Genomic DNA, 56526 nt, shown 5'->3' with positions numbered 1-56526 from the left:
AGGCCTGCTTCAGATGGCGCAGCGCGCTGCAACTATTGTGAAGACCGACCTTGTGCGGAAACTCGGCCCACGGAAAGTCGCGCACGCCGAGCACGTCATGGAGGAATTCGACGAGTTCATAGGTCCGCGCGCGGACCTGCGTGACGGCCTCGGTCTGGACGATCGCCGTCATGTGCGATCGCACATGATGCACGCAGCTCGACGACGGGCCCACGATGTAGTCGTAGCCCGCGAAGCTGTCGGCGTACAGTTGCTCGCAGCCGGCCGCGTCGGCTTCGCTGCCGTTGTTGGCCATCGGCTGGCCGCAGCAGGTCTGCGTGGCCGGATAGTGGACGTCGAGACCGAATCGCTCGAGCAGCTCGAGCGTGGCGATGCCGACCTCGGGATAGAACGCGTCGATGAAACACGGAACAAACAGCGCGACTTTCAAGCTTGCCTCGCGAACTCGGCCATCGCGCGCGCTACGGCGCTCGACTCGACGGCACTATTGAAGGTTGACGAACAAGCCGCCATCGACGAGCAGCGCGGCGCCCGTCACATAACGCGCCAAGTCGGAGGCCAGGAACACCACGACATCGGCGACGTCGTCTGGGCGGCCGAGCCGGCCGAGCGGAATCCGTCGTTCGAAATACGATTTCTTCTCGGGCGAGGACAGATCGTCGGCATTGAGGTCGGTCGCGATCGTGCCCGGCATGACCGAGTTACATCGAATTTTATAAGGGCCGAGTGCGATTGCACAGGATTGCATCAAAGAATGGACGCCGGCCTTCGTCGGCGTGTAATGCGTCTGCATGCCGCCGCCGACGAGCGCGCTGATCGAACTCGTCGCGACGATCGCGCCGCCGTCGCCTTGCGCTTTCATCTGGTTTGCGGCGGCTTGCGTCACGTAAAACGCGCCGCCGAGATTGACCGCGACAGTCGTCTCGAAGACCTTGGGCGGCATGTCGAGGAACGCGTGGAAGGGACAGATGCCCGCGTTGCTCGCGAGCACGTCGACGCGGCCGAATGCATCGACCGTCTTCGCGACGAGTTCGGTCGCGGTCGCGGGCTGCGAGACGTCGCCCTCGACGGCGATCGCGCGGCGGCCGAGCGCCCCGATCTCGTCGAGCACCGTCTCGACGGCCGAACGCTTGTGGTACGACGCGTCGTTCTCGCCCCAGTAATTGATCGCGACGTGCGCGCCTTCGCGCGCGCAGGCGAGCGCGATCGCACGGCCGATGCCGCGCGATCCGCCGGTCACGATGACGACTTTGTTCTCGAGCAGCATGGCGGGCTTCCGTTGTCGGGTTGAATGCGGCGCGCGGCGGTTTCGGCGGGTCCGGTCGGCCGCGCGATGTTCATAGGTGAATCGTGGTCTCGGGCCGGGCCGCCGATGCCGGCTCAGTGTTCGTAGGGACGGTGCAGCGCACAATCGGGATTGAGCCGCACGCCGAACCCCGGCGTATCCGGCACCTTCATGCGGCCGTTGACGGGGACCGGTTCGTCGAGCAGCAGCGGCGTGAACATCGGCACGACCTCGTCGGCCTTCGGGGCCATCATCAGGAACTCCGAGAACGGCGAATTGTGCCGCGTCACGACGAAGTGATAACTGTAGACCGATGAGCCGTGCGGCACGACGAGCGCGTTGTGCGCATCGGCCAGCGCCGAGATCTTGATGAGTTCGGTAATCCCGCCGCACCAGCCGACATCGGGCTGGATCATGTCGCAGCAGCCCATTTCGAGCAGCATCCGGAAACCCCAGCGCGTCGCTTCGTGCTCGCCCGTCGTCACCCACATGCCGCGCGGCACGTTGCGCCGGAGTTCGGCATAGCCCCAGTAGTCGTCGGGCGGCAGCGCCTCCTCGATCCACTTGAGGCCGTAGGGCCGCGCGAGTTCGGCGAAGCGCGTCGCATAGCGCAGATCGAGACTCATCCAGCAGTCGTACATGAGCCAGAAGTCATCGCCGACGCGCTCGCGCATGTCGGCGAGCTTCGCGAGGTTCTTGCGCAGCCCTTCCTCGCCCTCGGCCGGGCCATGCTGCAACGGCATCTTGCCGCCGATGAAGCCCATCTTCTTCGCGAGGTCCGGGCGCGCGCCCGTCGCGTAGAACTGGAGTTCGTCGCGCACGGGACCGCCGAGCAGATGGAACACGGGTTCCTTGCGGACCTTGCCGAGCAGGTCCCAGAGCGCGAGATCGACGCCCGAGATCGTATTGAGCACGATGCCCTTGCGGCCGTAGTAGAGCGTGCCGTTGTACATCAGATCCCACATCTTTTCGATGTCGGTCACGAGCTGGCCTTCGAGGAAGCGCGCGAGATGCTTTTCGACGATGAACGCGCCGATCTCGCCGCCCGTCGTGACCGCGAAGCCGACCGTGCCGTCGCTCGCCTCGATTTCGACGACGAGCGTGCCGAGCACGTTGATGCCGAAGCTGCGGCGGCTTTGCCGGTACTCGGGGTAGCGCGCGAGCGGCGTCGCGATATGGTCGTCGATCCAGTGACCGTCGTCCTGGTCGTGATAATCGGCGCCGCCTCCGCGTACCGTGAACGCACGGACGTGGGCAATCTTGGGCATGGACATGGTGGATCTCCGTCGAGGAACGGGCGCTGCGTGCGTCGAGCCGCAGCGCCGCAAAACCGGGCATTCGGGATGTCGCGGGCGGTCGCGCGCGCTCGGGCCGCGCGCGACGCGATCGAGCGCGGGTCAGTACGTCGCGCGGCCGCCCGAGAGGTCGAACACGGACGCCGTGCTGAACGCGCAGTCTTCGGAGCAGAGCCAGAGGATCATGGCCGCGGCCTCCGACGGCTGCAGGAAGCGCGCCATCGGAATGCGCTGCAGCATGTAGTCGATGTGCTGCTGCGTCATCGTGTCGAAGATCTCGGTCTTCGCGGCGGCCGGCGTGACGGCATTCACGAGGATGTTCTTCGTCGCGAGTTCCTTGCCGAGCGACTTCGTGAGGCCGATCAGGCCCGCCTTCGAAGCGCTGTAGTGCGAGGCGTTCGGATTGCCTTCCTTCGCGGCGACCGACGCCACGTTGACGATGCGGCCGTAGCCGCGCGCGATCATGTGCGGGACGATCGCGCGGCACGTCAGGTAGGGGCCGATCAGATTGACGTCGATGACGCGGCGCCACGTGTCGGGCGGCAGTTCCCAGAGCGGCCCGTTGCCGCCCGTGATGCCCGCGTTGTTGACCAGACCGTCGATGTGGCCGTGCGCATCGAGCGTGGCCTGGGTGGCGGCGTTGACCGAGGCTTCGTCGGTCAGCTCGACGACGTGCGTCGATACCTGGCCGAGCGCCGCGAGTTCGCCGGCCGACTGGGCGAGCCGCGCCGCGTCGACGTCCCAAAGCGCGACGCGCGCGCTCGACTCGAGCGCGCGCTGTGCGACTGCGTAACCGATGCCGCGCGCGCCGCCCGTGACGACGATCACGCGCCCGCTCAAGTCGATCTGGTTCACCGTGTCTCCGAATCGTTCGTTGTCGTTCGGACGACTATATCGGCAACGCGATAGCCGACCAATCGCATTCGATGATCGGGCGATAGCTAAATGGAATTGCCCGGCAGGACCGAAATCAGGTCTCGCTCCACTGGCGCAGCAGGTTGTGATAGCAGCCGACGAGCGTGCGGCGCGCGGCGTCGTCGGCCGACGTCGCGTTCAGGCGCTGGATCGCGTTGTCGAGGTCGAACAGGATCGTGCGTTTCGCGTCGTCGCGCACGAGGCATTGGATCCAGAAGAAGCTCGCCACGCGCACGCCGCGCGTGACGGGCGAGACGCGATGCAGGCTGCTGGCCGGATAGACGATCGCGTCGCCGGCGGGCAGCTTGACTTCGTGGACGCCGTACGTGTCCTCGATCAGCAGTTCGCCGCCGTCGTAGTCGGCCGGATCCGAGAGAAAGACCGTGATCGAGAGATCCGCGCGGATCTTGCGGCCCGTGGCCGGCGAAATACGCACCGAGCCGTCGACGTGGTTGCCGAACGTCATGCCCTCGCCGTAGCGGTTGAACATCGGCGGGTAGACCTGGTTCGGCACCGCGAAGCTGATGAACAGCGGATTGCGTTCGAGCAGCGCGAGAATCCGGTCGCCGAGCTCGGCCGCGAGGCCCGAGAGCTCGTCGATTTGCTGGTTGAGCTTGACCGGGGCGCCCGAGTAGCCGGCCGACACGCGCCCGTCGACCCATGGGGCGTCGGGCGCGTCGAGGCGTGCGCGGAGGGCGGCGACGGTGTCGCGGTCAAGCAAATGCGGAATCGACAGGATCATGGTGACGAGCGTGTAGGACGACGGCAGGTGCAAAGGGGGGCGAAGCGCCCCCCGGGGATCATGCACCGCGAATCGGATTAGAAGCGATAGGTGCCCGTCACGAGCACCGTGCGGCCGATGCCCGGCACCGCACGGCCGCCGTCCGACGGGATCAGCGCGTCGTAATAGTACTTGTTCGTCAGGTTCAGCAGATTGACGCGGATATCGTACTTGGGCCGGCGGTATGCGAGGGTTGCGTCCCAGCGCGTATAGCCGCCGACCGAGACGTAGTTCGTGTTCGCCGCATAGCGCGACGACAGATACGTGAGGCCGCCGCCGACTTCCCAGTGGCTCAGCGGCTCGTAGGTCGACCAGAGCGTGAGCGTGTTGCGCGGCGTGTTGGCCGGCGTATGGCCTTGCGTGCCGTCGCTGGCCGAGACGACGAGCGCGTCGAGATAGGTATAGCCGCCGTAGACCTTCCACTTGTCGGTCAGGTTGCCCGCGATGCCCGTCTGGAAGCCGTTGACGCGGATGTCTCCGGTCAGCTCGTAGACGCCTGTATCGGTTTCCGTGCGCGAATTCGTCTGTTCGATCTGGAACAGCGACGACGTCACGGACAGATTGCCGCCGAGCAGATCCCACTTCGCGCCGACTTCATACGAACGGTTCTTTTCGGGCGCGAGATTCTGCGTGCCCGACGTGACCGTCAGCGTTTCGAGCGAGGGGTCGAACGACGTACCGTACGACGCGTAGTACGACTGCGTGTCGGTCGGCTGCCAGATGATGCCGCCGCGCACGCTCGTGAAATCGTTGGTCTGCGCCGCGTAGCCCGGCGCGCTGACCGTGTTCGAGATTTCGGCCTGATACCGGTCCCAGCGCAGTCCGCCGACGACCTTCCAGTGCTCGCCGAGCGAGACCGTGTCGTTCGCGTAGATACCGATGCTGTTCGCGCCGGCGTTCGCGTAGTTGCCCGCGACTTCGGGCGAGGTCGCCGGGTCCCACGCGGTGATCTGCGGGTCGACGAGCGACACGATCGGCAAATTGCTGCGCGTGTACGACTGGTTCGTGTAGTTGTCGTGGCCGATCTCGATGCCCGTGACGACGTCGTGCTTGATGCCGCCCGTGTCGAATTTCGTGAGGAGGTCCGTCGTGTTGTAAAGCGACGAATCCGTGATCACGCGATCGTGCGACTGGAGCTTGATATAGAGATCCGACAGCGGCAGGTTCGTGTAATTGCCGTTCGACAGCGCGGGGCTCGACGCGAGCGGGCCCGTGAGCACGCTTTGCGGCGCGGTCTCGCGCGCATCGACCGTGTAGTGCGAGTACTGGAGCTGGTCGCGCAGCGTGACGTTGTCGTTGAAGCGATGTGTGATGCGGCCCGACACGATTTCGGTGTCCTGGATCGTGCGGTCGGTCGTTTGTCCGTAGAACGTGCCTTTGTCGACATCGGCCGGATGGCCGTTGATCGATTGGACGCCATAGTCGGGCTGGTCGTCGTTGTGCTGGATCAGCGCCGACAGCGTGACTTCGGTCGGCGTGCCGATGCCGAAGCTGATCTCGGGCGCGAAGCCGAAGTCCTTCATCTTTTCGATATCGCGCGTCGAGCCCATGCTCTGGCCGAATGCGTTGATGCGGAACGCCGACGTGTCGGACAGCGGACGGTCGAGGTCGACGGTGGTCCGGTAGCGGTCGTTCGAGCCGATCGTCGCCGAGACCTCGGAGACCGGCGTCAGTTGGGCCTGCTTGCTGACCTGATTGATGACGCCGCCCGTCGAGCCGCGCCCGAACAGCATCGACGACGGGCCGTAGAGCACTTCGATCGATTCGAGATCGAACGTGTCGCGATAGTACTGGCCGCGGTCGCGGAAGCCGTCGAGATAGATGTCTGTCCGCGCGGTGAAGCCGCGCAGATTGACGTTGTTGCCGATCGTGCCGCCCTCGGCCGCGCCGATCGTGACGCCCGGCGCATTGCGCAGCGCATCGGAGAACGACGTCGCGCCTTGCGATTCGAGCAGCGAGCGGTTGATGACGGTGACCTGCTGGGGGATGTCGCGCAGCGCCGTCGGGACCTTTGCGCCGACGGTGGACGTATCGGCCGCGAACGCGTCCTTGTCCGCGGCGCCGTTGACCTGGACCGTGGGCAACGCGCCCTCGTCGTGTGAGGACGCAGCCGTGGCGGGCGTCGCCGACGGCTTTTTCTGGGAGGCGTTCGACGGGTCGGCGGTCGTCGAAGGCATGGCCGTGGCCGATGCCGGCGGGGCGGTCTGCGCGTGCGCGGGCAGCGCGACGGACAGCGAAATGGCGCCGGCGGACAGCAGCGCCGCCGAAAGCGGGGAAGAACGTAGCGTCATGGTTACCTGGTCAGTCGTAGGCCCTTGATGGGCGTGGCGAAGCGCGTTCATGAACGCGTTCGGATATCGGCTGGCTTGGCGAACCTGACGCATGGCCGCGAGCCTCTCGGCTGGACCAAGATGCGGTGCGTGTGTGCGGTGCCTGGCTGGCTTATCGAGGCAGGCCAGGGATCGCTCGGCATCGGCATAAATAAGCCGACAACGCCGTGCGAAGCACGCAGACTGCACTCAGTTCTAATTGAGAATCAATATTATTACCGGTGTAAGGCAATCAAAAAAACTTACCCGTTGATTCGTAAGGACTTTCGTTAGCATTTTGTAGGTATTGTGATTTTGAGGCGGTATCGGGAGCGACAGCCCTCGATCGGTTTTTGAGGTGGAACCGAACGCTTGGGCCTCATTGCTTGGCTGCGCCGACGTTCAGAAGCGATAGGTGCCCGTCGCGAGCGGCCGGCACCCGGCACCGCCCGGCCGCTGCTCGACGCAATCCGTGCGTCGTAATAGGACGTGTTCGTCGGGTTAAGCGTATTCAGACGAACGTCGTATTGGGTTTGCCGCAGACCATGTCGAGCGCGTGCCGTGCCGAGCAGCGGCGCGATCGACCGGAACGGATCGTGCTGCATCCGTCCGTATTGCGCGTTCGCCGAAGCGCGCCGACCCCGCGCAATTCCACGGGGCGCGTCGGCGGTCATGGCGCGCGTTCGAATCGCTGCCCTACGCGAAAGGCATATTCGTGCAAGTCTTGCAGACTCTTCGCATTCAGTCGGCTGCGGATCACGCCGGCCTGTCCATTTGGAGCGAGCGCGAGATGACGAAAACTTCCCCCACGCCGCGCGACGCGTGGCCTTTGCTGCTGGCGCGTCTCGATCACGCGCGCGCGGCGACGGACAGCCTGTTCGGCTTGCTCGTCGATGACGCGTTTTACGATCGCACGATCGCCGAACGACACCGGATCGGTTTCTATCGAGGCCATCTCGATGCGTTCGACTGGAATCTGTTCAACGGACGCCTGTTCGATCGCGCGTCCGTCAATCCCGCCCACGATCGCCTGTTCGCATTCGGCATCGATCCGATCGACGGTCAGTTGCCGTCGGACTCGGTGTCGGACTGGCCCGCGCGAGCCGAGGTCGAGCAGTACTGCTGCGCCGTGCGCGAGATCATCGATGGCGAGCTGCGCCGGTGCGCGCACGCGGGCGTCGTGGACGGCGCGGCGGGGGAGTCGGCGGCGCGCTTGCTCAATGTCGCGATCGAGCACCGGCTCATGCATGCCGAGACGCTCGCGTATTTGCTGCATCAGTTGCCGCTTGACCGCAAGGTCGAAGGACCGCGCTCGTTCGTGCCCGATGCCCCGCGCGTCGAGCCGTCGATGGTCGAGATTCCCGCGGGGCGCGCGCGGCTCGGCATGCCCGCTGACGCAACGTCGGCGTTCGGCTGGTGCAACGAGTTCGACGGGCTCGATGTCGATGTGCCGGCGTTCTCGATCGACACGTATATGGTCAGCAACGGCGCGTTTCTCGCGTTCGTCGAGGCAGGCGGATACCGGAATCCGGCGTACTGGAGCGAAGCCGATTGGGCATGGCGTGAGGCGAACGGGATCGAGCATCCGGTGTTCTGGCGTCGCGCACGGGGCGAGCGTGAGGATCGTGGCGTGCATGGCGTTGGCGCCGCACAGGGCGCACATCCGTCTCGTGACGTCGAAGACGCGCATGAAGCCCACGCGCGCTTGGCTGCGGCGAATGAGGCGCGTTCGGACGGTGGTGCGTCCGATTCCGCGAGGCCGAACGCGGCCATCGAGGCGTCAGGCGAGGGCACGGCTTGGACGTTCGTGACGATGTTCGACGAGATCGCGTTGCCGTTGAACTGGCCTGTCTATGTGAGTTATGCCGAGGCGAGCGCGTATGCGCGCTGGGCCGGCAAGCAGTTGCCGAGCGAAGCGCAGTGGCAGCGTGCGGCCGGCGCGCGCCACGCGCACCATGGCAATTTCGATTTCGCGTATTTCGATCCGATGGCCGTCGATGCCGATCTGCACGAGCGCAGCGAGGCGGGCGTCGTCGGCATGTGGGGGAATGGCTGGGAGTGGACACGGACGACGTTCGGTCCGTTGCCGGGATTCGAGGCGTTCGAATGCTATCCGGGGTATTCGGCGAATTTCTTCGACGGCGAGCACTACGTGCTCAAGGGCGGCTCGATGCGTACCGCGAGCTGCATGATCCGGCCGTCGTTCCGGAACTGGTTTCAGCCGCGCTACCCGTATGTGTATGCAGGTTTCCGCTGCGTCGACGCTTGATGACGCGGCTTCACGAGGAGACGATATGGCCCACCCCGTGCTTGCTGACGCAGTCCGCAGCGCGTTCGCCGAGGATGTCCGGCTCGGTTTGACGCGTGTGCCGCAGAAGGAGTTGCCGTCGAAGTATCTGTACGACGCCGTCGGTTCCGCGTTGTTCGACGTGATTACCGTGTTGCCCGAATACGGCGTGACGCGCGCGGAAGAGCGCGTGCTGATCGCCCATGCGGCCGATCTCGCGCGTCTCGTGCCGAATACGACGCGCGTGGCCGAACTCGGCAGCGGCAGCGGCCGCAAGACCCGCCGCATTCTCGAGGCCTTGACCGCGCGACGTGACGTGACGTACTGCCCGATCGAAATCTCGCCCGCCGCGCTCGCGCAATGTGAGCGCGCACTCCGTGATCTTGAGCGGGTGCGTGTTGAAGGGCAGGCGTTTGAGTATCTCGACGGATTGAAGCGTGTCGCGGACGCGCGCGGGCGCTCGGACGAGCGATTGCTGGTGATGTTCCTGGGGTCGACGATCGGGAACTTCCGGCGGCTCGCGGCAGCGCATTTTCTGCGTGACGTCCGGCATCTGATGCGCGCGGGGGATGCGCTTTTGCTCGGTGCGGATCTGCTCAAGCCCGAGCCTGTGCTGATCGAGGCGTATGACGATCCGGCCGGCGTAACGGCTGCGTTCAACCTGAATATGCTGGGGCGCTTGAATCGCGAACTCGGTGCGGATTTCGATCTGCGCGCGTTCGAGCACGTCGCGCGATTCGATCCGGTTGCCCGGGCGATCGAGATGCATTTGCGCGCGCGCAGCGATCAGACCGTGACGATCGGGGCGGCGGACTTGACCGTCGAGTTCCGGCGCGGAGAGACGATCTGGACGGAGGCGAGCCACAAGTACACGCTCGACGATATTGCGCATCTTGGCGATGTGGCCGGGTTCGAGCAGCTCGCGCAGTGGACGGATGCCGAATGGCCGTTCGCGGAGACGCTGTTCGTCGCGCGTTGAGGGGAGATGGCGCGCCTGACGGTTGGGCGTGAGCGCTTTTGCTCGGCCGACGTCAAGCGAAACGGAGGCCGTGCCGGAGCGAGGCACGGTACACGCGTGGGCGGGGCAGTGGCTCAAGCAAGGCGCGGGTTCTGCATGACTGACGCTGCGTTACGGCTGGAGTTGGAGCGGAGGCAACAGGCAAGCGAAACGGGCGAGCGCACGCGATGCGTTCGCCCGTTTGTTGATGAACCGTTGTCTAGGAGCGGTCTGCCCGGGTGGGTCAGGCCGCGTCGTCAGAGCATGGCGGGGAGGGCTTCCACGAGCACCATCCCGCAGAGCGCGCCGATCGCCGCGCCGAGCAGGCGTAGCGTGTTGGTTCGCATTTTCGTGCGCATCGGGATCGCGCCGAGAAACAAGGCGCCTGCGAGCGCCATCGGGATCAACAGAATAAAGTCGTTGATCGTGAACATTTCGAAGTTGAAGTTCATGCGTGTCTCCGTCCCGTTCGTGGACCTCTTGTCAGGAGTATAGGCAACACGCCCGGATTGCAAAGGTGGGCTTGCCCGCATGTGATGCTGCGCTGCGGCATACCTTGCAGCACGGGCTGCATTTCGAACCCCGAACCCCTCGCTCCAGCGGCCCCAATCCGTGGCTGACACGACGAAATTGCTCGACGATGAGGCTTGCGGGAGGCGCGCGGAAAGGCGGCGGGAGGGCTGCCGCTCTCCGAATCGGGCACGCGGAGCTCGATCGCGATGATCGTTCTCGCCCAGGCAGCTCGCGCGTCGTCAGCGCATTCGGATGAGGATGCGAGCCTGCCGGCGTGGGCTCGTTGGGGGCCGCGGTCTTTCGCAAGCGTTGCAGACAGGTCGAAAAAAAGCGTGCCGCTCCGGGTGAGTCGGCACGCTTTGTTGTTTGGGCTGTTCGTGTCGGTCATGCATCCGAACGGGGCCCGCGATTCGGGGGACGGTGTCAGCTGCCCTTGGCCGCGGCGACCATATAGTCGACGGCGGCTTTGACGTCGTCATCCGAGGCCGTGGATCCGCCCTTCGGCGGCATCTGGCCTTTACCGTGCAGCGCGTAGTTGTAGACCGTGTCGATCGGGTCTTTGAGGCGGGGCGCCCAGGCCGCGGCGTCGCCGAACTTCGGTGCGCCGAGCAGACCCGCGCCGTGGCACGTTGCGCAGACCGACGTATAGAGCGCTTTGCCGGCTTGCGCGGCGTCGGCGCTGCCGCCTGCCGCAGCGGCCGGAGCCGACGAGGCTGCGGGGATCGCCGCGATCGCGGCGGCTGCGGCCGATGCCGCGTCGGTGGCACCGGCGTTCGTGCTGTCGGCGCCGGACGCTGCCGCTGCGGCGGCAGGGGCTGCACCCGGGGCCGGTGCGGCGGGTTCGTCGAAATGGGCGCTTGAGTTGTTGGCCATATAGACGATCGCGCGGCCGATTTCGTAGTCGCTGTAGTCGTCGGGGCTCGTGCCGCCGCGCGGGGGCATATTGCCCTTGCCCGAGAGGGCGTTCTTGAGCAGCGTGTCGTAGCCTTGGGCGATGCGTGGCGCCCAGTCGCCCGCGTCGCCGAACTTCGGCGCGCCGGCGGCGCCGGGCGTGTGACAGGTCGTGCAGACAGCCTTGAAGACTTCTTCGCCGGTCTTGAAGACGTGCGGCGCGTTGGCGTCGTGGAGGGTGAGCTGGGCGACGGGGGCGATACGGGCTTTGACTTGATCGTCGGAGAAGGCGTCGGTCCCGGCGCCGACGCGGTTCATGTTCTGTACGTACTGGACCATCAGTACGATCACGATAATCGGAAGCAGGAAACTCGCTACTGCGACAGCAATGAGCTGACCTGGGGTTTTGATTGGGGACTGATGTTCATCGCTCATGCCTGTCTCGTCTCTTGAATGGTTTTGTTCAGGGCGATAACGCAACGACCAACTTCCAACATCTGTAAACGATTATAGGCATAAGTGTTTTGGCGACGCGATCAGCAAAATCCCGTCGAAGCGGGCGATCGGTAAGAAAAATCGTGCGCGAGGACGACGACGAGGTCTCGTCGGTGCGGGTGGCGCGGTTGAAGCGCGGTCGTCGAGGCGTGTCGTGGCGGCACAGACGGGGTTCTGACCCAGCGCGCCCCCTGTTTCAGTGGCCCGAGCCGCAGCAGATCCGGCGCCGGTGGCCTAAGCTCGGCAGACCAAGCCCGGCGACCTAGGCCCGGCGACCTAGGCCCGGCGACCTAGGCCCGGCGACCTAGGCCCGGCGACCCAGGCCCGGCGACCCAGGTCCAGCGATCCGAGCCCAACAATCCGAGCCCAGCTACTCAAGGCCTTTGGCCCGAGCTCAGCAGCCCGAGTCTGGCAGCTCAGCCCCGGCAGCAATCCCGGTAGCCCAAGCCGAGCGGGCCAACCCGCCACGGCCCAAGCTCAGTCGTGCGCAGAGCAGCCATACCGTGGGGATCGTGTGGCCTAGCCGAACAGACAGACTGGACATGCGAGACCGGCGTGACTTTCTCGACATCCCGGCGAACAGGCAACGGAATCTTTCACGCGGTGGACGGCGGGCGGCGAAACGGGTATGCTCTCGGACTCGCAAAGGGCGCTGCGTCCGGTCGGACCAGCGCCTTCGTCTTATACGCGCCCGTAGCTCAGTGGATAGAGTATTGGCCTCCGAAGCCAAGGGTCGCTGGTTCGATCCCAGCCGGGCGCGCCATTTAGCGCATTTCTGCGCGTACATTCCCGTTTTGTGCAGTTACCCTACTCGTGGCCGTTTGGCCAACTGTAGATCTCATATATTCACCAATTTGGTGAATTTCAGGGCGACGCAAAGGCATTTCAGCGAACTGATCCAGTCAAAACAGCGACGCGGTGAGTTTCAATACCGAAGTCTCAGATGGATCGCATTTCATTGAACGCTGAGACGTTCCTTCGCTTTTCGCGTTGCTCGCTCGACATCTTCGAACCGATATGCCGAAACATCCGTCCCGAGGTTTCGAAGCACCGTGCGACGACTTGGGTTAATGCCCGCTGCGGAGATCCGCAGATACTCGTCGATGTACTGGTTGTCGAACCGCTCCTCTCGCGAGATCCTCGCCAGTCCACATTCACGCTGCCACGAAGCAGATAGAGATGCACAAAGTTCCGGATCGACGCGCTTCAACGTTTTCTCGTTGACGCTTAGTACCCTGCATGCCTCCGCTACATTGCGCACTTGCCGATTTTTGACCAACGCGTGAAATTTCTTGTAGATGCCTACTTCGACAGGGCGCGTAGAGTCGAACTTTCGTGTCGCATGCTCTTCAATAGGCCTGCATCCTCCGATTTCGACTTTGTTGCCCGCGATCACGTCGACGATGGAGGTTTCACATGCATAGGCAATTCGCAAGAGGACGGGAAGTGATGGGCGCGATTACCCCCTAGCCAGAGGCTCAAATTGGCTCTTGTAACACCCAAATATTCAGCCAAACGCGCGGAAACTCCATCAAAGCCTGAGTCAACGGCATGCTTGAGGAAGATGGCGGGCCCGCCTTCGATGGGAGGAGTGGGGAGGCCGTAGCCACCGCATTCGATCATCTCCGCCACGAGCTCAGCACACTCTGTTTCAAAGTACCTTCGTTCGGCGTCGGTGTGATTGATACCCAACGACAAGATCAGCTTCATGTTGGTTCGCAGGAAAGCGTCGGTCTTGGGGTGTCCCTATCTGATGTTCATGGTTCAATACGGCAATCACGTTCATCAGATCGCGCTTCCGATGCCCAAGGAAGATGGCATGGGTCGGGAGCCGGTGCAGACGTCCCTTTCCTACTTCCCGCACCCGTGGGAATCCGATCGTCTTTCGATTTCCTCAGCCGCTCTTGTCAAGGCGACTAAGCTCGCTCGGTATGAGGGGCTATCTATCGTCTTTGCACACTCCCACCCGGGCGGGCTTACTGCGTTTTCCGAGCAAGACGATCGCGAGGAGGAAAAGCTGGTTCCATTTTTTCAGGCACGTGTTCCGAACAGGTTACACGGAACATTGGTGCTGACTGAGGAGAGCATCGCCGGACGGATCTATTCGTCGCAGCGATACGAGGTGGATGATGTAATTGTCGTCGGACAACGGATCCGCTTGCACAGCCACGATGTATCCAACCTTGATCCGATCTACGATCGGCAAGTTCGCGCGTTTGGCCCAGCCATCCAGCAGTCTCTCGATGCGTTGACCATTGGAATTGTCGGTCTCGGCGGTACTGGATCGGCCTGCGCGGAACAGTTAGCGCGATTGGGCATTGGCCGTCTCCTTCTATTCGACCATGATCGATTGGATGGCACCAACCTCAATCGCGTGTACGGCGCCAATTCGGATGACGTGGGGCGCAATAAAGCAGTGCTGGCGGCTGCTAGGCTCGCAGCGGCTGGATTGGGCGGAACATACGAAGCGGTGCCGGCGTCGATTTTGGAGCAAGGAACCGCGAGACGTTTGCGGGAGTGTGATGTCATCTTCGGATGTACCGACAAGGAGCTTCCGCGTTCGATTCTCTGTCAGGTAGCGCTGAAGTACCACATCCCCGTGCTCGACATGGGTGTGCTTATCGACTCTCAAGATGGTGTCATCGAAGGTATATTCGGTCGTGTCACAACATTGACAGCCGGCGACGCTTGCTTGTTCTGCCGCGGAAGAATCACGCCCGAACGCCTTCGGATCGAAGCTTTGTCCGACGAGGATCGTCAGCAGCAGATTCGGCAAGGATATGCTCCCGAACTCGAAACTCCCGCTCCGGCCGTAATCGCATTCACGTCGCTGACGGCCAGTCACGCCGTCAGCGAGCTTCTGCATCGTTTGACTGGCTTCATGGGAGCGAACCGCGTCGCATCCGAAGTCGTTCTATTGATCGATCGCAATCGCATCGGCGCGAACAGATCACGGCCCGACGAGAATTGCTTCTGCTCCGTAGCATCCGAGTGGGGACGTGGGGATCAGTCTCCTTTCCTGGATCTCGTTTGGGCCGACGGTTGAGCAGCCATTCGCTCCGTCTGCCCTGGGCAAAAAAATTCAATCGAAGGCGGGCCGAACGAAAAGCCTGCCTTCACCCATCGACGGGAATAGAGCGATCACGCCCAGCGAAGCCGCCCGTTTCGAATCCAAAAATGCGCGCCGCAAGCCGTTGCGTCGACAGACGGAAAGATGGAAATGGCGCCATCAGGTGCCGATGAGACGGTCCAGCGAGGAGAATGGCTTGGCATCAGATTGAGCGCCAAGACCTCTCCGCACCCGCAAGGGCATTTGAATCTAGCCCACTTTAGATTGTCAGCCGAGCCAATCAGAGCAATCACAAACGGGGATTCGGTGGCCCGCTTCGATGCGGAAACCGAAGAGAAGAGTTCGTAGCTCCATTGCGTTTCGGATTGCTCTTGCGCGGGTTGGTCAACCGGCGAGTCCGCGGTACCAAATATTCCGATCCAAACGCGCTTGATGAACCTGTAGATTTCTATCAGCACGATCCCAACTCATCATAAATTCGGTGTGGGCGTCGACACACATCGACGGGTGGCATGATTCGATCGCTCTGTCGACCCCGCGGAACAGGCACCTTTCGACATGCCCGACCCGAGACTGAATCGAACGACATATCACCGTATCACCCGGACCACGTACGGGTAAACATAGAGCCCAATGCTAGATAAAGCCGACATCGTGCACAGCGAGATAGCGATCCACCGGAGAATCGGGGGAATGCCGCCACCATCGGCATCCTTATGCTCGCCATTCGATTGATCTTCATTAGGCATAGCAGCACGGCCTTACGTTTGGAACAGAACGTACATCTCGCAACAGGATAACCCCGAAATATGCGACGTGGCGCATCGAATCATGCCGGAGACGTGGAGAATTTCGACCCGGTGTGGTGCCAGACCAGGTCTAGACTAGACACCGCAAAAACGGCCACAAGTAGATTCCTCTCGTCGCTCCTCAGCGCTCACCTTTTTCTCCAATTTGCGCAGTTTTGGCCAACGGTAGGTTCGCTTTCGCGGACGGCCGAAGGGTAACTGCACACGTTTTCCAATTCCTGAATTCAGTTCGACGCCCATCCGATCGGCGCTAGCTTCGTTCCGCGTGTTCGGTCATGTTTCGTCTTCTCTTCCCGAGAGCGGCGTCTAGGGGGCCACGCAACGCGAATCGCGCGTGGCAGACGGCGCTCGCGCTGCGGAGCAAGGTCGAAATGTGCCGAACCCATGTCGGAAAACGCGTCGAGGACGGCGAATAGATCGATCCCTGCCGCCCGAGGCTAAGCCTGCACGGTCAATACCAAGATGTTGATGTGTTGTTCGCAGGTGTTGGTGATACGCAGCGGCTCGCCAAGCATGTGCAAAGCGCAAAAGAAAAGGCCCTGCATATGCAGGGCCTTAAAGAACTGGGGGCTTGAGCCGCTCGAACTAAACAACCTCAGGTTGTCGCCTTCGTTTGGGTCGCGCCCCACTAGACGGTAGATCAACACGACTGTTGACCGAAAAGAAATACTAAGTTGCATGCTTAACCTTGTCAATCACGCCCAGCAAACGGCATTCGCACGTTTGCACGAGTTTTTCTCGGACCAGAAGCATTGGTACCGGTCGCTTTGGGGAATCGGTACGGTGCTCGCGATGGACGAGTTGTTCGAGGCGTGCAGCGCCATGAAGCAAGGACATCTCAGTGAAGGATCTGTCAAACGTATCGCTTCTTCTTTGCAGAGGCGCGTTGGTTTGCATCCCGCCTTCACCGCGGCCGAAAAGCAACTCCTTGCGGAACAGGTGCGACATGTCCCGCGAGCGGAGGGCGTTGCGCATTTCATCATTCGAGAGCTATGCCAGCGCGTGTCTTCGGACTACTTATCTCGCTGGGCGGCGGCCGTGGGACAAGGCAATTTTCGGCCCGAGCACTTCGCGCGTCACGTCGGTGCGCATTTGCTAGATGCGGGATTCTCCACTCAGTTTTTGCGTGACTGGATCGCGAGCCGACGTGACGAACCTGAACCGATCACATTGGCGGAGCTTTGTGAAGCGCTCCAGGATGTGATCCGGTCGAACCCGACACGTCCGTTTAGCGTGTTGATCGCAGTCAAAAGCATGGCGCAAGCAAGCGGTGCTTCGCATGCGCCATGGTTGCGGGCCGCAGCCGTAACCCAATGGTTGAGACAGCATGCGTTCGACACGACCGGTGTGCGAGCTGCTGCGGCAATGGTCGTTACGGTGACGGCTAGGGACGAAATCGGGGCGGCGATCGCGGCGCGCAATGAGTCCGATCGATATTCGGCCCGGGCGCTGCTCGCGACCGGCAAACCGCTCGATCTCCTTCCGAGTGTCTGGGTGCGTGGAAGCGCGAAGGAATACTCGATCAAAGCGAGTTCGCGAGGCGTCGCGGTGAATGAACTATTTCGGGGCAATCGCATTTTCGCCAGTGGCGTCAGCCAAGACGTGGACGCCGCACTGGAGTTGCTCGCGCATCTGGAGAACAGTTCGCCACCTGCCGCCATTGCGGGAGGTTGGGGGGCGATCGAAGGCCTGCTTGCCGATCCAAGCGACCGAGCTTCGGCGGCGGACAATCTGGCGACGCTGGTGACCTGCTCGTTCCCGCGTGCCGAACTCACGGCACTGTCACGACGCGCTGAGCGGATTTACCCCGCTGAATGCGCGGAACTTGTCGGCATCGAGGTAAACCGAGAGCGGTCGCGCGTGTTGGCGAAGATGATCCTTGAGAATCGTCTGCCTGTGATGCCCTCCGTCGCAGATCAAGCAGCCGTCGCACGGATGAGAAAGTTGCTCTTGAACCCGCACCCGGAATTGCAGACGATCAAAGAGCTCATTGCAGAATCGTTTCATCGCTTGTACAGACAACGCAACCTGATCCTTCATGGCGGTCGACTCGATAGCGTTGCGTTGCACGCGAGCTTGCGAACCGTTGCCAAACTCGCTGGAGCAGGCATGGATCGAATCACTCACGCCCAATATGAACAGGGAATCAGGCCGCTCGAGCTGGTTGCAAAGGCGAACATGGCCTTAGCGATCATTGACAAATCTTCTCCGCTCCAATGTGTTGATCTTCTTGAGCCGAGGTGAGTCTGTGCTTAGCCCAGGTGACCGTGTCGTTGGGACCCCTGACGCCCGGCAGGCAGCAAAGCGGTGACTTGTCCCCACCAGACTCGGCGCGCTTTAACGAACGACAAAACGGCCTTTCGCTTTGTGAGGTCCTCCGACGTTTTCGAATCGTTGCTTGACATGCTCTAAGGGAAATCACCGTCTCCTCAAAACTTGATTCGCTCTCCCGCTTTGCTTACATTGCTAACTCGCGTTAGTCATCAAAGCGCCAGACGTCGAATATCCACTTCCGCGCCGCAACACATGGCAGGTAATCGATTTGACGTCATCGCATGACGCCGTTCTAAAGAAGGCGTCTTTTTTTTTGATCACGCCACTAACACGAGTTAGTTGATTCAATAAAAAGGAGACGCCATGGCGACCGTGCATACGATCGACGCGCATTCCCCCGCGTCGCCGTCCCATCGAACGCGCCGGTTCCGCAATCCGGAGGCGGCCACCGCGTGGCTGCTCGTGCTGCCTTCGCTCATCGGTCTCGTCGTCTTCTATCTCGTGCCGACGATCCGCGCGATCGGCATCAGCGCGACCGACTGGAACCTCATGTCGGCCCCGCGTCCCGTCGGGCTCGACAACTACCGCGCGATGCTCGCGGACGGCAAGTTCTGGCACGCGCTCAAGCTCTCCGCCTACTACGTCCTCTTCAACATTCCGCTGCAGACCGTCCTCGGCCTGCTGCTCGCGTCCCTGATGGATCGGCTGATCCGCGCCGTCTCGCTGCGCGCGATCCTCCTGCTGCCCTATCTGCTCTCGAACGTCCTCGTCGCCCTGATGTGGGTCTGGCTCCTCGACCCCGTGCTCGGCTGGGTCAACGCGCTGCTCCACGCCCTCGGCCTCGCGAACCACTCGTTTTTCGGCTCCCCCATGGAAGCGCTCGCGACAGTCGCCGCCGTCAATATCTGGCGCTATATGGGCATGGTCTCGCTGCTGTTCCTCGCGGGCATGCAAGGCATTCCCCGCACGCTCTACGAAGCCGCATCGCTCGACGGCGCGAGCGAGCGGCAGATGTTCTTCCGGATCACTTTGCCGTTGCTGCGACCCGTCATGGTCTTCGTGCTCGTGACGAGCATCACGGGATCCTTCCAGATCTTCGACACGGTCGCCGTCACGACCAACGGCGGCCCCGCCGAGTCGACGCGCGTCATCGTCTACTACATCTACGAGAACGCCTTCAAGTTCTACAAGATGGGCTACGCCTCGGCGATGTCGATGGCCTTGCTGCTGATCATGATCGTCTACACCGCCGTGCAATTGCGCGTCCTGCGCGCCGGCGAATCCGATCTCGCGTGAGGAGGCGTCCCCCACCATGTCCCGTCCCCGTACCGACTTCATCGACGCCCACGCCTCGGGCCGCGTCCACGCGCCAGGCTTCAATCTCGGCCGCTGTCTCGCCTGGTTCGCCCTCGCGGCGATGATCGCGATCACGGTTGTCCCGCTCTGGATCGTGCTGCGCACCGCGCTCACGCCGACGCGCGAACTCTATGCGTCGGCGTCCGCGCTCGTGCCGCCCGCGTTCACGCTCGACAACTTCCGGCGCGTGCTCGGCCTCGTCTCCGGCGACGCCGCGCTCGCCGACGGCGGCTCGGGCAGCGATTTCAACTTCTCGCAGTCGCTGCTGAATTCGGTGGTCTTCGCGGGCGTTGTCGTGACAGGTCAGGTCGTGTTCAGCGCGATGGCGGCCTACGCGTTCGCGCGTCTGCGGTTTCGCGGCCGCAAACCGCTGTTCGCGCTGTTCCTGCTGTCGATGATGCTGCCCAATATCGTGCTGTTCATCCCGAACTTCATCCTCATCAAAGACCTCGGCTGGCTCAACACGTACGCGGGCATGGTCGCGCCGTTCTGCCTCGTCTCGGCGTTCTCGATCTTCTTCCTGCGCCAGTTCTTCCTGTCGATTCCCTTCGAACTCGAAGAAGCCGCGCGCCTCGACGGCGCCTCGTATTTCGCGATCTTCTGGCGCATCGTGCTGCCGCTCAGCGCGACGCCGCTCGCAACCGTGGCGATTCTGTCCGGCATCAACGCCTGGAACGAATTCTTCTGGCCGTTCATCGTGGCCAACGGCGACGACATGCAGGTGCTCACCGTCGCCCTCCAGGCGTTCAAATCGCAAACCCCGCAAGGCGCGCCGGACTGGACCGGCCTCATGGCGGCCGCCTTCCTGACCGTGCTTCCGACGCTCGCCTTGCTCATCGCGTTCGGACGCCGTGTCGTCGAGTCGGTCCAGTTCAGCGGCGGCAAGTAAGCGATGAACACGCGCACCGCGGCCCCGCCGTTCCGCTCGATCCACAACACATCCAATCGGAGACACTCGATGAAACGCATTGCGCTGATCCCCACGATGATCGCGAGCCTGTCGATGGCGTTCGCCGCCTCGGTCCAGGCGAGCCCCGTCGAAGTCAAATACGTGCTGTGGGACGCGAACCAGCGCCCCGCCTATCAGGCCTGCGCGGCGCAATTCGAAAAAGAGAACCCCGACATCCATATCAAGATCTCGCAAGTGGGCTGGGCCGACTACTGGACCGCGCTGACGACGCAGTTCGTCTCGGGCACCGCGCCCGACGTCATCACGAACCATCTGATGAAGTATCCGGAGATGGTCACGAACGGCCAGCTCGTCGATCTCACGCCGTATATCCAGCGCGACAAGGTCGCGACCGACGGCTACTACCCGACGCTGCTGACGAACTGGGCAAAGGACGGCCATCAATACGGCCTGCCCAAGGACTGGGACACGATCGTGCTCGTCTACAACAAGCAGATGTTCAAGGACGCGGGCATCGATCCCGCGACGATCGCGAACTGGAACTGGAACGATCGCGACGGCGGCACGTTCCAGAACGCGATCGCGAAGCTCTCGATCGACGACAACGGCAATCGCGGCGACACGCCCAAATTCGACGCGCAGCACGTGAAGGTCCGCGGTTACCAGGTCGCGACGACGGGCGGCATGATGGGACAAAGCGAATGGAGTCCGTTCGCGGTGTCCGAAGGCTTCAAGTTCAACGACGGTCCGTGGACCACGACATACCACTACGACGATCCGCGCCTCGCGCGCACGCTCCAGTGGCTCGCGAATCTGAGCAAGAAGGGCTACTCGGCGCGCTTCGACGAGGCGAGCAAGCTCGGCAATCCGGCGCTCTTCGCGGCCGGCAAGACGGCGATGGTCGCCGACGGCTCGTGGATGGTGAACTGGTACACGGAGAACGCGAAGTTCGACGTCGGCTACGCGGTGCTGCCGCAAGGACCCAACGGCCGCGCGACGATGTTCAACGGCCTCGCCGATTCGATCTGGAGCGGCAGCAAGCACAAGGAAGAATCGTGGAAGTGGGTCAAGTTCCTCGGTTCGTCGAGCTGCCAGACGATCGTGGCGCAACGCGGCGTGGTCTTTCCCGCGATCCGGCAGCTCGATCAGATCGCCGTCGACGCGCATGCGAAACGCGGCATCGATACACAAGCCTTCCTCGACATGACGAAGGCCACGACCTTCCAGCCGCCGATCGCGAAGGGCGGCGCGCAGATCGACTCGATCATGAACGCGACGATCGAATCGATCCTGCTCGGCCAGGCCGACGCGGCGACCGCGCTCAAGGAGGCGAACGCGAAGGTCAACGACGTCGCGCAGCACTGAGCCCCTATACGCATCTGAAACGGAGAGACTTGTCATGGCATCGAAACGGCCCATCAAGATCACGCTGGTCGGCGCGGGCAGCACCGTGTTCGCACGGAATCTGCTCGGCGACATCCTCGCGTACCCCGAACTCGCCGACAGCGAGATCGCCCTCTACGACATCGACGAGAAACGCCTCGGCTTGTCGGAGCTCGTCGCGCAACGCGTGGCGGGCCACCTCGGCGTGAAGCCGCGCATCGTCGCGACGACCGATCGCGCGCGCGCGCTCGATGGCGCCGACTACGCGCTCAACATGATCCAGGTCGGCGGCTACAAGCCGAGCACGGTCATCGACTTCGAGATTCCGAAGCGCTACGGTCTCGAACAGACGATCGGCGACACGCTCGGCATCGGCGGCATCATGCGGGGCCTGCGCACGATCCCGGTCATGCTCGACATCCTCGGCGACATGGAACGTCTGTGCCCCGATGTCGTGCACCTCAACTACGTGAACCCGATGGCGATCCTCTGCTGGGCGATCAGCCGGGCGTCGCGCATCCGCACGGTCGGCCTATGCCATAGCGTGCAGGGCACGGCCGCCGAACTCGCCGAAGACATCGGCGTGCCGTTCGAGGAGATCGACTATCTGTGCGCGGGCATCAATCACATGGCGTTCTACCTGAAGTTCGAACGCGCGGGACGCGATCTCTATCCCGAACTCCATCGCGTGCGCGCCGAAGGCCGCGTACCGGACTTCAATCGCGTGCGCTATGAAATGCTGCATCGGCTCGGCTATTTCCCGACCGAGTCGAGCGAGCACTTCAGCGAGTACGTGCCCTGGTTCATCAAGCGCGGCCGCGAGGAGCTGCTCGAGAAATTCAATATCCCGCTCGACGAGTATCCGGGCCGGTGCCAGGTCTACGAGGCGTCGTGGGAATACTTCGAGAAGGAACTCCGCGAACCGGGTTCGCAGGATCCCGAGGCGCTGCGCGCGGCCTTGCTCGCGAGCGGCATCAAGGTCATGGACAAGCGCCATGACGGCGCGGTGCGCAATCTCGAAGGCTTGCGCAAGGTGCGGCGCTCGGTCGAATACGGCGCGACGATCATTCACGCGATCGAAACCGGCTCGCCGAAGGTCATCTACGGCAACGTGCCGAACCACCGGCTCATCGACAACCTGCCCGAAGGGTGCTGCGTCGAAGTGCCGTGCCTGGTCGACGCGAACGGCGTGCAGCCGACGCGCATCGGCGCATTGCCGCCGCAGCTCGCGGCGCTCATGCGCACGAATATCGGCGTGCAGGAGCTCACGGTCGAGGCGGCGCTGACAGGCCGGCGCGATCACGTCTATCATGCGGCGATGCTCGACCCGCACACGGCGGCCGAGCTCGACGTCGAGCAGATCGTGTCGCTCGTCGACGACCTGCTCGATGCGCATCGCGACCGGCTGCCGGAGAGTCTGCAGCGAGGATCGCGCGTCGAGCTCGCGGCCTGAGCGCCGGCGCTCGCGGGAAGATCGGGGCGCGGCCGGCGGCGACGCCCCCGATGATGCTGTGGATGCCAGGATGAATCGACCGAAGACCTCTGCCCGCGTGACGAGCACGCAAGTCGCGAAGCTCGCGGGCGTATCGCGCACGACGGTATCGTTCGTGCTCAACGATGTACCGCAGATGGGCATCAGCGAGGAGACGCGCGAGCGCGTGCTGCTCGCCGCGCGTCAGCTCGGCTACGTGCCGAACGCGGCCGCGCGTTCGCTCGTGAGCGGCGCCACGCGCACGGTCGCGCTCGTCGTGCCGCATAACGAGCATCTGAAGGTCGACAATTTCATTCCGCGCATGCTCGCGGGCGTCAACGAGACGTGCCATGCGCGCGGCTACAAGGTCCTGTTCGAACCGATGATCGAGGCCGGACGGCCCGGCCGTTTCGTCGATCTCGTCGACAGCCGCCGTATCGACGGCCTGATCGTGCTCAACGTACCGCGCAGCGAAGACGCGCACCTCGCGCATCTCGCGGCCGAGGGGTTTCCGCTCGTCGTGCTCGGCTCGAATCTCGACGCGCACGCGGGTATCTACAGTATCGACGTCGATACGCGCGAGGCCGCGCGCACGGCCACGCGTCATCTGCTCGCGCTCGGGCATCGGCAGGTCGCGCATATCGGCTTCGCGCCGAACGAATACCACGGCGTGAGCGAACGTCTCTACGGATATCGCGACGCGCTGCGCGAGTTCGGCATCGAGATGGACCCCGAGCGCGTCGCGTTCGCGAACTTCAGCGCGCAAAGCGGCCATGAAGCGATGCGTGCGCTGCTCGCGCGCGAGGTCCCGATCACGGCGCTCTTCGCGGGCAACGACACGATCGCGTTCGGTGCGATCGCCGCGCTGCGCGACGCGGGTCTGCGCGTGCCCGAAGACGTCGCGGTCGTCGGTTACGACGATATCCCGCTCGCGGCCTATGCGGCGCCGCCGCTGACGACGATCCGGACCGCGCCGTATGAACAAGGATGCGAAGCCGCCGCGTTGCTCGTGCGGCTTATCGCGGGCGAGCAGCCCGCCGAACGGCATTCGACGAGCCCCGTGCCGCTGATCGTGCGCGCCTCGTGCGGCACGCCGCGCGTCGCGGCATAGGGCGCGGCGGCGACCGCGCGCGCCACACACGCTACTCCGTACTCCGCGTACCTCAAGCACCTCAAGCACCGTCCCGACGATCTCTCGGAAGTGCGCGAGTCGATGCGTCGCGATCTTTCGCGGCGACGTCGAATCTCCCGCTGCGAAACGTGACGCTCTCTGAAGTCGATTGTGTACTGAATTGCGGTACAAATTGCGATGAGGGTGATGCGGTGAGTGACACGTTTCATCCGCCGGATCGGCGCATGGCATAAGCCGTTTCGCCGATTAATGGCGTGAATCAAGGCATTTTCGTAGTGCTTTCCCCAATCGTCATTCCCTCTTCAGCGGTGCCTACTTATTCGTATTGCGATTGATGTGTACCGCAATACGGTTCAATTCACGGAGAGGGGAGACAATGACGACAGGAAACATCGGGCCCGACGAGGCGATCGGCCCTGGAAAGTGGCGCGTGCTTTGGGCGGCGTTCATGAGCTATTGCATGGACGCCATGGACTTCATGCTGCTCGCGGTCGCGCTACCGACGATGATTCGCGAGTTGCACCTGTCGATGACCGAGGCGGGCTTGCTCGGCACGGCCGGGCTGCTCGGCGTCGGCTTCAGCGCGTGGCTGCTCGGCTGGTGCTCGGACAACTACGGCCGCAAGAACGCGATGATCGTGAGCGTGCTCGTGTTCGGGATCATGACCGCGGCCATATCGGTCGCGCGCGACTGGACCGACATGATGGTGCTGCGTTTCATCGCGGGGCTCGGCTTGGGCGGACTCTGGGGCGTCGCGGCGGCCTATATCAACGAGACCTGGCCGCGCGCGCAGCGCGGGCGCGCCGCGGCGTTCGTCCTGAGTTCCTGGCCGATCGGATTCGGCATCGCGGCCATGCTCGCGGCGGCCGTCATCCCGGTCCACGGCTGGCGCGTGCTGTTCCTGTTCGGATTCGCCGCGATTCCGCTCGCCTTCTTCATCTGGCGCTACGTGCCCGAATCCGAGGTCTGGCTCGCGGGCAAACATGCGGCGGATCAGACCAACGAGCGCGTGCGCCTGCGCGAGATCTTCGCGCCGCACTTGCTTCGTCAAACCGTCGTCGGGACGGTATCGGCAAGCTGTGCGCTCGTCGCGTATTGGGGCGTCAATACATGGCTGCCGTCGTTTCTCACGCGCGAACGCGGCTTGTCCCCGCAGGAGATGGCGCATTACGTCGTCATGCTCAACGTCGGCATGTTCATCGGGTATCAGCTGTTCGGCTATCTCGCGGACCGTATCGGCCGCAAGCTTTCGCTGATCCTGTGTTTTCTCGGCGGCGCCATCACGCTGCCGCTGTACGTGCAATGCGAGGATCGCGTGCTGCTGTTCTGGGCCGGCCCCGTCATTGCCCTGTTCTTCTCGTATGCGGGCGTGTTCGGTTCGCTGTTCGCGGAACTCTATCCGCCGCGCATCAAGAGTTTGGGCGCGGGTTTCTGCTTCAACGTCGGCCGTGGCATCTCGGCGTTCGCGCCGTTTCTGCTCGGCAGCATCGCCACGCACTACAGTCTCGGCACGGGGATCGCGCTGTGCGGCATCTCGTTCGCGACGGCCGGCGTTGCGGTCTGGCTGCTGCCGGCGAGCGGCATGTCCGATTCCGGTTCGACGACGCGCCGCGGTTACTCGGGCGCGCCCGACGCGTCATCCTATCTTCGTACGAGCAAGTAGCGTCTGGAGCCGGCGCGCGCTCGCGAGCAGCAGGTCCTTGTACTTCTGCTCGTTTTCGAGGTATCGATGCGTCGGCACGGGCATCGATACCGCGGCGAGTTCGCCGCTCGGACCCTTGAGCGCGACCGAGGCCGCGCAGATGCCGATCGAATTCTCTTCACGGTCTTCGGCCATCCCCGTTTCGCGCACGCGTTCGAGCGCGTCGTCGAGCGCCTCCCACGACGTGATCGTATTGCGCGTGACGGCGTGCAAGCGCAGCCGGCGCCGCACGCGTTCGAGTTCGTCGTCGTCGAGCGCGGCGAGCATCGCCTTGCCGGGCGCGCAGCAGTGCAGCGGGAACGTCACGCCGACGGCCGACACGGCGCGCAAGCGATGGCTGCCCGTGATCTGATCGATGAACACGACCTTGTTCTGATCGATGATCGACAGATCGACCGTCTCGCCCGAGCGGCGCGACAGATCGCGGAGGATGTCGCGCGCGACGTCGGCGAGTTCGAAGCGCGTCGCGCTCGCGAGCGACAGAATCGCGGGACCGAGACGCAAGCCGCCCGCGCTGCCGGCGCTCATGACGAGACCTTCGAGCGCGAGCGCATCGACGATGCGCTGGACCGTGGAGCGCGGCAGTTCGACGATTTTCGCGGCTTCGCCGAGCGTCAGGCCGTCGGGGTTCTGCTCGAGCGCGCGTAGCACGGCCGCTGCGCGCGCGATGACCTGCACGCCGTTTCGGGATTCTTGAGGCTCAGCCGCCATGATGTTCGAGGCAAGACACGGTGCCGCCGATTATACAAGGCGGTCTTCGCGCCGAATGCGCGCGGGGTGCCGCCGCGGACGTCAACGCCGCGCCTCGCCTTCAGACGTTTCGATTGCCGCCCAGACGCTGTTGAAGGCGACTGCAATGGTCGCGCAACAACGCTTCGAGATGCACGCGGAGTTCGACGAAACGCTGCGTCGGAACGGGGATCGAGATGGCCGCGAGCTCGCCGTTGGGTAAGCGCAGCGCGGCTGCAATCGCGCAAATGCCGAGCGAGTTCTCTTCGAGGTCCGTCGCGATCCCCGTTTCGCGGATCGCCGATATCGCTTGTTCAAGCGTCGCCCACGACACGATCGTGTTGCGCGTGAGCCGCGTGAAGCGCAACGTCGGCCGCAGGTTCTGCAGACGTTCGGGCGTCATCGCCGCGAGCATCGCTTTGCCGGGCGCGCTCGAATGCAGCGCGAACGCGATCCCGACGTCCGACTCGGCGCGCAGACGATGCACGCCCGCGACCTGATCGACGAACACGACGCGATCGCCGTCGAGCAACGACAGATCGACGGTCTCGCCGCATTCGCGCGTGATCTGCTGAAGCATCGGGCGCGCAAGCTCGGCGATTTCGAATCGCGTGGCCGCGCCCAGCGAGATCAATGCGGGCCCGAGCCGCACGCCGCGCGACAGCGACGCCGCGATCACGAGGTTCTCGGCATGCAGCGCGTCGACGATGCGCTGGACCGTCGAGCGCGGCAACGCGAGCAGCCTCGCGAGCTCGCCGAGCGTCAGACCGTCGGGATGCGCCTTGAGCGCGCGCAACAATGCCGCCGCGCGCGCAATGACCTGCACGCCCGAACGATCCGCGCGTGTCGTCGGTGCGTCATTGTGTTCGGCTGAGATGTTCTCTTCCACGTGTGCCTCCGTTCCCGCATGGATGTCGTCTGCGTCAAAACCGGACGGGGCGCCGTATCGCGCGCGACCTTCGCGGCGCGCATGCAGCGAGCACGGTAAACCCTGATGGGGAAGCCCCTGATGGCGATCGCATCCCCACGCCCTAACATCATCATAACCGCAATGAGATACATCTGTACCGAATAGCGGTGCAGAAAAATCGATGAACGGGATGCGGTCCCGACAACGAGGAGTGGGGTGATGACGATTACGGTGCGCGGTGTGAACTACCAGGAGAATCTGAACAACGACATGGGGCTCGAGTTCTACGACCTGAGCCACCCATGGGGACTCGGCCAGCCGTGCTGGCCGTATTTCGAGGACGTCAAGATCGAGCGGCTTCACAACATGGCGAAGTCGGGCGTGCTCACGCAGCGCATCACGACGGTCATGCACTCGGGCACGCATATCGACGCGCCCGCGCACGTCGTCGAGGGTACGCCGTTCATGGACGAAGTCCCGCTGCCTTATTTCTTCGGGACCGGCGTCGTCGTCTCGATTCCGAAGAAAAAGTGGGAAGTCATCACGGCCGAAGACCTTGAGAACGCGAGCCCGCAAATCCGCGAGGGCGACATCGTCATCGTCAACACGGGCTGGCATAAGCACTACGCCGACAGCCGCATGTACTACGCGTACTCGCCGGGCTTCTACAAGGAAGCCGGCGAATGGTTCGCGAAGAAGAAGGTCAAGATGATCGGCACCGACACACAGGCGCTCGACCATCCGCTGGGCACGGCCATCGGTCCGCATGGTCCCGGCTGGCCTCACGGTCTGCTGCCGCAAGTCAACATGGAGTACGAACGCGAGACGGGCCGCAAGGTCATCGAGGACTTTCCCGAATGGGAGCCGTGCCATCAGGCGATCCTGAGCTCGGGGATTTGCGGCATCGAGAACGTCGGCGGCGAGATCGACAAGGTGACCGGCAAGCGCGTGACGTTCGCCGCGTTCCCGTGGCGCTGGACGCAGGGCGACGGCTGCATCGTGCGGCTCGTGGCGATCGTCGACAAGCGCGGCCAATACCGCATCGAAACCGGAGCCGCCTGATCATGAACGTCACGCGTTTCGGCGAAGCGCAGGCCTATTCGGCGCCGAATCATTTCGATGTGCGTGCGCTGCGCCTGCAAGGGTTCGCGCCCGGCGGTCCCGAGCAGTTCTGGGTCGGCCTCTCGCACTTCCTGCCCGGCGGCGGCGCGGGGCCCGACAGCTCGCCGCTCGAAAAGGTCTATGTCGTGCTCGCCGGCGCCGTGACGGTCAAGACGCCCGACCGCGAGGTCGTGCTCGGACCGCTCGACAGCTGCACGATCGCCGCGAACGAGATCCGCGAAGTCAAGAACAACGGCAACGAAGTCGCGACGATGATCGTCGTGATGCCGTATCCGGAGGCGAAGGCATGAGCGCGGATTGGCTGAAGAACCCGCTGTCGCTGTTCGACGTCAGCGGCAAGGTCGCCGTCGTGACGGGCGCCTCGGGCGCGTTCGGGCGTCTCGCGGCGAAAGTCCTCGCGGGCGCGGGCGCGAAACTCGTCCTCGCCGCGGGCAATCAGGAGACGCTCGCGGAGGTCGCGTCGGAATGCCGCGCGCTCGGCGCCGAGGTCCATACCGTCGCGCGCCGGCCGAATACCGAAGCCGATTGCGAGGCCATCATGGATGCCGCGTTGTCGGCACACGGCGCGCTCGACGTGCTCGTCGTCGGGTCGGGTCTCAACGATCCGTGCCCGATCACGGACATGTCGCTCGAACGCTTCGAGAGCGTGATGGACGGCAATCTGACGGGCGCGTGGCTGCTGTGCCGCGCGTTCGGGCAGCGTGTCATCGCGCGCGGCACGAAGGCGAAGGTCGTGCTCGTCTCGTCGGCGCGCGGCAAGCTCGGCCACCCGGCCGGGTATTCGGCGTACTGCGCGTCGAAGGCGGCGACCGACGGGCTCACGAAAGCGCTCGGCTGCGAATGGGGCAAATACGGCATCACGGTCAACGCGATCGCGCCGACCGTGTTTCGCTCGCCGTTGACGGCCTGGATGTTCGAGGACAACGAGAAGGCCAACAAGGTCCGCGCCGATTTTCTCGCGCGCGTGCCGCTGGGCCGTCTCGGCGAGCCCGAAGATCTCGCGGGTCCGCTGCTTTTTCTCTGTTCACGCGCGTCGGACTTCCACACGGGCCATACCGTGTACGCCGACGGCGGATACACGGCGGGGTGACGCGCACGATGGAAAAGATCGCAGTCATCGGCGCGGGCCTCATGGGGCAAGGTATCGCCCAGGTCTTCGCGCTCGCGGGCCATCGCGTGAACGTGCACGACGTTCAGCAAGCCGCACTCGATTCATTGGTCGCGCGGACCGCGCGCACGCTCACGGACCTCGAACTCGACGCGGCCGCCGCGCAACGGATCACGCCGGTCGCCGACCTGCGCGAGACGGTGCGCGATGCCGACGTCGTCTTCGAAGCGGGTCCCGAGGACCTCGCATGGAAGCAAGACCTGTTCGGTCGACTCGAGACGCTGACGCCCGCGCATGCCTTGCTCGCGAGCAACACGTCGGCGATCCCGATCACGCGGATCATGGAGCGCCTCGCGTCAGGGCATCGCGCGCTCGGCACGCATTGGTGGAACCCGCCGTATCTCGTGCCGCTCGTCGAGATCGTCAAGACGCCGGCCACGGGTGCGTCCGAAGCGCAGACGATGTTCGATCTGCTCGCGCGCGTCGGCAAGACGCCCGCGATGGTCAAGAAGGACATCGCGGGCTTTATCGGCAACCGTCTCCAGCACGCGCTCTGGCGCGAGGCGATCGCGCTCGTCGCCGACGGCGTCTGCGACGCGAAGACGGTCGATACCGTCGTGAAAGCGAGCTTCGGCCGCCGCCTGCCCGTGCTCGGACCGCTCGAAAACGCCGATCTCGTCGGGACCGATCTGACGCTCGCGATCCATCGCGTGCTGCTGCCCGAAATCGAGAACCACGCGGGTCCGTCGCCGTATCTCGAAGCGCTGGTCCGTGAGGGCCGGCTCGGCATGAAGACCGGCGAGGGCTTCATGCAATGGACGCCCGAAGCACAGGACGCCTTGCGCAGCCGCGTGCTCCAACACCTCAAACTCATGAACGCGAACGAAGGCCGCTGAGAGAGACGACCATGGCAAAGCAGTCGAACAACGTCATCATCACGTGCGCCGTGACCGGCGCGATCCATACGCCGTCGATGTCGCCGTATCTGCCGCTGACACCCGACGAGATCGCGGACCAGGCGCTCGGCGCCGCGCACGCGGGCGCGGCGATCCTGCATCTGCATGCGCGCGACCCGCATGACGGCCGCCCGAGCGCCGACCCCGACGTCTTCGCGCAGTTTCTGCCGCGCATCAAGGCGGGCACGGATGCGGTCATCAACATCACATCGGGCGGCTCGACGAAGATGACGCTCGAAGAACGCCTCGCGCCGCCGCTGCGCTTCAAGCCCGAAATGGCGTCGCTCAATATGGGCTCGATGAATTTCTCGATCCACCCCGTCGCGAACAAGATCAAGGACTGGAAGTATCCGTGGGAGCAGGCCTATGTCGAGGGCACGGAAGACATCATCTTCCGCAACACGTTCCGCGATATCCGCCACATCCTGCGCGAACTCGGCGAAGGCTGCGGCACGCGCTTCGAGTTCGAATGCTATGACGTCGGCCATCTGTACAACCTCGCCTACTTCGTCGATGCGGGCCTCGTGAAGCCGCCATTCCTGATCCAGACGATCTTCGGGATTCTCGGCGGCATCGGACCCGACCCGCAATGCGTGACGTTCATGCGCGATACGGCGAACCGCCTGTTCGGCGACAGCTATCACTGGTCCGTGCTCGCGGCCGGACGGCATCAGATGCCCTTGCTCACGCACGCGGCCGTCATGGGGGCGAACATGCGCGTCGGCCTCGAAGACAGTCTGTATCTGGGGCGCGGACAGATGGCCGAGACCAACGCCGCGCAGGTCTCGAAGATCCGCCGCATTCTCGATGAACTCGGCATCGGCGTCGCCACGCCCGACGAAGCGCGGGCGATGCTGGATCTCAAGGGCGCGGACCGCGTCGCGTTCTAGCGTCGCGCGGCACGCCATTCGGCAGGACGCGACGGCACCGGCGTCGCGACGGTACGGCTTCAAACAACAACAGACAGTACGTCATCGGAGACAGACATGATCAGGTATCCCGTCCTACTACGCACGTTGATGTCCGCCTTGACCCTCGCGTTCGCGGGGCACGCGATCGCCGCCGACGAGCTTGTCATCGGCGCATCGTTGCCGTTGTCGGGACCGCTCGCCGGTTTCGGCGCGTACCAGAAGTGGGGCTACGAGACGGCGGCCAACGATATCAACAAGGCGGGCGGCCTGAGCGTCGGCGACAAGAAATACACGATCAAGGTCGTGATCCGCGACGACAAGACCGATCCGAACGTGACCGCAAGCAACACGGAGACGTTGATTTCGCGCGACGGCGCGGTCGCGATGCTCGGCTCGTGCACGCCCGCGCTCGTCAATGCCGGCGCGCTCGTCGCCGAGCGGCGCAAGGTGCCGCTCGTGTCGGGCTGCGATCCGCTCGGCGCGTTCAAATCCGTGCGCAAGTGGAACTACGCGTGGGTGCTGTTCTTCGACGAGGGCGATCTCGGCACCGCGCCGTTCCGGATGCTCGCCGATCTCAAGCTCGAAACGAACAAGAAAGTCGCGATCCTCGCCGACAACGGACCGGATGGCCGCGTCGTCGGCGGACAAATCTGGCCCGCGGCCGCGAAGCAAGGCGGCTATACCGTCGTGCAGTCGCAGGATTTCCCCGTCGACAGCCAGCAGTTCACGTCGATGATCGGCCAGGCCAAGGCGGCCGACGCCGATATCGCGCTCGTCGATGCGATCCCGCCGCAAGCGATCTCGATCCGCAAGCAGATGGTCGCGGCCGACTATCACCCGAAGCTGCTCGATATGGAGAAGGGCGCGGAGCCCGAGCAATTCGCGACGGCGCTCGGTCCGCTCGCCGAAGGCGTGCTCGTGGGCGGCTACTGGGATCCGAGCTTCCCGTATCCGGGCGCGGCGGACCTCGGCAAGCGTTTCGAAGCCGAGACGAAGCAGACGCAAAGCCAGCATATCGCCGACTCGTTCACGGCCGCGCAGGTTCTGTTCGACGCGATCGCGAAGGCCGGCTCGCTCGACCGCGAAAAGATCAATGAAGCGATCGCGAAGACGGACAAGACCTATGTCGTCGGCCCCGTGAAATTCGATCACGACCATACGTCGCGCATTCCGATCGCGATGATGCAATGGCAGAACGGCAAGGCCGTCACGGTCTGGCCGAAGGACCGCGCCAACGGGAAGCTGATTTTCCCGCTGCCGGCGGCGCACTAACGCACGACACGGTCCCACGTCATGCTGCCGAATCTTGAAGTCGTCGCGAGCAGTCTCGTCTCGGGTCTGTTACTGGGAGGCATGCTCGCGCTGACGGCCCTGGGCCTGTCGATCGTGCTGGGCGTCATGAAGCTCGTCAATCTGGCCCACGGCGAGTGGCTTGTCGCGGGCGCATATCTCGGCTACTTCGCGACGCAGTATCTCGGCGTCGATCCGCTGTTGGCGCTTCCGCTGATCGCCGTGGCGATGGGCGCGCTCGCGTTGCCGTTTCACCGCGTGCTGATCCGTCCGCTCGCGGGCAAGGGCATGGAAGCGCCGATGATGACGATGTTCGGCGTGTCGATCATCCTGCAGAACGTCTATCTGCTTGCGTTCACGGCCGACACGCGTGCGATCGAGACGACCTATGCGGCGCGTCCGCTGCATATCGGACCCGCGACGGTGTCGGAGATCTATCTGATCGGCTTCGCGATTTCGGTGCTGCTCGCGTTGGCCGTGCATGCGCTGATCACGCGCACGGCGTTCGGGCGCGACCTGCGCGCGGCGTCGGCCGATCCGTCGGCCGCGGCCGTCATGGGCGTCGACGTCGGCCGCGTTCACGCGTTGACGTTCGCGCTCGGCGCGGCATGCGCCGCGATGGGCGGCGTGCTGATCGGCACCGCGTTCTCGTTCACGCCGAGCACCGGCGCGACGTATCTGCTGATCAGCTTCGCGGTCGTCGTCATGGGCGGCATCGGCAACATCTACGGCACGCTCGTCGCGGGCATCGTGCTCGGCGTGCTGCAAAGCATCGGCGCGCTGCTGTTCGGCGACGGATACCGCGATCTCGTCGGCCTCGTGCTGTTTCTGCTCGTTCTCACGCTGCGGCCGCAGGGCCTCGTCAAGGGAGTCCGTTCATGATCCATCTCACGAAAGGCCGTGCGGCGGCCGATGCCGCGGCGGCCGATGCCGCACCCGCGGGTTTCGCGCATCGGCACGCGTGGGCCGGCGAGCTGCAGCCCGTGCTGATCGCGGCCGCGTTGCTGGCGCTCGTGGCGCTCGCGACACCGTTCATGGGCGACTACGCGCTCGAAGTCGGCTTTCGTCTTCTGCTGCTGATGACGATCGCCGAAGCGTGGAATTTGCTCGCCGGGTACGGCGGCCTCGTTTCGCTCGGCACTGCGGCGTTCTTCGGGGCGGGCGCGTATGCGTTCATGGGACTCGTCAACGTCGCCGGCCTGTCGTTCGTCGCCGCGCTGCCGCTATGCGGATGCGTCGGCGCGGCGCTCGCGTGGATCGTGTCGCGCGCGGTGTTCCGGCTGCGCGGCCTCTATTTCACGGTCGGCACGCTCGCGCTCGCCGAAGCGCTGCGGCTCTTCATGATCAACTACAGCGGATTCGGCGGCGCGTCGGGCATCTTTCTATCGAAGGATCCGCCGGGCCTGCGCACGCTGTTCTTCATGGCGCTCGCACTGCTCGCGGTGACGGCGGTCGTCATGGATCTCGCGACGCGCTCGCGCTTTTCGATTCTGTTGCGCGCGGTCCGCGACGACGAAGACGCGGCCGCGCAGATGGGCGTGCGCACGTTCCGGATCAAGCTCGTCGCGTTTGTCGTCGCGAGCTTTCTGATTGGCGTGGCAGGCGGGTTGCAGGCGCTCAAGCTCGGCACGATCGAGCCGTACGGGACGTTCGGCGTGCAATGGACGGTCAGCGCCTTGTCGATCGTCATTATCGGCGGGCAGGGGCTGCGCATCGGTCCCGTCGTCGGGGCGGTGTTCGTCGTCGCGCTGAGCGAAGCGCTCGCCGACTATCCCGCGCTGCATCTCGCGACGACGGGCGTGATCCTGATTCTCGTCATTCGCTTCGCGCCGTACGGCCTGGCCGGCATCGCGCGCACGCTTCTGAACCGCAAGGCCCGATCATGAACGACGCACGTCCTCTGCTGGTTGCCGCGAATCTCGTCAAGCGATACGGCGGCCTCGTCGCAACCGACAACGTCTCGCTGACGCTCGACGCGGGCGAGGTCGTCGGCATCGTCGGCCCGAACGGCGCGGGGAAGTCAACGCTGATCGGTCTGCTCGGCGGCGCGACGAAGGCGGACTCGGGCTCGGTCGTCTTCGATGGCCAGGACGTCACGCAGGCCGGCGCGGCGCAGCGCGCGCGGCTCGGGATCGGACGCACGTATCAGATCCCGCGTCCGTTCCTGAACATGACCGTCCGCGAGAACCTGCTCGCGGCGCGCTACAGCCTGTTTCCGTTCGTGCCGAAAGCCCAGGCGATCGCGGCCTGCGATCGCGTGCTCGACCGCACGGGACTGCTCGATGTCGCGGATCTCGCGACACGCGCGTTGCCGCTCTTGCGACGCAAGCGGCTCGAAGTGGCGCGCGCGCTCGCGCTCGAACCGAAGTTGCTGATGCTCGACGAAGTGGGTGCCGGACTCGTCGACAGCGAAGTCACGGAACTGATCGAACTGATCCGGTCGCTCAAGGGCGAGGTCGACGGCATCATCATCATCGAGCACGTGTTGCGCGTCGTGCGCGAGTGCTGCGAGCGGCTCGTCGTCATCAACTTCGGCCGCACGTTCGCGCAGGGGCCGACGCGGGACGTCCTCGCGAGCGACGAAGTGGCGGCCGTCTATCTGGGCACCTCGCATCAGCCGCGGGCCGCATCGACAGACGTGCAAACGGACGGACTGATGCGCGCCGTGGCGACGCGCGCGGACACGCCGTCGACCGCATCGGCGCCGACGCGTGTGCCCGCCGGACCTGCGGCAATCACGGCCAAAACGCCGGGCCGCATGATCCTCGAACTCGAAGGTGTTCATGCCGGCTACGGTCAGGCGCGCGTGCTCAACGGGATCGATCTCGCGGTTCGCGAGGGGGAAGTCATTGCGGTGCTCGGCATCAACGGCTCGGGAAAAACGACGCTCGCGAATGTGATTTCGGGCGTCGTCCGTCCCTCGGCGGGGTCGATTCGCGTCGACGGCAAGGCGGTCGCTCACGGGCCGCATCGCGTCACGGCGCTCGGACTCTCGCAATGCATGGAAGGCCGTCGCATCTTCGGTTCGCTGACCGTCGAGGAGAATCTCATGCTCGCGGCGCGCGGCGCGCGTGCGCCCGAGATGCGCGAGCGGCTCGACCACGTTTATGCGCTGTTTCCCGATCTGCGCGAGCGCCGGTCGAACGCGGGTACTTCGATGTCGGGCGGACAGCAGCAGATGCTCGCGATCGGCCGCGCATTGATGGCCCGGCCGCGTCTCATCGTGTTCGACGAGATCAGCCTCGGCCTCGCGCCCGTCATGATGGACCGGCTCTATCAGGCGCTGGGCGAACTCAAGCGGACCGGCCTCACGATGCTGATCGTCGAGCAGGACGTCGAGCGCGCGCTCGATCTCGCCGACGAAGTGCATGTCATGGAGCATGGACGGTTCGCGCTATCGGGCGCGACCGATTCGATTCGAAACGACCCGCGTTTGCGGGATCTCTATATCGGCACCGCCGACTAGCCATCCGAAGCTGACCCACAGGAGACATCGATGAGACTCGACGAGGTAGAACGCTTGCTCGACCCCGCGCCCATGCCGCTCGAAACCGGATATGAACGGTTCGACGACGGGGTCCTGCATGTCGCGTGCCGCACGGACTTCCACAATTGCACGGGCGAGATGTTCGAATGGTGGTTCCGTTCGCGTCCCGACACGCGGCACTACCGCTGGTGGCATCCGGTCGATCATGTCGGCAGCGATTGGATCGAGGGCACGTCGGATACTCATGTGGGTTCGATTCACCTCGCCGAGGAATACTTCACGGGTCTGCCCGCGCAGAAACTGTCGATCCAGTTCCGCGACTCGACCGAGTTTTTCAGCAAGGACGGTTATGAAAAGGCGCGCGCGAACAAGCAGGTGACCGCGTCCGTGTGCGCGCGCACGGGCATGGGTTTCGATGCGCCGCGCATGCCCGATGGCCGTGTGATCGGCGGCCGGCTGCTGCATATCGGCCGCGATACGCCATGGGGTTTCGCGCTGCGCAGCCACTTTTATCTCGGTCAGGACTTGCCGGCACTCGGCAAGACGCCCGAGGAGGTCGCGGCGGTGTGTCCCGACGAATTCGGCCGGGCGTTGCTGATGCACTGCTACAACGAGTTCACGTTTCTGTCGCGTTTCCTCGCGGGGCTGTATCTCGGCGACAACCGCGAGAAGCTCGATATTCCCTTGCCGTGGTGATCGCATGCGCCGCCTCCGAGATCGTGCGCATGTGCGGGATGACGGCGTGCGGCGCCGTCTCGCGCGCGGCTGTCCGGCGCGTGTCGATTCATCCGTCGATGGCCGAGTGTCGAGGATCGCGCGGCGCCCGCATGGACCGCGTATTGCGCGCGCGATGCGCGGCATGATCGCGTGGTTCCGGCTCGCTGCGCGCGTGCGTGCGCAGTGCGAGGCGCTGCACGTGTTCGAACCCGACGGCGACGCCGCGGAGCGTGGGGATGCGGCGCGCGATCGGCCGGCGCGTTCGACGCGGTGGCGATGATGCGTGCCTGCACTTCGCCGGCAAGGGCGTTCGGGTATGCTGGCGGGCCCGCGATAACCGCCCGGTGATCGCCCGGTGATCGCCGGGCGGGCACGGTCGTCGAGCATGGACAGGTTCTGAGAATGAGTAGGGTGATGTGGGCTTCATACCGGCATGTCGCGGTTCGGATATCGATGTGGCTGCGTCGTGCGGCACCTCTTCCCGATCGGCCGATCGAGGATCGTCGGTCGCAGGGCCGACATCCGGGCGATCGACGCATACCGGATGGACCGACCCAGGATCCGCGCGGTCCCGATCGGTCTGCGACGGATCCGCGGCACGCGGACGCTCTGTCCGACCATGATGCCGACGCCTTGATCTCCCCGGCGCACTGGCATGCGTGGCTACCCATTGCGGTGCTGCTCGTCGGTGCGTTTCTCCCGCCGATGGACTTCTACGTGCTCAACGTGGCGCTGCCCGAGATTCGCCGCTCGATTCACGCCGCGCCGTATCAGCTCCAATTGAGTCTCGCGGGCTACGCGGGCGCCTATGCCGTGGGCCTCGTGCCGTCGAGCAGTCTCGGCGAGACCTATGGACGCAAGCGGATGTTCCTGACGGGGCTGTTCTGCTTCACGTTGGCCTCGACGCTGTGCGGCGCCGCGACGACGCCGTGGGCGCTGATCGCGGGCCGCATCGCGCAGGGCGCGTCGGCGGCGGCCATGATTCCGCAGATCCTGTCGCTCGTGAAAACGCATTACACGAGCCGTGTCTATCCCGTCGTGACGAGCGGCATCGGCATCGCCTACGGCACGGCCGCTCTGATCGGGCAGTTCGTCGCGGGCGGCTTGCTCGCGTGGCGGCCGTTCGGCTGGACGTGGCAGGCGATCTTCTTCGTGAATCTGCCGGTCGGCGCGCTGGCCTGGCTGGCCGGGCTGTTCTGGTTGCCGGGGCGGCGCTCGACGCAATCGAGTTCGGTCAACGTGTTGGGCTCGGCATGGCTGCTCGCTGCGTTTTCGGGGATCGTGATTCCGCTGGCCGTACCGTCGGACGTGCTGGCCCTCACGTCGAAGTGTGTCATCGGGGCGCTCGCGCTCGCGAGCATGGTGCCGTTTTATCGCTATCAGCGGGCGCGCATTGCCGCGGGGCGTAGTTTTACGGTCGACGTTCGCATGCTCGATCGGCGGTCCTTCCGGATCTGTCTGATCGTCGCGTTGCTGTTCTTTACCGACAACGTATTTTTCCTCGTGTATGCGGTGTTCCTTCAACAAGGGCTGGGTTTTACGCCCTTGGCCGCCGCGAACACGATGGTCGCGTTCGGACTCGGCTTCGTGTTCGGGCCGATGACGGCGGCGCGCATCGCGAAGCGCGCGGGCGCGCGCACGTTGTCGATCAGTTTCGCGAGTCTTGCGGCCGGGTTCGGCCTGCTTGCGTGTTCGACGTATGCGCATCCCGAGCGGCAGACCGTGCTTGCGTCGCTCGGCCTGATGATCGCAGGCTTCGGACATGGACTCACGATCGCGTCGCTGCTGAGGATCACGCTCGAACACGTGTACCGGCACGAGGCGAGTTCGGCATCGGGGTTAATCAACACGGCGCTCCAATTGAGCACGGCGATCGGTACAGCCGCGTTCGGTTCGATTTTCTATGCGTCGTTGCCGATGTCGCCTGTCGCTATCGATTACGCGCATGCGCTGGTGCGCACCTTGATCGCGGTCGTCGGCGTGCAGGCGATCTGCATCGCGTTGAGCCTGCGGCTCGATCGATGGGCGAGGGTGTCGCGTTAGCGCGTTGGCGCGTTGGACGCGGGCTGCATGCTCGGTGACGGTCGCAGACATCGATGCATCGGCGCGCGCGATTCAATCGGCGATGGGTTTTCGCATACCATAGTCGTCGCTTGCGACCGTCCGATTCGATCGAACGGGCCGCGTGTGACGTGGCGTGACACGCGCCGCTTCGGCGTCCGGGCCGAGAGCGCATGAGCCAGTGCGAGCCCGCGCGAGGCGCCAGGTGACCCCTTCAACGATCATGAACGACGTCTTTCCGACTCCGAAGCCGATGTGGCGGCGCCTGTCGTGGTTCTGGGCCGCGTTCTGGCTGCTGATGCTGGCTGTCAGCGTCCAGGAGTCGCTGTGGATGGGCCACTTGCAGGTCTGGCGCCCGCTCGTCGATACGGGATCGTCGGCGATCGCGGCGACCGTGCTCGCGATCGTGCAGATCCGACGCGCCGATCGCTTGAGTCGTCTCCTGAACCAGCCGATCCGATGGTTTCTTCGCCTGTGGGCCTGGATGCCGCTTCAGTTCGTTGCGTTCGTCACGGGGATGTATGCGTTGCGGCTCGCCGTGTACGCGCTCGCGGGACAGCGATACCGGCATGGACCCTGGCCGGCCGTGCTCACGTACGAAGTCACGAGCTTCCTGCTCTACTTCACCTTGTTCAGCGGCATTCATTTCGGCTTGCGCTCGTATCGCGCATGGGTCGACGAGCGTCTGGTCGCCGAACGCCAGGTGAGCCTCGCACGCCAGATCCAGCTCGCGCAACTCACGCAGCAGCTGCAGCCGCACTTTCTGTTCAATGCGCTGAATACGATCTCGTCGCTGATCCACAGCGATCCGGACTCGGCCGATCGTCTGCTGACACGTCTCGCGACGTTGCTGCGCGCGACGACCGACGCGAGTCAACGGCCCGAGCAGCCGCTCGCCGATGAACTCGCCTTGCTGCGCGCGTATGCGGCGATCATGACCCAGCGCTTTGCCGATCGCGTGCGGATCACGTGGGATATCGATCCCGCCGCGCACGATTGCCATGTGCCGACGCTGGCGCTGCAGCCGCTGCTTGAAAACTGCTTTCACCATGTCGTCGAACGGCGCATGGCGCCGACGCATATCGCGATTCGCGGTACATGCCGGGAGGGGCGGCTCGACATCGAGATCGAGGACGATGGCGATCTGCAGCAGGTTCCTGAACGGCGCGGCGTGGGGCTCGGCAATCTCGCGCAGCGGCTGCAGTCGCTGCACGGTGGCGAGGCGCGTCTCGACCTGCGCGTGCGTGCGGGCGGCGGACTCATCGTCGGCGTGAGCCTGCCATGCGCGCATTGATCGTCGACGACGAGGCGCTCGCGCGGAGCAAGCTCCGGCATATGCTGCGCGTGTTTCCTGACGTCGAGGTCGTCGGCGAAGCCGCCGACGGCGCGACGGCGCTCGCGCTCGTGGCCGAACTGCGGCCCGACGTGATCTTTCTCGACGTGCAGATGCCCGAGGTCGACGGCTTTGACGTCGCTGCGTCGTTGCCCGACGCGGCGGCGACGCCCGAAGCCGCTCCGGCGCAGGCGTCTGGAAACGCGCGCGTCAGGGTGTCGCCTTCCCGGTCTCACTCCGCGGCACGTGTTGCGCCTGCATTGACATCCGCATCTGCACCCGCACCTGTATCCGAACCTGCATCTGCATCGGCGCCTGTGTCCGCGCTCGCCTCTCCGCCCGCCATCGTGTTCGTGACCGCGTTCGATCAGTACGCGTTGCGGGCTTTCGACGCGCAGGCCGTCGATTATTTGCTCAAGCCCGTCGACCCCGAGCGTCTCGCGCGGACGGTGCAGCGCTTGCGCAAGCCGGCCGATGCCGTGGCGCGTGCGAGCGTCGGGATGCCCGCGCATCTGGTGGTGGCCGAGCGGGGCAAGACGCATGTCGTCCGATGCGCGGACATCGAATGGATCGAGGCGGCGGACAACTACGTGAGCCTCCACTTGAGCGACCGCAGTTTCCTATTGCGCCGTACGCTCGCGGCCTTGCTCGAGGATCTTTCGCCGGCTTTTGTCCGCACGCATCGGAGCTTCGCGGTTGCGCTCGCCGCCGTGCTGCGCGTGCAGCCGCGCGGCAAGGGCGATGCGACGGTCGTGTTGCGCGGCGGCGCCGAGGTACCGTGCAGCCGCCCCTACCGCGAAGCATTGATCGCGCGCCTGCGTCTCTAGGTCCCGCAAGGGACGTCTTGTCTCCCACATCGCTTTCGGTACTCGAGACCGAGACCCGACACCCGAGGCTCGGCACCCCGCACCCCGCACCCCGCACCCCGCACCCCGCACCCCGCGTCGAGCGGTCCGCGCATGCCATTCGCGTCGCGATCGAGCCGGTTCGCCCCGCCGTGCATGCGGTTCGTCCCACGTCGATTGTGGTCCGCGGGCGGCCTCTCTACGCTGACCACCATGCCTTCTTCGATCGGGAACGACCATGGCCATGCTGCTCAATCTGCTTCAGTACGCGAACGGGACCGTGCTCGTTGCGTCGTTGATCGAGGCGCTCGTGCTGGCCGTGCGATATGGCCGGCACCGCTACGATTGGAAAGCCACGCTGGTCTCGATCACCGATTTCCTCGTGCGCGAGTACCCGTTGCGCTGGCTGCTGCCGCTCGCGTTCTGGGGCCATTGGATGGACTGGTTTTGGCGACACCGCCTGTGGACCTTGCCGATGCACCATTGGACCGGCTGGCTCGCATGCTTCGTCGGCCAGGAGTTTTGCTACTACTGGTATCACCGCGCGGCGCATCGGACGCGGTGGTTCTGGTGTACGCACTCGGTCCACCACTCGCCGAATCAGCTGAATCTTTCGGCGGCCTATCGTTTCGGATGGACCGGACGTCTGACGGGGTCGACGGCATTCTTCATGCTCGCGCCGCTGTTCGGCATGCCGCCGGGCGTCGTGATGCTGATGCTCACGCTGAACCTGCTTTATCAGTTCTGGCTCCACGTCGACTGGATCCCGCGTCTCGGACCGCTCGAATGGATTCTGAACACGCCGTCCGCGCATCGCGTTCATCACGCGTCGAACGTCGAGTATCTCGACGCGAACTATGGCGGCGTGCTGATCGTCTTCGACCGGCTTTTCGGGACCTATGTCGCGGAACGGCGCGATCTGCCGTGCCGGTACGGCCTCGTCGAGCCCGTGACGACATACAACGTGCTCGCGATCGAGTTCGGTCAATGGCGCGCGTTATGGCGCGATCTCGTCTCGGCGCGCTCGCTGCGCGACGCCTGGGGCTATGTGTCCGAGCCGCCCGGCTGGCGGCCCGATGGACAAGGAGAGACGACAGACGATCTGAGGCGCCGCGCGAAGCCGATCGCGCTGGGCATGCGGCCTGAATGATCGATGACTCGACACGGTGCGCGGACGCGATCGCGTCGTCGTGGTCATGTCGCCGTCACGCAAGGTTTCACGCGTTCCACTGAACGGCACGGGTCGCGCCGAAGCTGCCAAGACGACAGCATACCGGGACACTTGGCTGCGGATCGATGCACTCAAGTCGAGGGCACGGCCTCGGGCGAGTGCGTCTTGAGCCAGTCCTTCAGGGCGTCGTTCATCCGCGTTTGCCAGCCTTTGCCGGTCGCTCGGAAGGCCGAGAGGACGTCGTCGTCGAATCGGATCGTCGTGAGGGTCTTATGCGTGCCTGCCGGTCGGCCGCGCCGCACGAGCGTGCGACCCACATACTCGTCGGCATGCTCGAAAAATGCATCGGTCAGTTCCGGCGCATCGTCGGGATCAACCCACTCGGTGCGCGTACCGTTCTTGTTCGCGTTCATTTGCTTTCCTCATGCTGATGATGCGACGGGCCTTGCCGCGAGGTGTCCAAACGACAATCACCATCCGGCCGGCCAGGCGACCCATCGTGATGTAGCGTGGCTCGTCATAGCCCTCGCGGAGATCCGGCGCCGTGTAGTGGCGACCTGCAAAAATCTCGGCAGCGCGTTGGAAATCCAAGCCGCGCTCGATCAGCGTTGTGTCACGCTTGATCGCGTCAAATTCGATTTCCATGTGAATTATTGTAGATACAGAAAATACCACGAACTGGAATATTTGTTACTACAAAAAAGCTCATGCTGGACCTGACTATGTTTCGTGAATGCCTGTGGGACGGTCCTCGGCTGTTCGCCGCACGGTCTTGTCACCGATCAACCGAGCCGCCCTCGCGACCGGTCGCGTGCGCACTGCCCGGAGATTCGATACGTGCGAAGTGCTCGATGCGTTGATGAGCCGGCAGTGCGAGGATCGAGCGTCGCGAAGCACGCGCAATGAAGCGGGCGAAATGTAGTCAAGGGCGATCGCTGCCGCTTGCCTGTTTGAGGCATTTATATCGCGTCGACATATAATTTCGAGATTCGATCGTTTCGTGCTGCCGTCCGGGCGGATTTCGCGATGCGCATCGCGTTTGTTCCGATCCATTGAATCGCCGATACGACCGTGACTCGACTGTTTCGCCGGATGCGCGTCTGGCTGTCCTCTTTCTCTCCCGCGCCGATGACCGTGCGCGGGGCCGAACGCGTGCGCGCGTGCGTCGGCGCGTTGATCGGCATCGCATGCGTCGGCATCACGATGCGCGTGCTGCTCGCGAACCATCCGGCGGCCGTGCCGATGCTCGTGGCGCCGATGGGGGCGTCCGCCGTGCTGCTGTTCGGGGTGCCCGCGAGTCCGCTCGCGCAACCTTGGTCGATCATCGGCGGCAATCTCGTCGCGGCGACGATCGGCGTCGCGTGCGCGCAGCTCATACCCGATCCGCTCCTCGCCGCGGCGCTCGCCGTTGCGCTCGCGCTGGCCGGCATGTTCGCCCTGCGCTGCGTGCATCCTCCGTCCGGCGCGGTCGCGCTGACGGCCGTGCTCGGCGGTCATGACATTCATGCCCTCGGGTTCGGCTTCGTCGTCTCGCCGATTTTGTTTCAGTCGATGGCCCTGCTCGGCGCCGCGCTCGTCTATCACGCCGCCACGGGCCATCGATATCCGCATGCGAACCACGCCGCGCAAGCGCTCGGCATGGCGCGAGGCAGCGATGCGCAGGGGCTGCCGCCGATGCCGCTCACGCGCGGCGACCTCGACGCCGCGCTCGCCCGGCAACGCGAACTGCTCGACATCGCACCCGACGACCTCGAGACGTTGTTCCGCGACGTTCAGCTTCACGCATACGCGCGCTCGTTCGCGACGCTGACGTGCGCCGAGATCATGTCGCGCGACGTCATCGTCGTCGGGCCGCGGATGCCCGCGACGCTCGCGCTCGAACGTCTGACGCGCCATCGCGTCAAGGCGCTTCCGGTCAGCGACACCGCGGGCCGGCTCGCCGGCATCGTCACGCGCGCGGATCTCATGCAGCCCGATGCGCGTGAGCTCGGCGCGACACGCATCGTGCGGCTCATGCGCCGCTGGCTCGCATCGGCCGAACCGGCCGCGAAGCGCACGCCGGGATGCACGGTCGGCGACGTCATGACGACCGAGGTTCGCGCCGTGTCGATCGATGCGCCGGTATCGGAACTCGTGCCGCTGTTCGCGGACCACGGTCACCACCACGTTCCCGTCGTCGATCGCGATCGGCGCGTGGTCGGCGTGATCACGCCGACGGATATGATTCGGGGCGTATATCGGCAGGCGGGCCTCCCTGAACGTTCGATCGAACACGGGGGTGCGCGCCATGCCGCATAGCCCCCTTTGATCGATACGCCATGACATCGCGCACGCAGAAGACTTCGCCGACACCGCTTGCCAAAGCCGATTTCGAACAGCTTTCCGAGTTCCGCTATCAGATGCGGCGCTTCGAGCGTTTCTCGGAGCAGGCGGCGCAGAGCGAAGGCGTGACGCCGCTCCAATATCTGCTGATGCTCCACATCAAGGGCTATCCCGACCGCGATTGGGCGACGATCGGCGAACTCGCCGAACGTCTTCAGGCCGCGCATCACAGCGTGGTCGCGCTCGTAACGCGCTGCGAAACCGCGGGCCTCGTGCGGCGCCGGATCAGCGAGACCGACCGGCGTCAGGTCGAGGTCCATCTGCTCGAGAAAGGCGAGAGCGTGCTCGCGCGGCTCGCCCAGATGCATCGCGCGGAATTGACGTCGCTTAAAGGCGCATTCGTCGTGCCGCATATCGAGATCTAGGGATTTCCCACCCTATTTTTTGGCCGATTGCCGCCGCTTATCGTCGTGAATGCGCGGCCGTCGGGCGGTGTCGCTTTCCGACGATTTTCCTCACCGTTGATTACGGCGCCCGGATTTTGGGTAACATCGGGCCCTGGCGATGCAGCGCCCAGTGCATCGGCGACAGGTTATTCAAGAGGTCCGGCCGCCACGATATGCGGACCGGACTCGGATCGATAACCGGAAGAATTTCGGGGATGGGCGGTATTCAGACACATTATGAAAAAGAAAGACGGGGCGGCCGGCGCGTGGGAAATTCACACGCTGGCGGCCGAGGGCAAGCTGGGCATCGCGTTCGAGTTGTTCTCGAACGACGCGGTGACCTACAACGCCGATCCGGCACATCCGCAATACGCGTTGACCTCGGACCAGGTTCACGCGTTGATTTCGGATCTCAATCGCGCATTGCTCGAACTCGAACGCGAGCGCGATCGGCACGCGCACGAACTGCGTTTCGGTTCGGCGTCGCGCTGACGCCATCAGCCATGGGCGACGCGCGCGGCGTTTATGACGATTCCGTCGGCGCGAGATGCGAAGCGATATAGTCGCGTACGATATCCGTCGCGTCCTGATGTTGCCGTTCGCCGAGCCAGTCGGCGAGACATTCGAAAAAGGCGCGCTCGAATAGCGCGGTTTGCCCGCGCGTGATGCGTCGGCGGATATCGTCGAGCGCGCTCATCCGATTTTCATGACGGCGGCTCGCCAGCTCGGCGGCCTCGCGCGCGACGAGATCCGGTATCGAGAGCCGCACGTGCATCTTCTCCCGTTCGAGCGCGCGCAAGCGCCGCTTACCGTCGGGCGTTACGACTTTGTTTCGGATATTCATCGACGTGCCCAGGCAATTTCAGCGACCCCGTTTATTGATTTCCGCTGCTGCGCCATAACCTGAACTGGTGCTGCGTGGTGTCTTCAAAATGATTCAATCGCTCTGCGCTGTTTTAAAAATCGCGCATTCGGCGGATAGGATCGAGGCCGGCAAACCGGCGCGCTGCGATCGATGGGGGGCGCAATCTCGTGCGCTTCTGGCTGGAATATGCAGAGATTCAGCGAAAATATCAATCGCAATCCGGTTCACGAGGATCGTCCACGGACGTGAATCGATATGGGGCGTTAATTGGGGTGCGATTAATTCGATGGATCGAATCACGTCGAATCGCGAGCGAACCGGATCGGATATCAAAAAAGGCATGCGCCGATATTGGGTCGCTAAAACCGTTCGGAAATCGTTATGCGGCGGGCAGTTATTGCGAGAATCGCGATGACTTGCCGGTAAGAAAAAAGGCGATGGTTTCCGATCCGGTAAGGGACGCGCGAAGGACAGCAGATCGACGACTCGCTAGGGGACGAGCGAAGGACAGCGGATTGACGACTCGGTATGGGACGCGTGGAGGACAGCGGATTGACGACTCGGTAAAGGGCGCGCGATGGACAGCGGATCTACGATTCGGGAAGGGCTGCGCAAAGGACCGCAGATCGACGATTCGGTGAGGGGTGCGCGAGGGACCGCGGATCGACGATTCGGGGAGGCCGTAGCGATGAGGTGGTGCGGCGTACGCCGTGCGGGTCGTGCAGTGGGCGGTGCGGGCGACAGGGCGGCACACGATCGGCGTTGCGCGACGACCTGTCGTCGAGGGGCTCGATCGTCGCGGATCGGGGCCGGTCGCGTGGGCGTCGCATGCGCGGCGATACGACGTGCGTGCGACGTGCGATGCCTCTACGCGGCGGATTTCACGCGTTCGCTGCTGAGGGCGAACTGACGCGCGATCGACGTGAGCCGCTCGCGCCATTCCCAGATGCCGAACACATCGTGGACATTCTGCAGGCAGCTGAGCAATTCGACGGTCGTCGGATCGTAAACGTTGATCTTCGAGTGGAGCAGGGCCTTGCGCAACTGCGCGACGCCGGCGTCCATGTATCGGGGGATCTGGCTTGCGGGCCGGTTCAGATAGCGGACCGGAATGCCTTCGAGCGCCGTCATGTAGTCGCGCGGCTTGATGAAGTTGCCGACCGGACATCCGCCGCAATAGCCGCGATAGGCGCCGCCGCCGCGCGGCAGCAGCGCCGCGCGCCCTTGCGCGAAAAGATGCGTCGCCGCAGCGTCGAAAATTTGCTGATGGCTGAGGAAATGAACGGTTCTCATTGTCTGGTCTCCCGCGTGCGTTTGCGTGTTTGCAATCGTGTTCGCAATCGCTTTCATGCCGAATGTAGCCGCGCTACCCGGTAACGATGAACTGGTGTTTTCACGATGGCGGCAATTCTGACACGCAGGAAATCGCGCGCAAGTGCGCGGGGTGGACCGCGCGGCCGTGTTGCTTTCGGGCCACGGCAAGGCAGAATCGAGGTTTTTTGTCCGCTTGCCGCCGCTGAATGGCGCTGGAGCATGGCGGCGGCGCGACGGCGACGCACTATCGCGCATCACGGCACGGCGGCGCGGCGGCGCACCGCACGCGCGAGACTTGCGCAATGTTTGATGCACGACACGGCGAGGCGCCGGGTCTCGCCTATCGCGGACCGCGATGCGCGAGCGGCGGCCTCGCAGACCATCGTCGCCACTTGGGAGAGCACATGACACGTTTTGCAGTCGGAATCGATGGGGGCGGCAGCGGAACGCGGGCGTTGCTGGCCGACGAGCAGGGCGTGGTGCTGGCGCGCGCCGACGCGGGCCCCTCGGCGCTCGGTCTCGGTGTCGAACGCGCGTGGGACGCGATCGGCGAGGCCGCGCGGGACGCGTTCGCGTCGGCCGGGATCCCGTTCGACTGGCGCGCGATCACGCTGTGCTGCGGTCTGTCGGGCGTCAACAACGCCGCGTGGCACGGCGCATTCGAGGCGCTCCAGCCGCCCGTCGCGGCACTGTCGCTCGTGTCCGACGCGTACACGACGCTTTGGGGCGCGCATGGCGGGCGACCGGGCGTCATCGTCGCGCTCGGCACGGGCAGTATCGCGGCCGCGCTCGTCGATACGCGCGCGTCGTCGCGCGTGCATGCCGGTCCGGCTGGCCCAGCCGATCTGGCAGAGGCGGCCGATTCAGCCGACGTGGTCGATGTGGCCGATGTGATCGATGCAAGCCACGCAAGCGATGCGAGTGATGCGCCCGACGCGACCGACGCGACCGACGTGGCACGCGTCGCCCCTGCGGGGGCTCTCGAGGAACGCATCTCGGGCGGCTACGGATTTCCGTCGGGCGACGAAGCGAGCGGCGCCTGGCTCGGCCTGCGCGCGCTCGTCTATCTGCAGCAGGTCATGGACGGACGCCGGCCCGCCGACGACTTTTCGGCCGCGCTCCGCGCGCAGACGGGCGCGACCTCGCGCGATGCGCTCGTCGCGTGGTCGTGCGACGCGAATCAGACGGCCTACGCAACGCTTGCGCCGATCGTGCTCGCATTCGGCGCGGCCGATCGTGGCCCGGCCGAGCGCGCGCACCCGTTCGCGCGCGCGTTGCTCGAACAGGCCGGCGACGAAATCGCGCGGATGATCGACGCACTGGATCCCGATGCCGTGTTGCCGATCGCATTGTGCGGCGGCCTGGCGGGTCCGCTCGCCCCTTATGTGCCCGCACGGTTCGTTGCGCGCTTGCGCGCGCCGGTTGCCGATTCCGTCGGCGGCGCGCTCGCGATTGCGTCGGCGCGGCTCGCGCGGACGCCGCCGCGCCAGGCGGGCCGTGTCTAAATCGCGGCGTCGCGCGCGCGGCGTAAAATGTCACGGGTCCGCGATGCGGATCTGCTTGTTCACGGGGCCAAGCGCGGACCGCGCCGGTCGTCGCCAAGGCTCCGTACGTCGTCACTTCAGAAGCCTGCCATGTACCGACTCATCGCCACCGACCTCGACGGAACCCTGCTCAATGCGCATCACCAGGTCGATCCCTTCACGATCGACGTGCTTCGCAAACTCGAACGGCAGGGCGTCGCGATCGCGATTGCCACGGGCCGGCACTACTCGGACGTCGCCGGCATCCGCGACGTGCTCGGTGTGCGGGCGCATCTGATCACGTCGAACGGCGCGCGCGTTCACGATCCCGACGATCGCGAAATCTTCGCGGAAAACATCCGGCCCGAATTCGTTCGCCGGCTTGTGTCGCACGATGTCGCCGACGATGCGATCGTCAATTTGTTTCTCGATCGCGACTGGCTGATCGACCGTGATGCCCCCGAACTGCTCCGCTATCACCAGGATTCGGGCTTCCGATATGCGGTGACGGATCTGCGCGCCTATCCGGGCCACGATGTCGCCAAGGTGCTCTATATCGCCGAGCCCGAGACGCTGGCGCGTGTCGAGACGAATCTCGAACGCGAGTTCGCCGACGAGCTCTACGTCACGTATTCGCTGGCCGACTGTCTCGAAGTCATGTCGCCGGTCGTCTCGAAGGGTCGCGCGCTGCAGGTCGTGCTCGATCGTCTCGGCATCACGCGCGCGGACTGCGTCGCGTTCGGCGACAACATGAACGACATCGATATGCTCGAGACGGCCGGTCGGCCGTTCATGATGGGCAATTCGAATCCCGATCTGATCGCGCGTCTGCCGCACGTGCCGCGCATCGGCAACAACTTCGACGCGGCCGTCGCGCGACAACTGACGCAACTGTTCGATCTCGAAAACCTGCAGGACGACGCGCCGGTCGCGTAAGGCTTGTTCGGGGACACGCCTGAGCGCGTGCAGGCGCTATGCCGATCCTAGCCCAGACCCATCCATAGGCCATAACGCAGCCCGGCCTGGAGCAGAGCGGGGCAGAGTCGGCGCTCGAACCGAGACTCAGCCGAGCGCCACGCTGCACAGCGAAGGGCGCACCGGCTCGCGCGCGCGGATCAGTGAGGCGTAGGCGTCGACATATCGGCGCGCCATGACGTCGGACGTGAACCGGCGTTCGAACTGCGCGCGGATTTCGTCGCGCGACAGATCGGCGAGATTGCCGAGCGCCTGCACGGCGCCATCGACGTCGTCGACGATAAAGCCCGTCACGCCGTGATCGATGACCTCGGGCACCGAGCCGCGCCGGAATGCGATGACCGGCGTGCCGCATGCCATCGATTCGATCATCACGAGACCGAACGGCTCGCACCAGTCGATCGGGAACAACAGCGCCGCCGCGCCGGACAGGAATGCGGGTTTCTGGCTCTCGTTGATCTCGCCGACGAATTCGACGTCGGCGGTTGCGAGCAACGGCTCGATGTCGCGCTCGAAATACTCGCGGTCGACCTTGTCGACCTTGGCGGCGATCTTCAACGGCATGCCGACGCGCGCGGCGATCTCGATCGCCGTATCGACGCGTTTTTCCGGGCAAATCCGGCCGAGAAACGCGAGATAGCCGCCGTCGTTCGCGGCCGCGCGCGGCGTGAGCAAGCCCGACGGCAGACCGTGATAGATCGTGTCGAGCCAGCCCGCGTTCGGCAGCGGCGCGCGTTGCGAATCGGAAATCGAGACGAGCGGCGCCTGCGGAAAGGCCGAAAACATCGGCGCGATCTCGGGCAAGTCGAGACGTCCATGCAGCGTCGTCACGAACGGCGTCTCGATGTCCGCGAACAACGAGAACGGCAGATAGTCGAGATGAAAGTGCAGCACGTCGAACTCGCGCGCGCGGCGCCGGACGTGTTCGAGCAGCATGATGTGCGGCGCGAACGTGTCGCGAATCGACGGATCGAGGCGCAGGGCCTGCGGCCACGCGGCTTCGAGCCGCGCATTCGTGATCGAGTCGCCGCTGGCGAACAAGGTCACGTCATGACCTTGCTCGACGAGCGCCTCGGTCAGATAGGACACGACGCGCTCGGTGCCGCCATAGAACTTCGGCGGAACAGCTTCGTGGAGCGGGGCGATCTGGGCGATTCGCATCGGATTCCTCCTTGAACGGATTCCAGAACCCTGCGCGGCGCCGATCGCTTGCCATAGAGGCACGAGTCGGTTGCCGCAGATAAACCATCAGGATTCGACGCCCTCATTATCTCGGCGGCCCCCGCGTCTATTCAGCTTCCTTTTCAAAGACTTGCGCTTGTTACGGCGGGAAACATCCGTGCCCGCCGCAGATTCCTGGGTTGCGGTGCGACAGGCGCGCGAAAAAACCGGGCCCTTGAGACGATTCCGTTGCGGAATGCCGCGCACGCTCAATTGTTGTGCGCAAGGGTAAACCCTCTGCAAAAGCAGGATTTTGCGGTTTGAAGCAGTTGTATCGGCGCGCCGCGGCCCGATATCGATTCCGGGCGGGCGGTTCGTGACGCCGGATCGCCCTTTGCGCGCAAGGCTTTCCGGCAATTTGTGCCAAATAGAACAGTTGTACAAACCAGTGAACCAGGGTTGGGTGTAAACTTCGTGAACTTTTGCGATATCGATCCGAGTGTCGCGTTTACCGAATGTTTACCTCGGCGTCTCCGGTAAGAAATACGGCGAAAAAGGAGACACGCCGTGATGCGAGGTAAGACATTCAGGCTTCATGGTGTTTGCCCCAGCCCCCGCAAACCCTTGTCAAATAAGGATTCCTCCAAAAATGTAGGAATTCTTCTTACACGTTTTTTAGAAAAACTTTATTTCGCATCTTCGCTTCTTCCGATTTCGGCGGCTCGTCCTCTCACGCAGAATTTGACTCAACAACACGGGGCAACGGTTCGTCCGCGTGAGTCAACCAAGCGAGGGTATCAATGAGCTACAGCAGCGAAATGCTCAACGAAATCAAGGAAGTCAATCTGTCGTACTTGCTTCTCGCACAACGGTTGCTGCGCGAAGACAAAACGACCGGCATGTTTCGCATGGGTCTGTCCGATCACGTCGCGGACGTGCTCGCGAACCTGACCTTGTCCCAGACGGTCAAGCTGGCTGCAACGAACCAGTTGCTATGCCGGTTCCGTTTCGACGATCACGCCGTGCTGTCATCGCTCACGCATTCAGGCAAGAACGCCGGAGTGGCATCGTCGCATGCGGCGATCCTTCTGGCGGGCCAGCCCGTCGAGCAAATCGGTTAATTCGTCAAAGCATCGTTTGAGTGCGCGATGCGTCGCGAAGGCGCGAGCGGGAGAAGCAACATGGCATCCAAAAGCGTAGTCCTTGAAGCAAAAGAAATTACGCTCGCGATCGAGTTGATCGAACTCGGGGCGCGGCTGCAGTTGCTCGAAGCTGAAACGAATCTGAGCCGCGACCGGCTCATCAAGCTCTACAAGGAACTCAAAGGGGTCTCGCCACCCAAGGGCATGCTGCCGTTCTCCACGGACTGGTTCATGACCTGGTTGCCGAACATCCACTCCTCGCTGTTCTACAACACCTACCGTTTCATGATTCAGCACGGCAAGTGCGACACGATCCAGGCGGTCGTGAAGGCTTACCGGCTCTATCTCGAACACGTCGAACTCCAGGGCGGCGAAGCCGTGCTCGGGCTCACGCGCGCATGGACGCTCGTGCGCTTCTTCGACAGCGGGATGCTCCAGATGACGCCGTGCAGCCGGTGCGGCGGTCACTTCGTCGCGCATGCGCACGATCCGAAGTCGGGCGTGGTCTGCGGGCTCTGCCAGCCGCCGTCGCGTGCGGGCAAGACGCGCAAGTCGACGGCCGAGACGATCGAACGCGTCTCGACCGAAGACGCCGAAATGATCGGCTGACAGCGGCAATCCGCTCGGTCTCGCCACGGCGCGTGGCCAAGGCGGCGCGAATCGCCCGCGCGATGCGGCAAGGACGCGCGCACGGCACAAAACACGCGGCGCACAACCTCGCGAAAACGGCGTGTCGGCCCCCGCGATCGCCCGCCCGGCAAGCGTTGCGCGGCGTCTCGTTGTTTACCCTCAGTCGCTCGCGTGCGAAGCGTTTCTTCCGCGCCCTTCTTAAGTTTCCCAACGACCCTGCCGTTATCACGCTCAACAATGGCCGCCGCCGGAATCGGTGTCCCCAGCGGCATTAAAAGAGGATTCACGCAGTGCTCGTCTTCATTGGATACATCGTTACGCTTGTCTCGGTCTTCGGCGGCTATCTGCTGGAGGGCGGGCATCTGGGCGCGCTCGTCCAGCCGGTGGAACTGCTGATGATCGGTGGCGCGGGGCTCGGTGCATTCATCGTCGGCAACAATGCCAAGGCGATCAAGGCCACGCTCAAGGCGTTGCCTGGCCTGCTTCGCGGCTCGCGCTACAACAAGTCGCTCTATATGGAGCTCATGGCGCTGCTCTACATGCTGCTCGCGAAGGCGCGCAAGGACGGCATGCTCGCGCTCGAGACCGATATCGACGGTCCCGCGGACAGTCCGCTGTTCATGCAGCACCCGAAGATCCTCAAGGATCACCACATCGTCGAGTTCCTCACCGATTACCTGCGGCTGATGATCAGCGGCAACATGAACGCCTTCGAAATCGAAAGCCTCATGGACGAGGAAATCGAGACGCATCACCAGGAAGGCAATGTGCCGGCCGGCTGTCTGCACAAGCTCGGCGACGCGATGCCCGCGTTCGGGATCGTGGCGGCCGTCATGGGCGTCGTGCACACGATGGCCAACGCCGGCCTGCCGCCGCAGGAGCTCGGCGCGCTGATCGCCCAGGCGCTCGTCGGCACGTTCCTCGGCATCCTGCTGTCGTACGCGTTCATCGGGCCGCTCGCGACGTTGCTCGAACAGCGCGTCAACGAGTCCACGAAGATGCTCCAGTGCATCAAGGTCACGATTCTCGCGAACCTCAATGGGTATGCGCCGGCGCTCGCTGTCGAGTTCGGCCGCAAGGTGCTGTTCTCGACTGAGCGTCCGTCGTTCGTCGAGCTCGAAGAGCACGTGCGTTCGGTCAGAGCGAAATAGGCGAGGTCGAGCATGGCGCCAAGAGGCAAGGCAGCAAAGGGCGAACCGGGCGCAGTAGCAGCGCGCCCGATCGTCATCAAGCGTGGCGGCGTGCATCGGCACGCGCACCACGGCGGCGCGTGGAAGCTCGCCTATGCGGACTTCATGACCGCGCTGATGGCGTTCTTCCTGCTGCTCTGGCTGTTGAGCTCGGTCAATACGGCCGAACTCGCCGGGATCGCCGACTATTTCAAGATGCCGCTCAAGGATGCATTGCTCGGCGGGCACAAGGTGTCCGAGGGGTCGAGCATCGTCGACGGCGGCGGTACGGATTTGTCGCGCACGCAGGGCGATGCGACGACGGACGCCGGCCGGCGCACGCCGTCCGAGAAGTCGACGAATCCGCGGCGTGACGAGGACGACCAGCAGCGCCTGCGCGAACTGAAGGCGCGGCTCGAAGCGGCGGTCGCGTCGAATCCGAAGCTGACGCCGTATCAGCAGAATATCCGGATGGATATCACGCCCGAGGGGCTGCGCATCCAGATCGTCGACACGCAGAACCGGCCGATGTTCGGGACCGCGAGCGCGGCCGTCGAGCCCTATATGGAGCAGATTCTTCGCGAGATCGGCAAGTCGCTCAACACGCTGCCGAACCACGTGATCCTCTCGGGGCACACCGACGCGCAGCAGTACTCGGGCGGCGAGAAGGGCTACAGCAATTGGGAGTTGTCGGCGGATCGCGCGAACGCGTCGCGGCGCGAGCTCATCGCGGGCGGCATGGACGAGTCCAAGGTGCTGCGCGTGGTCGGCGTCGGTTCGACGCAGAACCTCGACAACGACAATCCGTACGATCCGGTCAACCGGCGCATCAGCATCATCGTGATGAACCGCCGCGCGGAGTCCGCGATTCAGAAGGATGGAGAAATGAGGACCGAGTCGGTTGCAAACCGGGCCGCAGCCGGCGCGGGCACCGGGGACGGCTCGGGCAGTAGGGCCGCTGGCGGCGCGACTGCGAACGACGCGGGGCAGACGGCGGGCGGCGCGGTGCAGGCGCCGGGCCGGCGTTGAGATTTCGACTCTGCGCGGCGCAGCACTGGGGACGGGATAGATATCGATGAGCAAACGAATATTGGCGGCCGACGATTCGGCTGCGATGCGCGAGATCCTCGGCGTCACGCTCGAGGAAGCCGGGTACGACGTCACGACGGCGTCGGATGGCCAGGAAGCGCTCGCGCTCGCGCTCAAGTCGCAGTTCGACCTCGTGCTGACCGATCAGCACATGCCGGCGATGGACGGCCTCAAGCTGATCCAGTCGTTGCGACAGATGGAGGCGTATGACGCAGTACCGATCCTCGTGCTGACGACGGAGTTCGGCGAGTCGTTCAAGCTCGCCGCGCGCGACGCGGGAGCCAGCGGCTGGCTGCTCAAGCCGATCGACCCGCTCACGCTGGCCGAAGTCGTCGCCGAGCTCATCGCGCACGAGGACGCCTGAGCGGCTTGAAGTACGCAGACAAAGCAGTATGACGGTCCCGCACCGGGTGGCACGCGGGACTCCCTGGAAACGAGTTATCCGGCCGCGCCCGCAAGGGTGAGCCGAAAGCGGTAGAAGAGCATGACACTCGACATTACACAGTTCTATCAGACCTTCTTCGACGAAGCGGACGAGCTGCTCGCCGAGATGGAGCGCCTGCTGCTCGAGATCGACGTGGGCAACCCCGACATCGAGCAGATGAACGCGATTTTCCGCAGTGCGCACTCGATCAAGGGCGGCGCCGCGACGTTCGGCTTCGTCGCGCTGACCGAGACGACGCACATTCTCGAGTCGCTGCTCGATCGAGCGCGCACGGGGGAAATGGCGCTGCGCACGGACATGGTCGATCTGTTCCTTGAAACCAAGGACGTGCTCTCGGACCAGCTCGTCGCGTATCGCGCGTCGACCGAGCCCGACGCGGCCCAGGCCGCGGCGATCTGCGCGAAGCTCAACAAACTGTCGGCCGAGCAATCGGGCCAGGCCGCGGCTGCTGCCGCCGCGCCGGCGTCGAAGCCCGCCGCGGCCGCCCCGCAGCCCGCGCCCGCTGCCGCCTCCGCGCCGAATGAATCGGGCGTGCCCGTACACGTGACCGACGCGCTCGCGAAGATTCAAGGCGGTGACGAGGCCGCTCAGCCCGACGGCAAGCCGCATCTGAAGATCGTCCTCAAGGGCGTCGGCGAGAAGGACCAGGATCTGCTGACGGAAGAGCTCGGCAATCTCGGCAAGCTCACCTCGCAGGTCAAGGCCGGCGACCGCCTGACGATCTGGCTCGATACCGATTGCACGGAAGACGACATCATCGCCGTCTGCTGCTTCGTGATCGATATGGATCAGATCGAGATCTCGATGGGCGTGCCGCCCGCGCCGACCGAAGCCGCACCGGAAGCCGCGGCGGCGCCCGTCGCCGCACCCGCGCCGGCGCCGGTCCAGGCTGCGGCCCCGGCGCCCGTCGCGGCGTCCGCGCCGATGACG

Annotated in this window: 54 protein-coding genes and 1 tRNA gene (1 of these 55 only partly in view); 36 read left to right on the top strand and 19 right to left on the bottom strand. The window is 64.3% G+C overall.

All coding sequences use genetic code 11. The features are described 5' to 3' along the window. From D7S86_RS00275 to D7S86_RS00250, 6 genes are all read right to left on the bottom strand, one after another. Positions 1–430, bottom strand: the 5' portion of a protein-coding gene (locus D7S86_RS00275) for a (Fe-S)-binding protein (protein WP_121082004.1). The gene continues 314 nt to the left of window position 1, outside the view; the window shows 430 of its 744 coding nt (coding positions 1–430); it begins with the start codon at positions 428–430; the stop codon falls past the left edge of the window. A gap of 54 nt (positions 431–484) precedes the next feature. Further along, positions 485–1267 (bottom strand): L-rhamnose 1-dehydrogenase Lra1, encoded by a 783-nt coding sequence (locus D7S86_RS00270; RefSeq protein WP_121082002.1) that lies wholly within the window; start codon positions 1265–1267, stop codon positions 485–487. A gap of 113 nt (positions 1268–1380) precedes the next feature. Beyond that, complete coding sequence (rhmD, locus tag D7S86_RS00265) at positions 1381–2559, bottom strand: L-rhamnonate dehydratase (RefSeq protein ID WP_121082000.1); 1179 nt, start codon at positions 2557–2559, stop codon at positions 1381–1383. 123 nt (positions 2560–2682) lie between these two features. After that, a complete protein-coding gene (locus tag D7S86_RS00260) occupies positions 2683–3435 on the bottom strand; it encodes an SDR family NAD(P)-dependent oxidoreductase (RefSeq protein WP_121081998.1) in 753 nt (250 codons plus the stop codon). A 115-nt stretch (positions 3436–3550) separates the two neighbouring features. After that, entirely contained in the window at positions 3551–4237 is a 687-nt protein-coding gene (locus tag D7S86_RS00255; RefSeq protein WP_121084115.1) for a Fe2+-dependent dioxygenase, read from the bottom strand. Between the two features lie 77 nt (positions 4238–4314). After that, entirely contained in the window at positions 4315–6567 is a 2253-nt protein-coding gene (locus D7S86_RS00250) for a TonB-dependent siderophore receptor (protein WP_121081996.1), read from the bottom strand. An 808-nt stretch (positions 6568–7375) separates the two neighbouring features. Between D7S86_RS00250 and D7S86_RS00245 the strand changes: the two genes are divergently transcribed. Both D7S86_RS00245 and egtD read left to right on the top strand, forming a co-directional pair. Next, positions 7376–8854, top strand: a complete 1479-nt coding sequence (locus D7S86_RS00245; RefSeq protein ID WP_147432165.1) for an SUMF1/EgtB/PvdO family nonheme iron enzyme — start codon at positions 7376–7378, stop codon at positions 8852–8854. 25 nt (positions 8855–8879) lie between these two features. Continuing rightward, the gene (gene egtD / locus D7S86_RS00240; protein WP_121081993.1) at positions 8880–9851 is read left to right on the top strand and encodes an L-histidine N(alpha)-methyltransferase; all 972 of its coding nucleotides are present in this window, start codon (positions 8880–8882) and stop codon (positions 9849–9851) included. A gap of 275 nt (positions 9852–10126) precedes the next feature. Here egtD and D7S86_RS00235 read toward each other — a convergent pair whose 3' ends face one another. Together D7S86_RS00235 and D7S86_RS00230 are read right to left on the bottom strand one after the other, a co-directional pair. Further along, positions 10127–10321 carry a hypothetical protein gene (locus D7S86_RS00235; RefSeq protein WP_121081991.1) on the bottom strand — a complete coding sequence of 65 codons (195 nt, stop codon included), beginning with the start codon at positions 10319–10321 and terminating at the stop codon, positions 10127–10129. Positions 10322–10805: 484 nt separating this feature from the next. Continuing rightward, a complete protein-coding gene (locus D7S86_RS00230; protein ID WP_121081989.1) occupies positions 10806–11708 on the bottom strand; it encodes a c-type cytochrome in 903 nt (300 codons plus the stop codon). Between the two features lie 747 nt (positions 11709–12455). Here D7S86_RS00230 and D7S86_RS00225 point away from each other — a divergent pair. Continuing rightward, positions 12456–12531, top strand: a tRNA-Arg gene (locus tag D7S86_RS00225). Between the two features lie 192 nt (positions 12532–12723). Here D7S86_RS00225 and D7S86_RS29385 read toward each other — a convergent pair. Continuing rightward, the gene (locus tag D7S86_RS29385; RefSeq protein ID WP_158601826.1) at positions 12724–12978 is read right to left on the bottom strand and encodes a hypothetical protein; all 255 of its coding nucleotides are present in this window, start codon (positions 12976–12978) and stop codon (positions 12724–12726) included. A 182-nt stretch (positions 12979–13160) separates the two neighbouring features. Next, a complete protein-coding gene (locus D7S86_RS28950; RefSeq protein WP_147432161.1) occupies positions 13161–13478 on the bottom strand; it encodes a hypothetical protein in 318 nt (105 codons plus the stop codon). Here D7S86_RS28950 and D7S86_RS00220 point away from each other — a divergent pair. After that, positions 13477–14814: a ThiF family adenylyltransferase gene (locus D7S86_RS00220; protein WP_121084113.1), complete on the top strand. Its 1338-nt coding sequence runs from the start codon at positions 13477–13479 to the stop codon at positions 14812–14814. The genes D7S86_RS28950 and D7S86_RS00220 overlap by 2 nt on opposite strands. A 95-nt stretch (positions 14815–14909) precedes the next feature. On the opposite strand, the gene D7S86_RS30575 is transcribed toward D7S86_RS00220, so the two are convergent. Continuing rightward, positions 14910–15131, bottom strand: coding sequence for a ubiquitination-like system serine protease family protein (locus D7S86_RS30575; protein WP_420813195.1), 222 nt, complete (start codon positions 15129–15131; stop codon positions 14910–14912). A gap of 953 nt (positions 15132–16084) precedes the next feature. Beyond that, on the bottom strand, positions 16085–16327 hold the full coding sequence (locus D7S86_RS00215) for a hypothetical protein (protein WP_121081987.1): 243 nt from the start codon (positions 16325–16327) through the stop codon (positions 16085–16087). On the opposite strand from D7S86_RS00215, the gene D7S86_RS00210 reads away from it, so the two are divergent. The 7 genes from D7S86_RS00210 (at position 16326) to D7S86_RS00180 (ending at position 25836) form a co-directional block, all read left to right on the top strand. After that, positions 16326–17891 carry an integrase gene (locus tag D7S86_RS00210; RefSeq protein WP_121081985.1) on the top strand — a complete coding sequence of 522 codons (1566 nt, stop codon included), beginning with the start codon at positions 16326–16328 and terminating at the stop codon, positions 17889–17891. The genes D7S86_RS00215 and D7S86_RS00210 overlap by 2 nt on opposite strands. 393 nt (positions 17892–18284) lie before the next feature. Continuing rightward, the gene (locus tag D7S86_RS00205) at positions 18285–19217 is read left to right on the top strand and encodes a carbohydrate ABC transporter permease (protein WP_121081983.1); all 933 of its coding nucleotides are present in this window, start codon (positions 18285–18287) and stop codon (positions 19215–19217) included. 16 nt (positions 19218–19233) lie between these two features. Beyond that, positions 19234–20166 carry a carbohydrate ABC transporter permease gene (locus D7S86_RS00200; RefSeq protein WP_121081981.1) on the top strand — a complete coding sequence of 311 codons (933 nt, stop codon included), beginning with the start codon at positions 19234–19236 and terminating at the stop codon, positions 20164–20166. A gap of 69 nt (positions 20167–20235) precedes the next feature. Further along, positions 20236–21552, top strand: coding sequence for an ABC transporter substrate-binding protein (locus D7S86_RS00195; RefSeq protein WP_240647936.1), 1317 nt, complete (start codon positions 20236–20238; stop codon positions 21550–21552). 34 nt (positions 21553–21586) lie between these two features. Next, positions 21587–23023: an alpha-glucosidase/alpha-galactosidase gene (gene melA, locus D7S86_RS00190; protein WP_121081980.1), complete on the top strand. Its 1437-nt coding sequence runs from the start codon at positions 21587–21589 to the stop codon at positions 23021–23023. A gap of 70 nt (positions 23024–23093) precedes the next feature. Beyond that, complete coding sequence (locus D7S86_RS00185; RefSeq protein ID WP_121081978.1) at positions 23094–24152, top strand: LacI family DNA-binding transcriptional regulator; 1059 nt, start codon at positions 23094–23096, stop codon at positions 24150–24152. Between the two features lie 397 nt (positions 24153–24549). Continuing rightward, positions 24550–25836: an MFS transporter gene (locus D7S86_RS00180; RefSeq protein ID WP_158601825.1), complete on the top strand. Its 1287-nt coding sequence runs from the start codon at positions 24550–24552 to the stop codon at positions 25834–25836. On the opposite strand, the gene D7S86_RS00175 is transcribed toward D7S86_RS00180, so the two are convergent. Together D7S86_RS00175 and D7S86_RS00170 are read right to left on the bottom strand one after the other, a co-directional pair. After that, positions 25810–26586, bottom strand: coding sequence for an IclR family transcriptional regulator (locus D7S86_RS00175; protein WP_121081974.1), 777 nt, complete (start codon positions 26584–26586; stop codon positions 25810–25812). The genes D7S86_RS00180 and D7S86_RS00175 overlap by 27 nt on opposite strands. 100 nt (positions 26587–26686) lie before the next feature. After that, the gene (locus tag D7S86_RS00170) at positions 26687–27493 is read right to left on the bottom strand and encodes an IclR family transcriptional regulator (RefSeq protein ID WP_158601824.1); all 807 of its coding nucleotides are present in this window, start codon (positions 27491–27493) and stop codon (positions 26687–26689) included. A 240-nt stretch (positions 27494–27733) separates the two neighbouring features. Between D7S86_RS00170 and D7S86_RS00165 the strand changes: the two genes are divergently transcribed. The 14 genes from D7S86_RS00165 (at position 27734) to D7S86_RS00085 (ending at position 42494) form a co-directional block, all read left to right on the top strand. Further along, positions 27734–28576, top strand: a complete 843-nt coding sequence (locus tag D7S86_RS00165; RefSeq protein ID WP_166444078.1) for a cyclase family protein — start codon at positions 27734–27736, stop codon at positions 28574–28576. Positions 28577–28578: 2 nt separating this feature from the next. Next, positions 28579–28926, top strand: a complete 348-nt coding sequence (locus tag D7S86_RS00160; RefSeq protein ID WP_121081968.1) for a cupin domain-containing protein — start codon at positions 28579–28581, stop codon at positions 28924–28926. Beyond that, a complete protein-coding gene (locus tag D7S86_RS00155; RefSeq protein ID WP_121081966.1) occupies positions 28923–29726 on the top strand; it encodes an SDR family NAD(P)-dependent oxidoreductase in 804 nt (267 codons plus the stop codon). Before D7S86_RS00160 ends, D7S86_RS00155 begins: the two co-directional genes overlap by 4 nt. A gap of 8 nt (positions 29727–29734) precedes the next feature. After that, positions 29735–30640 (top strand): 3-hydroxyacyl-CoA dehydrogenase family protein, encoded by a 906-nt coding sequence (locus D7S86_RS00150; RefSeq protein WP_121084109.1) that lies wholly within the window; start codon positions 29735–29737, stop codon positions 30638–30640. Between the two features lie 11 nt (positions 30641–30651). Then, positions 30652–31590, top strand: a complete 939-nt coding sequence (kce, locus tag D7S86_RS00145) for a 3,5-dioxohexanoate:acetyl-CoA acetone transferase (RefSeq protein WP_121081964.1) — start codon at positions 30652–30654, stop codon at positions 31588–31590. 129 nt (positions 31591–31719) lie between these two features. Further along, complete coding sequence (locus tag D7S86_RS00140) at positions 31720–32883, top strand: amino acid ABC transporter substrate-binding protein (protein ID WP_205962721.1); 1164 nt, start codon at positions 31720–31722, stop codon at positions 32881–32883. A 21-nt stretch (positions 32884–32904) separates the two neighbouring features. Continuing rightward, positions 32905–33783, top strand: coding sequence for a branched-chain amino acid ABC transporter permease (locus D7S86_RS00135; protein ID WP_121081960.1), 879 nt, complete (start codon positions 32905–32907; stop codon positions 33781–33783). Further along, the gene (locus D7S86_RS00130) at positions 33780–34787 is read left to right on the top strand and encodes a branched-chain amino acid ABC transporter permease (RefSeq protein WP_121081958.1); all 1008 of its coding nucleotides are present in this window, start codon (positions 33780–33782) and stop codon (positions 34785–34787) included. Before D7S86_RS00135 ends, D7S86_RS00130 begins: the two co-directional genes overlap by 4 nt. After that, positions 34784–36367 carry an ATP-binding cassette domain-containing protein gene (locus D7S86_RS00125; RefSeq protein WP_121081956.1) on the top strand — a complete coding sequence of 528 codons (1584 nt, stop codon included), beginning with the start codon at positions 34784–34786 and terminating at the stop codon, positions 36365–36367. Before D7S86_RS00130 ends, D7S86_RS00125 begins: the two co-directional genes overlap by 4 nt. Before the next feature lie 30 nt (positions 36368–36397). Further along, a complete protein-coding gene (locus tag D7S86_RS00120; protein ID WP_121081954.1) occupies positions 36398–37084 on the top strand; it encodes a DAPG hydrolase family protein in 687 nt (228 codons plus the stop codon). Between the two features lie 654 nt (positions 37085–37738). Beyond that, entirely contained in the window at positions 37739–39148 is a 1410-nt protein-coding gene (locus D7S86_RS00110; RefSeq protein ID WP_158601823.1) for an MFS transporter, read from the top strand. Positions 39149–39389: 241 nt separating this feature from the next. Next, a complete protein-coding gene (locus D7S86_RS00100) occupies positions 39390–40460 on the top strand; it encodes a sensor histidine kinase (protein WP_121081946.1) in 1071 nt (356 codons plus the stop codon). Beyond that, entirely contained in the window at positions 40448–41326 is an 879-nt protein-coding gene (locus D7S86_RS00095) for a LytR/AlgR family response regulator transcription factor (RefSeq protein WP_240647935.1), read from the top strand. Before D7S86_RS00100 ends, D7S86_RS00095 begins: the two co-directional genes overlap by 13 nt. A 256-nt stretch (positions 41327–41582) precedes the next feature. Continuing rightward, the gene (locus tag D7S86_RS00085; RefSeq protein ID WP_121081941.1) at positions 41583–42494 is read left to right on the top strand and encodes a sterol desaturase family protein; all 912 of its coding nucleotides are present in this window, start codon (positions 41583–41585) and stop codon (positions 42492–42494) included. A 152-nt stretch (positions 42495–42646) separates the two neighbouring features. Here D7S86_RS00085 and D7S86_RS00080 read toward each other — a convergent pair whose 3' ends face one another. Together D7S86_RS00080 and D7S86_RS00075 are read right to left on the bottom strand one after the other, a co-directional pair. Next, the gene (locus D7S86_RS00080; protein ID WP_121081940.1) at positions 42647–42928 is read right to left on the bottom strand and encodes a BrnA antitoxin family protein; all 282 of its coding nucleotides are present in this window, start codon (positions 42926–42928) and stop codon (positions 42647–42649) included. Next, positions 42888–43160 (bottom strand): BrnT family toxin, encoded by a 273-nt coding sequence (locus tag D7S86_RS00075; RefSeq protein ID WP_121081938.1) that lies wholly within the window; start codon positions 43158–43160, stop codon positions 42888–42890. Before D7S86_RS00075 ends, D7S86_RS00080 begins: the two co-directional genes overlap by 41 nt. A 447-nt stretch (positions 43161–43607) precedes the next feature. Here D7S86_RS00075 and D7S86_RS00070 point away from each other — a divergent pair, with 447 nt between their 5' ends. From D7S86_RS00070 to D7S86_RS00060, 3 genes are all read left to right on the top strand, one after another. Continuing rightward, a complete protein-coding gene (locus tag D7S86_RS00070) occupies positions 43608–44813 on the top strand; it encodes an HPP family protein (protein WP_121081936.1) in 1206 nt (401 codons plus the stop codon). Between the two features lie 20 nt (positions 44814–44833). Next, on the top strand, positions 44834–45262 hold the full coding sequence (locus D7S86_RS00065; RefSeq protein WP_121081934.1) for a MarR family winged helix-turn-helix transcriptional regulator: 429 nt from the start codon (positions 44834–44836) through the stop codon (positions 45260–45262). A 258-nt stretch (positions 45263–45520) separates the two neighbouring features. After that, positions 45521–45775, top strand: coding sequence for a hypothetical protein (locus D7S86_RS00060; protein WP_121081931.1), 255 nt, complete (start codon positions 45521–45523; stop codon positions 45773–45775). A gap of 31 nt (positions 45776–45806) precedes the next feature. Here D7S86_RS00060 and D7S86_RS00055 read toward each other — a convergent pair whose 3' ends face one another. Then, the gene (locus tag D7S86_RS00055) at positions 45807–46127 is read right to left on the bottom strand and encodes a hypothetical protein (RefSeq protein WP_121081929.1); all 321 of its coding nucleotides are present in this window, start codon (positions 46125–46127) and stop codon (positions 45807–45809) included. Positions 46128–47015: 888 nt separating this feature from the next. Next, positions 47016–47441, bottom strand: coding sequence for a hypothetical protein (locus tag D7S86_RS00050; RefSeq protein ID WP_121084105.1), 426 nt, complete (start codon positions 47439–47441; stop codon positions 47016–47018). A 425-nt stretch (positions 47442–47866) separates the two neighbouring features. Here D7S86_RS00050 and D7S86_RS00045 point away from each other — a divergent pair, with 425 nt between their 5' ends. Both D7S86_RS00045 and D7S86_RS00040 read left to right on the top strand, forming a co-directional pair. Then, positions 47867–48967 (top strand): glucosamine kinase nucleotide-binding domain-containing protein, encoded by a 1101-nt coding sequence (locus tag D7S86_RS00045; protein WP_121084103.1) that lies wholly within the window; start codon positions 47867–47869, stop codon positions 48965–48967. Positions 48968–49096: 129 nt separating this feature from the next. Continuing rightward, positions 49097–49921: a Cof-type HAD-IIB family hydrolase gene (locus D7S86_RS00040; RefSeq protein ID WP_121081927.1), complete on the top strand. Its 825-nt coding sequence runs from the start codon at positions 49097–49099 to the stop codon at positions 49919–49921. 126 nt (positions 49922–50047) lie between these two features. Here D7S86_RS00040 and D7S86_RS00035 read toward each other — a convergent pair whose 3' ends face one another. Further along, entirely contained in the window at positions 50048–51121 is a 1074-nt protein-coding gene (locus tag D7S86_RS00035; RefSeq protein ID WP_121081925.1) for a glycosyltransferase family 4 protein, read from the bottom strand. Between the two features lie 800 nt (positions 51122–51921). Here D7S86_RS00035 and flhD point away from each other — a divergent pair. From flhD to D7S86_RS00005, 6 genes are all read left to right on the top strand, one after another. Beyond that, the gene (gene flhD, locus D7S86_RS00030) at positions 51922–52242 is read left to right on the top strand and encodes a flagellar transcriptional regulator FlhD (protein WP_121081923.1); all 321 of its coding nucleotides are present in this window, start codon (positions 51922–51924) and stop codon (positions 52240–52242) included. Between the two features lie 60 nt (positions 52243–52302). Beyond that, on the top strand, positions 52303–52872 hold the full coding sequence (flhC, locus tag D7S86_RS00025) for a flagellar transcriptional regulator FlhC (RefSeq protein ID WP_121084101.1): 570 nt from the start codon (positions 52303–52305) through the stop codon (positions 52870–52872). A 311-nt stretch (positions 52873–53183) separates the two neighbouring features. Next, on the top strand, positions 53184–54044 hold the full coding sequence (motA, locus tag D7S86_RS00020) for a flagellar motor stator protein MotA (RefSeq protein ID WP_121081921.1): 861 nt from the start codon (positions 53184–53186) through the stop codon (positions 54042–54044). A gap of 12 nt (positions 54045–54056) precedes the next feature. Next, positions 54057–55091, top strand: coding sequence for a flagellar motor protein MotB (motB, locus tag D7S86_RS00015; protein WP_121081919.1), 1035 nt, complete (start codon positions 54057–54059; stop codon positions 55089–55091). A 46-nt stretch (positions 55092–55137) separates the two neighbouring features. Beyond that, complete coding sequence (locus D7S86_RS00010) at positions 55138–55515, top strand: response regulator (protein WP_121081917.1); 378 nt, start codon at positions 55138–55140, stop codon at positions 55513–55515. A 120-nt stretch (positions 55516–55635) separates the two neighbouring features. Further along, positions 55636–56526: Hpt domain-containing protein (locus D7S86_RS00005; RefSeq protein ID WP_205962720.1), on the top strand; the 891-nt coding region annotated here is incomplete at its 3' end.

Origin of the sequence: Pararobbsia silviterrae (assembly GCF_003628125.1) — a bacterium.
Classification (GTDB): Bacteria; Pseudomonadota; Gammaproteobacteria; order Burkholderiales; family Burkholderiaceae; genus Pararobbsia; species Pararobbsia silviterrae.
Note: the sequence above shows the minus strand (reverse complement) of the source record. Positions and strands in the feature narration are given on the sequence as shown.

What these genes read in the sequence shown, in the direction of transcription:
- D7S86_RS00185 (WP_121081978.1), top strand. Translation starts at nt 23,094, where the DNA reads ATGAATCGACCGAAGACCTCTGCCCGCGTGACGAGCACGCAAGTCGCG.
- D7S86_RS00270 (WP_121082002.1), bottom strand. Translation starts at nt 1,267, where the DNA reads ATGCTGCTCGAGAACAAAGTCGTCATCGTGACCGGCGGATCGCGCGGC.
- D7S86_RS00150 (WP_121084109.1), top strand. Translation starts at nt 29,735, where the DNA reads ATGGAAAAGATCGCAGTCATCGGCGCGGGCCTCATGGGGCAAGGTATC.
- D7S86_RS00245 (WP_147432165.1), top strand. Translation starts at nt 7,376, where the DNA reads ATGACGAAAACTTCCCCCACGCCGCGCGACGCGTGGCCTTTGCTGCTG.
- D7S86_RS28950 (WP_147432161.1), bottom strand. Translation starts at nt 13,478, where the DNA reads ATGAAGCTGATCTTGTCGTTGGGTATCAATCACACCGACGCCGAACGA.
- D7S86_RS00050 (WP_121084105.1), bottom strand. Translation starts at nt 47,441, where the DNA reads ATGAGAACCGTTCATTTCCTCAGCCATCAGCAAATTTTCGACGCTGCG.
- D7S86_RS00215 (WP_121081987.1), bottom strand. Translation starts at nt 16,327, where the DNA reads ATGCAACTTAGTATTTCTTTTCGGTCAACAGTCGTGTTGATCTACCGT.
- D7S86_RS00255 (WP_121084115.1), bottom strand. Translation starts at nt 4,237, where the DNA reads ATGATCCTGTCGATTCCGCATTTGCTTGACCGCGACACCGTCGCCGCC.
- D7S86_RS00210 (WP_121081985.1), top strand. Translation starts at nt 16,326, where the DNA reads ATGCTTAACCTTGTCAATCACGCCCAGCAAACGGCATTCGCACGTTTG.
- D7S86_RS00165 (WP_166444078.1), top strand. Translation starts at nt 27,734, where the DNA reads ATGACGATTACGGTGCGCGGTGTGAACTACCAGGAGAATCTGAACAAC.
- D7S86_RS00045 (WP_121084103.1), top strand. Translation starts at nt 47,867, where the DNA reads ATGACACGTTTTGCAGTCGGAATCGATGGGGGCGGCAGCGGAACGCGG.
- D7S86_RS00140 (WP_205962721.1), top strand. Translation starts at nt 31,720, where the DNA reads ATGTCCGCCTTGACCCTCGCGTTCGCGGGGCACGCGATCGCCGCCGAC.
- D7S86_RS00055 (WP_121081929.1), bottom strand. Translation starts at nt 46,127, where the DNA reads ATGAATATCCGAAACAAAGTCGTAACGCCCGACGGTAAGCGGCGCTTG.
- D7S86_RS00070 (WP_121081936.1), top strand. Translation starts at nt 43,608, where the DNA reads ATGCGCGTCTGGCTGTCCTCTTTCTCTCCCGCGCCGATGACCGTGCGC.
- D7S86_RS00125 (WP_121081956.1), top strand. Translation starts at nt 34,784, where the DNA reads ATGAACGACGCACGTCCTCTGCTGGTTGCCGCGAATCTCGTCAAGCGA.
- D7S86_RS00040 (WP_121081927.1), top strand. Translation starts at nt 49,097, where the DNA reads ATGTACCGACTCATCGCCACCGACCTCGACGGAACCCTGCTCAATGCG.
- melA (WP_121081980.1), top strand. Translation starts at nt 21,587, where the DNA reads ATGGCATCGAAACGGCCCATCAAGATCACGCTGGTCGGCGCGGGCAGC.
- D7S86_RS00080 (WP_121081940.1), bottom strand. Translation starts at nt 42,928, where the DNA reads ATGAACGCGAACAAGAACGGTACGCGCACCGAGTGGGTTGATCCCGAC.
- flhD (WP_121081923.1), top strand. Translation starts at nt 51,922, where the DNA reads ATGAGCTACAGCAGCGAAATGCTCAACGAAATCAAGGAAGTCAATCTG.
- D7S86_RS00230 (WP_121081989.1), bottom strand. Translation starts at nt 11,708, where the DNA reads ATGAGCGATGAACATCAGTCCCCAATCAAAACCCCAGGTCAGCTCATT.
- D7S86_RS00130 (WP_121081958.1), top strand. Translation starts at nt 33,780, where the DNA reads ATGATCCATCTCACGAAAGGCCGTGCGGCGGCCGATGCCGCGGCGGCC.
- D7S86_RS00095 (WP_240647935.1), top strand. Translation starts at nt 40,448, where the DNA reads ATGCGCGCATTGATCGTCGACGACGAGGCGCTCGCGCGGAGCAAGCTC.
- D7S86_RS00085 (WP_121081941.1), top strand. Translation starts at nt 41,583, where the DNA reads ATGGCCATGCTGCTCAATCTGCTTCAGTACGCGAACGGGACCGTGCTC.
- egtD (WP_121081993.1), top strand. Translation starts at nt 8,880, where the DNA reads ATGGCCCACCCCGTGCTTGCTGACGCAGTCCGCAGCGCGTTCGCCGAG.
- D7S86_RS00175 (WP_121081974.1), bottom strand. Translation starts at nt 26,586, where the DNA reads ATGGCGGCTGAGCCTCAAGAATCCCGAAACGGCGTGCAGGTCATCGCG.
- D7S86_RS00205 (WP_121081983.1), top strand. Translation starts at nt 18,285, where the DNA reads ATGGCGACCGTGCATACGATCGACGCGCATTCCCCCGCGTCGCCGTCC.
- D7S86_RS00035 (WP_121081925.1), bottom strand. Translation starts at nt 51,121, where the DNA reads ATGCGAATCGCCCAGATCGCCCCGCTCCACGAAGCTGTTCCGCCGAAG.
- D7S86_RS00195 (WP_240647936.1), top strand. Translation starts at nt 20,236, where the DNA reads ATGAAACGCATTGCGCTGATCCCCACGATGATCGCGAGCCTGTCGATG.
- D7S86_RS00075 (WP_121081938.1), bottom strand. Translation starts at nt 43,160, where the DNA reads ATGGAAATCGAATTTGACGCGATCAAGCGTGACACAACGCTGATCGAG.
- flhC (WP_121084101.1), top strand. Translation starts at nt 52,303, where the DNA reads ATGGCATCCAAAAGCGTAGTCCTTGAAGCAAAAGAAATTACGCTCGCG.
- D7S86_RS00180 (WP_158601825.1), top strand. Translation starts at nt 24,550, where the DNA reads ATGACGACAGGAAACATCGGGCCCGACGAGGCGATCGGCCCTGGAAAG.
- kce (WP_121081964.1), top strand. Translation starts at nt 30,652, where the DNA reads ATGGCAAAGCAGTCGAACAACGTCATCATCACGTGCGCCGTGACCGGC.
- rhmD (WP_121082000.1), bottom strand. Translation starts at nt 2,559, where the DNA reads ATGTCCATGCCCAAGATTGCCCACGTCCGTGCGTTCACGGTACGCGGA.
- D7S86_RS00065 (WP_121081934.1), top strand. Translation starts at nt 44,834, where the DNA reads ATGACATCGCGCACGCAGAAGACTTCGCCGACACCGCTTGCCAAAGCC.
- D7S86_RS00155 (WP_121081966.1), top strand. Translation starts at nt 28,923, where the DNA reads ATGAGCGCGGATTGGCTGAAGAACCCGCTGTCGCTGTTCGACGTCAGC.
- D7S86_RS00250 (WP_121081996.1), bottom strand. Translation starts at nt 6,567, where the DNA reads ATGACGCTACGTTCTTCCCCGCTTTCGGCGGCGCTGCTGTCCGCCGGC.
- D7S86_RS00100 (WP_121081946.1), top strand. Translation starts at nt 39,390, where the DNA reads ATGAACGACGTCTTTCCGACTCCGAAGCCGATGTGGCGGCGCCTGTCG.
- motB (WP_121081919.1), top strand. Translation starts at nt 54,057, where the DNA reads ATGGCGCCAAGAGGCAAGGCAGCAAAGGGCGAACCGGGCGCAGTAGCA.
- D7S86_RS00235 (WP_121081991.1), bottom strand. Translation starts at nt 10,321, where the DNA reads ATGAACTTCAACTTCGAAATGTTCACGATCAACGACTTTATTCTGTTG.
- D7S86_RS00160 (WP_121081968.1), top strand. Translation starts at nt 28,579, where the DNA reads ATGAACGTCACGCGTTTCGGCGAAGCGCAGGCCTATTCGGCGCCGAAT.
- D7S86_RS00220 (WP_121084113.1), top strand. Translation starts at nt 13,477, where the DNA reads ATGTTGGTTCGCAGGAAAGCGTCGGTCTTGGGGTGTCCCTATCTGATG.
- D7S86_RS00010 (WP_121081917.1), top strand. Translation starts at nt 55,138, where the DNA reads ATGAGCAAACGAATATTGGCGGCCGACGATTCGGCTGCGATGCGCGAG.
- D7S86_RS00120 (WP_121081954.1), top strand. Translation starts at nt 36,398, where the DNA reads ATGAGACTCGACGAGGTAGAACGCTTGCTCGACCCCGCGCCCATGCCG.
- D7S86_RS00060 (WP_121081931.1), top strand. Translation starts at nt 45,521, where the DNA reads ATGAAAAAGAAAGACGGGGCGGCCGGCGCGTGGGAAATTCACACGCTG.
- D7S86_RS00200 (WP_121081981.1), top strand. Translation starts at nt 19,234, where the DNA reads ATGTCCCGTCCCCGTACCGACTTCATCGACGCCCACGCCTCGGGCCGC.
- D7S86_RS00135 (WP_121081960.1), top strand. Translation starts at nt 32,905, where the DNA reads ATGCTGCCGAATCTTGAAGTCGTCGCGAGCAGTCTCGTCTCGGGTCTG.